The sequence below is a fragment of the Planococcus sp. VCh962 genome (genome assembly GCF_057748275.1).
This window is the reverse complement of the sequence record NZ_JBYLHS010000005.1, coordinates 115344-173014: the sequence shown is the minus strand read 5'-3', so window position 1 is coordinate 173014 and position 57671 is coordinate 115344. Positions and strand designations below refer to the sequence as shown.

Below are 57671 nucleotides of genomic sequence, written 5' to 3'. Positions count from 1 at the left end.
GAAAACCAAGAGAAATATGGCTATAGAATCGCTTATTTTGATGACAGTCCTTCTATGTTCCTGGAAGTTGCAAATGGGCACGCAGATGCTTTAGTAGAGGATTACCCGGTGATTGCTTACACAATTACTACACGAAATCTTGATCTGAAAACAGTCGGAGAACGTTTGACAGATGAGCAATACGGCATTGCAGTTTTAAAAGGACAGCATGGCGAATTGCTGCAACAAATTAATGAAGGGCTTCAGCAATTGAAGGATGATGGTACGTACGAAAAGATTGTGACTAAATACATTAAGAGCTGAAAGTTTCCTGAAAACCCGGTCTGACGTTGATGCTAGACCGGGTTTTTTCTTGATGGATTAATTAGCAATCAACGGAGAATCGTATTTTTGCTGTTACTGGTCGCATTTTCTTCACTACTGGTCGTATTTCTCCTATAACTGGTCGTATTTCACCAGCAACTGGTCATATTTTCAAAAAAACATCAAAAAAACATCAAAAAACCGGTTTGGACAGCTGTCCAAACCGGTTTTTATATTTTATTCTTCGTCGAAAACATGAACTTTCGTCATTTTATCGCCGTTTTTCATTGCTTTTGCAGTTTCAAGGCCTGAAGTTACTTGGCCGAAAACAGTGTGAACGCCGTCAAGATGCGGTTGTGGTTCGTGAACGATAAAGAACTGGCTTGATCCAGTGTCTTTTCCGGCATGTGCCATAGACAAGCTGCCCGCTTGGTGTTTATGTGGGTTGCCTTCAGTTTCACATTTGATTGTTTTGCCGCTGCCGCCAGCGCCAGTTCCTGTAGGGTCCCCGCCTTGAGAAACGAAACCTGGAATTACACGATGGAATGTTACATCATTGTAGAATCCGGAGTTTGCAAGATCCTCAAAGTTTTTTACTGTATTAGGTGCTTCATTTGGAAAAAGTTCGAATTCAATAATTTCGCCGTTTTCCATGTGGATGTGTCCTTTTTTCGCCATTAATAACATCTCCTTTTCAAGTTGTACATTCATCAGTATATCGATTTTTTATGTAACTGTATAATCATATGGCATATTACAATGCTTTCAATGATCCTCCGTCTACTACTAGAGACTGGCCTGTCATATAGGAATTAGCAGCAGAAGCGAGAAAAACGACAATTTTCGCAAATTCTTCAGGTTTTCCATAACGGCCAATCGGAATCTGTCCTTTCCTGCGCGCAACGATTTCTTCAATCGGCACATTTTGGTTCTCCGCTGAAATTTGATCAAGTTCTTCAAGGCGATCAGTCGAAATGCGGCCCGGTCCAATTGTGTTTACTAAGATATTGTCTTTGGCCACTTCTCGGGCTAAAGTTTTAGAGAATCCGACCATGCCGGCGCGAAATGTATTCGATAAAATCAGCCCATCAATCACTTCTTTTGTTGAAGAAGATGAAATATTAATGATGCGGCCAAACTGCTGTTCTTTCATATAGGGCAAGACGGCACGTGATGCTCGAATATAACTCAACAAATTTCGGTCAAAAGCGGTATACCAGTCGCTGTCAGTGACATCGTCAAAGCCGCCTGCTTTTGGGCCTCCGGTATTGTTGATCAGGATATCAATGCGACCAAATTGTTCGCCTGCAAATTGAAATAAAGAAGCAATATCTTCTTCTTTTGACATATCGCATACACGGTAATGGACATTGTCATTTCCAGACTGCTGTTTGATTTCTTCGGCTGTTGCTTGAAGCGCTTCTTCATCGCGGCTTGAAATAAGGACAGTTGCTCCTTCTTTAGCGAATTCACGTGCTGTTGCCTTGCCAAGCCCTTTACTTGAAGCCATCACGACCACTATTTTATCTTTGATTCCTAGCTCCATGCCCTTCATCCTCTCGATTGTTCTTCAAGTATTAGTGTACTGAAAGAAAGCAAAAAATGCAGTCAAAACATAGAAAATTCGAACTTTTATTTTTGCAAGTTCAATCATTAGTCTGATTGCGTGAAATAGGGGGAAATATGATAGGATATAGGTACTGATTAGATTAGGAGTGTTATAAATGGAAGAACGCGAAATTTTTGATATAACGATTATTGGCGGCGGCCCAACAGGTCTGTTTGCTTCCTTTTACGGCGGTATGCGCAAAATGAAAGTGAAAATCATTGACAGTTTGCCTCAACTGGGCGGGCAGCTGACTGAGCTATACCCGGATAAATTTATTTACGATGTCGGCGGATTCGAAAAGGTGCTGGCAAAAGATTTAGTTGACAATTTGGTGCGTCAAGCAAACTATGGCGACCCGGCTATCTGTTTAGAAGAAACGGTATCAGAGGTGGAGCGAGAAGGCGACCATTTTATGATCCGGACTGATAAAGGCAAGCATTACACGAAATCCATTTTGCTGACAGCAGGAGTCGGAGCATTCCAACCGCGTAAAATTGGCGTAGAAAATTCTGAATCGTTTGAAGGCCAAACGCTGCATTATGGCGTCAAAGATTTAACGATGTTCCACGATAAAAAAGTTGTGGTCCTGGGCGGCGGAGATTCAGCTGTCGATTGGGCAATGATGCTTGAAAACGTAGCTTCCCATGTAATCTTAAGCCATCGCCGTGAAAAAATGACTGCACATGAAGCGAACATTGATACACTTCTTCAATCAAAAGTAGAAGTGAAGAAACCTTATGGTGTGAAGGAACTGGTCGGTGAAAATGGCCAAGTCCGTGAAATCATTCTGGTCGATAAAGAAGGCAATGAAGAGCAGATTGAAGCAGATCACGTTATTGTCAACTATGGCAATATTACTTCGCTTGGACCGATTAAAGAATGGGGCTTAGAGATGGAGAAAAACTCTGTAGTCGTCAATTCGAAAATGGAAACGAGCATTCCAGGGATTTATGCAGCAGGAGACATTGCCACTTACGAAGGCAAAGTGAAGCTGATTGCAGTCGGTTTCGGTGAAGCACCGACAGCGATCAATAACGCAAAAGCATACCTTGATCCAAAATCGAAAATCCAACCCTTGCACAGTACCAGCGTATTCAAATAAAAATGAATCGGCCAAATGGCCGATTCATTTTTATTTTGCCCTTTTTGGTTTATTCACAAGAGGATCTTTCTGTATGGCTTTGAAAAACGATGCCCCCATTAAAAGTATAACTACCGAGAACGGCAAGGCTGCAATGATCAACGCATTTTGGAGGCCTTGTGTCCCGCCGGTATAAAGGACGATGGCTGCAACTGCTGCCTGGATAAAGCCCCAAGTGACCTTTACAAGGTTCGGCGGATTCAGAAGGCCGCCAGTCGTTTGCATGCCCAATACAAACGTCGCTGAATCAGCGGATGTAATGAAGAAGACGCTAATAACAAATAATGTGATGAATGCCATTAATGTGCCTAAGGGATAATGCTGCAGCATTCCGAATGTGGCTGTTTCAATGCTGTATTCCGAAATTTTTGCAATGCCGTTTTGTTCCAAATTCAGTGCGGAGGCGCCGAAGACAGCAAAAAAGATAAAACAGACGAGCGACGGGGCAAATAATACCCCAATCATAAACTCTTTGATTGTTCGGCCTCTTGAAATGCGGGCGATAAAAATTCCGACAAATGGTGCCCATGAAACCCACCAAGCCCAGTAAAAAATGGTCCAGGAATTGACCCATGCCCTTTTCTCAGGATTCTGGGGTTCCAGATTGAAGCTCATATTAAAGAAGTTATTAAGGTAACCGCCGAATGCATCGGTGAACGAATTCAATATGTATAAAGTTGGACCCGCGAAAAGCATCATGAGGAGCAGCACAACTGCTACTATCATATTGATATTGCTTAAGTATTTAATGCCTCTTCCTATCCCTGACCATGCCGAGCCTACATATAAAATAGTTGAAACGGCTAGAATAAGCAGCTGAAAAGTAAAGGTATCCGGTGTGCCAAAAAGAAAAGATAAACCTTCATTCAATTGCGCAGTTCCGAATCCTAAAGTGGAAGCGACACCAACAACAGTCGCAAAAACCGCCAGGACATCAATTAGTTTTCCAGCAAATCCGGCCATGGCCTTTTCGCCGAATAACGGCACCAATGTGGCGCTGATCAAACCGGGAGCGCCGTTATGGAATTTAAAATAAGCAAGGACCAGTGCGACAATCCCGTATACTGCCCAAGCATGCACACCCCAGTGGAAAAAAGAGAACTGCAGGGCTTCGGATATCGCGTCCTGTGAACCGGGTTCTGAACGCGGAGTGCTGGTGAACGCATGGGAAATTGGTTCTGCCGTAGTCCAAAATACAAGTCCCATCCCCATTCCAGCACTGAATAGCATTGCGAACCAGGAAGGCAATGAAAACTCAGGATTTTCATCTGCTTTCCCTAGTTTGATATTTGCATATTTAGAAAAAATCATATAAATGCAAAATGCTAAAATAATAAATACAGTAACTAAATAATACCAGCCGAAAGTATCCGAGATGGCAGCTGTCAGATATCCGGTATACTCATTAAATCTTGTTGGCGAAACAAGTCCCCATACTACCATGCCTAAACACAGTACAAGAGAAACCCAAAAAACAGATGTGACTTTCTTCATTTTTCCCCCTCTTTCATTAAAAAAGCTTACAAATAAACAATAATTCCCCAATAAAGTAGGCATAAACCTAATACTTGAAAAAATCTGCTACATTACAAAGTGTAATAAGAATCAAAATGACGTAACGTAATTGTTATTTTATAACTGTCGTTTTGTCATCGTATTGAAATGTTTAGGTGGTATGATGCTCCTTGTTAGTGAAAAGGAGGAATTTCATTTATGAAAAAACATATCATTGCACTAACTGCAATCGCAGCGTTAAGTGTAGGGGCAGCAGGCCAAGCCAGCGCTCAATCATCGTATACAGTAGAATCTGGAGACACGCTGTGGGGCATTTCACAAGCGCAGAACGTTTCAGTAGAACAATTAAAAGGATGGAACGACTTATCATCGGACCTTATTTACCCGCAGCAACAGCTTGAGCTTGGTTCAACAGAAAAACCAGTAGCAGCAGCTTCGGAAGACAAAGCTACATACACAGTAGCAAGCGGCGATACATTATTCAAAGTCGCGCAAGCACATAATATTTCACTAGAACAATTGATGAGCTGGAATGGAATCACAGGCCATTGGATTTATCCTGGAGACAAATTAGTTGTTAAAGGCGGAACACCAATTTCTGTTCCTAAAGCACCAAAAGAGCAAGCGCCAGCAGCAGCACCTGCACAAGCAGCGGCTAAAGCTCCTGCAAAAGCAGCAGCACCTGCACAAGCGGCAGCATCAACTCAATCAGGCAAAGAAATGACTGTCTCAGCTACAGCTTACACAGCATTCTGCACAGGATGCTCAGGCATTACGGCAACTGGACAAGATTTGCGTTCTAACCCGAACCAAAAAGTAATCGCAGTAGACCCGACCGTTATTCCATTAGGATCAAAAGTTTGGGTTGAAGGCTATGGTACAGCAATCGCTGGCGATACTGGCGGCGCAATCAAAGGAAATAAAATTGATGTATTTATCCCTTCACAAGGTGCAGCTCTTGACTGGGGCCGCAAAACAGTTAATATCAAGATCTTAGATTAATAGAAAAATGCTACAAAGCCGAGGTGACCATTCCCTTGGCCTTTTTTATTGCGCAAAAAAGAGGCAATCCATAGCGGATTGCCTCTTTCTTATTGTCCAGACTCCAACGATTCTCTCATTTTCCTAAAGTGTCTACTGTAATAAGCGGCTGGATTGAATTATCCTTCAACCCGAAACGAATTACATTTTCTCTGCCTTTTTTGTAGTCGGGATCTGTAATCTCCGGATAACGGTTCGTGAGAACGGTAGCGGAAGAACCTTGAATTTTTACTTCATCTCTATGAAAAGGAATAACCTTGTTGTGTACAGCATTTTCCAGGCCGATTTCATCTTTCAATTGCTTCTGGAATTTGTTTAGATATGCCTGATTAAAGCATTCCACTAGAAAAATCATGAAGAAGATGAAAAGAAGGGCGAAAACGAGAGCAAACCAATCATCTAATAGGAAATATAAAGCAACGGCGGGAGCTAATATAAAAAGAAATAAAAACATCATATTGGCTACCCGGTAAAAATAGACTTGCTGTTCCGCTTTTTCGATTTCCAATGAATAATGTTGCTTTAACCTTTCCACATCCATAATCTGATAGCGCTCCAGATCATTTTCAAGCTGTGGATCGAAAACGCGGGTCAATGTGATATCCCGGGTATCCGTATCGAAATAATAGCGCAAATCCAATAAAGAATCTTTCCATCTTAAATACCGGGGCACATCTTTTAAGGATACTTTCAAATCCATTGGAGCCACCCTTTCTTAAGATAATAATATTTTGGTTTTTGCGTGTAAAATTTGATGCAGTAGGTTATAATATTGAAATATTCTTACTATTCTTTTTTTATCATATAAGGAGGCAGGCAGAATGTCAAAAAAAGAAAAGAATTTTTCCAGACGCGACTTTCTAAAGACTTCAGGGATAGCTGCCGGAGCACTAGTGGGCGGAGGGATCATCGGTGGATTGATTGCCAACAATACCGGTACTCAAACTGCTTCTCCCGGCACCGATCCCGCGACTCATGGTGAAACAGGCTCAGCAGGCGGCGTCAGAGGGTTAATGTTTTTCAAAAATGACGCTGAATTCCAGATTCTTGCCCAAGCTACAGAACGGATTTTTCCAGAAGATGATTTGGGTCCTGGCGCAATTGGACTAGGCGTTCCTTACTTTATCGATCAACAATTAGCCGGGGCATATGGTGAAAATTCCAAAGAGTATATGCAAGCACCTTTTTTTGAAGGGGAAAGTACCCAAGGTTATCAAAGCCGGTTAAGAAGGAATGAAATGTTCCGGCAAGGGCTTCAAATCATGCAGCAAGAAGCGCAGAAGCGTTTTAATGCTAACTTTGTTGATCTTGAAGGCGGACAAATGGACGAAATCCTTACCGCTTTCCAAGAAGACGAAATCCAAATGAAAGGGGTTTCTTCGCTATTCTTTTTCCGTCTGTTGCGCATGGCGACATTAGAAGGGGCTTACGCAGACCCGATATATGGCGGCAATCAAAATATGGAAGGATGGAGAATGAAAGGGTTCCCGGGTCATCAAGCATCATACATCAACCAGATTGACAGTGAAGAGTTCCAGGAAATTGATCCGCAATCGCTTGGAATGAGTCACTAACATAAAGAGGGGGAGTCTTAATGGTCACAACTTTGGATAAAGTGGATGTAGTGACAGTTGGGGTAGGTTGGACCGGGGGGATTATTGCAGCAGAATGTGCCAAAGCAGGATTGAAGGTTGTCGGCTTAGAACGCGGCCGGGAACGAAGTACCGCAGATTTTGCCATCGTCCATGACGAATTCCGCTATGCCGTACGTTACGAATTGATGCAGGATTTATCCAGGGAAACTGTAACTTTCCGCAACAATCGGCAACAGCGTGCTTTACCCATGCGCCAAATGGGCTCGTTTTTGCTTGGTGAAGGGTTGGGGGGATCTGGTACTCACTGGAACGGGCAGAACTGGAGATTCTTGCCGTACGATTTTGAAATTAAGACATTGACTGACCAGAAATACGGTGCCAACAAGCTTGCTCCTGAATATACCATTCAGGATTGGGGAATTACTTATGATGAATTGGAGCCTTATTTTGATCGATTTGAAAAAACGGCCGGAATCTCTGGTGAATCTACCAATCCATTTTGGGGACAACGTTCCGCCGAGTATCCCACACCACCGATGAAGAAAACGCCGATTTTACAGAAATTCGAGACGGCAAGCAAAAATCTGGGTTATTCTCCGTTTATGATTCCTTCGGCAAATTTATCGGAAGCATATGAAAACCCAGATGGTGCAAAAATCAATGCCTGCCAATACTGTGGTTTTTGCGAACGTTTCGGCTGTGAATATGGCGCCAAAACTTCTCCGGAAATCACAGTTGTTCCTACAGCATTGAATACGGGAAATTTTGAAATTAAATTCAATGCCAATGCAGTGGAAATCATGAAGCAAGGGGACAAAGTCACCGGTGTCCGTTACTTTGATACGGTCACTTTTGAGGAATTTATCCAACCGGCGGAAGTGGTCGTGCTGACAAGTTATGTCATGAATAATGCTAAATTACTGATGGTATCGAAAATTGGAGAACAATATGACCCGGCAACGGGAAGAGGAACGCTTGGGCGGAATTATGCTTATCAAATTCTGCCAGGAGCATCTGGTTTCTTCGAAGAACAAATGAATGTCTTTATGGGAGCCGGCGCCCTTGGGATGACGGTGGACGATTTTAACGGGGATAATTTTGATCACGCAGATTTGAATTTTATCCATGGAGCTAGTCTTTCCATTACTCAAACAGGAAATCGGCCGATTCTGACAAACCCGATTCCGCCTGATACACCATCTTGGGGAGCGGAATTCAAAAAAGCTTCGATTGAAAATTATACAAGAACGTTGAGTGTAGGTGGGCAAGGAGCTTCTATGCCGCATAAAGAGAACTATATGGCGTTAGACGGTACGTATAAAGATGTTTACGGTGTTCCATTGCTGCAGCTTACGTATAATTTTACCGATCAGGACAAAGCCCTGCACGCTCATCTAGTGGAAAAAGCCGCTGGCATCATGCAGGAAATGGGAGCTAAGACGGTTGTTGGCGGCAGTCCGATTTCTGATTACGATATTGTTCCTTATCAAACGACACATAATACCGGTGGAACAGTAATGGGTTCAGATCCGAATATTAGTGTAGTAAACAATTTCCTGCAGCACTGGGATGCGGAAAATCTTTTTGTAGTGGGAGCAGGAAATTTTGCGCATAACGGGGGTTATAACCCTACAGGAACAGTAGGGGCGCTTGCATACCGATGTGCGGAAGGCGTTATCAATTACAGTAAAAATGGTGGACCACTTGTCTAATAGAGGAGGAGAAAGTTTATGGGAGGATTAGCATCAATCGGCGTACCTGGATTAATCATTATTCTAGTCATCGTCCTTATTTTATTTGGCCCGAAAAAACTGCCGGAAATTGGCGGCGCAGTCGGGAAAACATTTTCGGAATTCAAACGTTCCACCAAAGGACTAATGGATGATGACGAAGACGAAACGCTTGAAAAGCAAGAGAAAAAATCCGAAAAACTATGAAGGTGGTTAAATGGATCCGTATGGAGAACGCAAACTAATTAGCCCACTCAGCAAGAAAGCGGCTCAACCGGAAATACCTGAGGGAAAAATTCCGGAAGAGCCACCGGCCAAGCCGGAACCGCCTAAAATGGAACAACCGGAAGAGCAGGTAGAGAGTTTGGTGGATCATTTAGGTGAACTGAGAAAGCAATTGATAAAGAGCATTTTTGTCTTTTTATTCTTCTTGCTGCTGGTTTTTTCAACCTTGAATTTTTGGTTCCCTTATATCGTAAAAGGGCATGACCTGGTGATTCTGGGGCCTTTGGAAGTCATTAAATTCTATACTTCGATTTCGGCAACGCTAGCACTCGGCCTTTCTTTGCCATTTCTCTGCTATTTTTTATGGCAATTCGTCAAGCCAGGGTTGCTGGAAACGGAAGCAAGGTTTATTGGCTTGTATTCACCGGCCATGCTGATCCTGTTTCTTCTTGGCATCTCGTTTGGCTATTTTATCGTCAATCCATTAAGTTTTCAATTTCTTATCGGAATGGGTGAAGCGAACTTTGCAGTCATGATTTCGGCAAGCGAATACATTCATTTTCTGATCATGACCACCATTCCATTAGGACTTCTTTTTGAAATGCCCATTGTCGCTTTATTTTTGTCCTCAATTGGATTATTAACATCTGAATCGATGAAAAACGTCCGGAAATGGTCGTATTTAGTGATTGCCATTGTCTCGGCTTTAATCACACCTCCGGATTTCATTAGCCAATTGATTGTACTAGTTCCAATGGCTGTTCTTTATGAAGTGAGCATTTATATTGTCAGAAGGATAGAAGTGAAAAAAGCCAATGTTGAATCTTCCGCAACGTAAAACGAGGAAGAGGAAAAGCTGCATTTCGATGCAGTTTTTTTTATTTCAATTTATATGAAAATTCCGATAATTAATGGCATTCCTTTTGAAACTTCTATACACTAAAGAGGTAAGAGAAAGCATAGGGGGAATCCCGTAAAAGTTGCAGCGGGGGACCAAGAGGAGGAGGAGCGGCATGACGATTAAGGTTAAAGAAATAGAGGATCTGAAAACTGTAGACGTTTCAAAATTAGTAGAAGAAAGTGAAGCGGAAGGCTACCGCTTTCTCAGACGGCTTGTCAGCCAATACGAAGATGGCACCAACACATTTAACCAGTCTGGAGAAATATTGTACGGTGTCTGGGATCAACATGGGCACTTAATAGCGATTGGCGGGTTAAACCGGGATCCGTACTCGAACAAAGAAGGAGTCGGCAGGCTTCGCCGCTTTTACATCTCTCCAAGCTCACGAAGACAAGGGATTGGCACATTGCTTTTAAAGGAAATCATTAATCATGGGCGCAATCATTTTAAAGAAATCGTGGTGCGGACAGATTCATCATCTGCGGATGCTTTCTATAGAGCGAATGGCTTTTCTGCAGACCTGGGACTGCCGGAAGCAACCCATGGACTGACGCTGGATAATGGAGTAAGAGAAACGGCACAATGAATCATGATAGAAAGCGGCTTGCTCCTGCAAGCCGCTTTTTGGCATGCCGATGGCAATAGAGGGGATAAATTGAATGAAAACCCCCTGAAACCGGGAAATTATGGTATCTTAAAAAAGAATTTAGTAAATAAAATGTTCTATGGAGGATTTCGAATGGAAATGGCAAATTGGCAAGGAGCGGCAGGCGTCTGCATTAATGATAAACAAGAAATTTTATTGGTTTTGCAAGGCCCGCCAGATGAAGAGAAAAAATGGTCGGTGCCGGCTGCTGGTTTAGAAGAGGGAGAAAGTTTACAGGAATGCTGTAAACGTGAATTCTTTGAAGAAACAGGCCTTATTGTAACAGTAAAAGAAGAAGTGAAAGTCAGGAGCGGTGAATATGAAAATTCAGCCGTGTCGTTTAAAGTGCATTATTTTAAAGTTGAAATCACCGGTGGAGAAATCCGGATGGATGAAAATGACGAATGGATAAAAGCAGTGGCATGGAAATCGATAAGTGAACTAACAGAACTTGATTTAGCTTATCCCGATGACCGAGAATTATTCGAATCATTAGTTCAAAATTAAATTTATTGAAATAAATTTTTATTGGGGGAAAAAATGCTCGTCTTTGGGAAATTTATAGCAGCTTTACTCATATTCGCCGGGATTCTTTTTGTGTTTTTTGGCGGAGCGCTTCACATTTTAAATTCGGGTGAAGTTCATTTATTGGCACTGTTTGGCGCCATCATCATTTCGCTGATCATTCTCTTGGTTTTCATCATGGGGAAGGGAAGCGGGAAAAAGACGGCTGTTTGGATTTCTGTATGTTTAGCGGGAGGATTAGCCTTTGCAGTTCCTCATTATTATAAAGAAAGTTTTTCAAAAGTGAATGATTCAGAAGTAGACCTCTATGCGTATGAACCGTTTAAAGAAAGTGAAAAACTGGCAACACTAGCTCAAGAAGCTTCATTCCAAATTGAGGGGGAAGTGCCGATATTGGACGGGGCAACAGCTCTTTATCCATTATTTGCAGCATTTGCTGAAGCTACTTATCCTGAAGGAGTCTATGACCCTTATGAAGGCCCTGTCGCTACCACAACGACTCCATCGGCTTATAGCCGACTCATTAAAGGAAATGCAGATGTAATTTTTGCCGCTGAGCCTTCAAGCGGCCAAAAACAAGCTGCCAAGGAAGCGGGCGTTGAACTGAAAATGACAGCGATTGGACGTGAAGCCTTTGTGTTTTTCGTCAATTCCCGGAACCCGGTGAATCATTTGTCCAGCAACGATATTCGCGGAATTTACTCAGGAGAGTATGCGAATTGGAAAGAGCTTGGCGGAAAGGATGACGAAATCCGCCCTTTTCAGCGTCCTGAAGATAGTGGAAGCCAAACCATGTTCATTAAATTCATGGAGGATACGGAAATCAAAGAACCTGAAACGGAAGAAGTAGCTGAGGGAATGGGCGGCATGATCGAGGAAGTGGCGAGCTACCGGAACTACAAAAACGCAATCGGCTACACTTTCCGGTTTTATTCTACGGAAATGGTGCGCAATGACAAGATAAAATTGATATCGGTTGATGGCATTGAGCCAAGTATAAAAAATATCCGTTCGGGTGAGTACCCGTTGGCTTCTGAATTCTATGCCATTACAGCGGGGACGGAAAATCCGAATGTGCAGCCATTCATTGATTGGATAATTTCTGAAGAAGGGCAAAAGTTAGTGGAAGACACTGGGTTTGTACCGGTCCAGTAGAAACCGGAAGAAGATTAAATAGCGGCAGAACGGGTATTTATAATGTAAGAACAAGTAGAGGAGAGACGGTTATGAAAAAGGATAAGCAAGATCACGAAGGCGAAGAGCTGATTCCGGAAGTCGAGCCGCGCCGCGATATGCCAGACACCAAAGAATTTGATCCGATGCCGGATAGAGACTTGGAATATGAAGAAAATTCAAACGAAAAATATAGAGACAATCCACCACATGAAAAATGAGGCAAGCCGCTTGCGGCTTGCTTTTTATATAAGTATTTATAATTGCTTAGGTACGAGGGGGAACCGCCATGACACAATATTTATTTGAAAATGCGCTCTGGCAAGAAGAAGGAGATATTGAAGATGAAGATTTCCTTAAATTTTTGCCGAACAATAAAAAAATGCATTCCTGGATTAAAGATTCACGCGACATAACCGTAAATATTTTACATACCGAGACGTCAGAGCGTGGAAAGGAAGCAATCTGGGGATCTCTTATTTATCGTCAAAATCCAAAAATGAAAGACGACTTGAAGGTATTTCATTTTTATTTATCAAAAGACATGTTGGTGACAAACAAGCTGGACTTTGAAACTGATGAGGATTTGGATAAAGAATCTGTTCTTAGGCAAATGAAAGAAACTGAATCCACAATTGAGCTAATGATGATTTTGCTAGGGGATATGATCAGCTCGATTCTCCATAAAATAGATGTATTCGAAGTACAGTTGCGGAATTTGCTATGGGAAATAAGAGAAAGAAACGATAGAAAAACCTTAGATAAGATTGAAGTTGTACGGCATGAAATCCTTTTGTGGAAAAATTTAGTGATGGGCTTTTTAGAAATAAAGATGGCAATTTTTGAGACGTTTGGCGAAGAAGCAGAAAAAGGAAAGGAATATGTGCGGACTTCGGCACGCATTGACCGCTGTATTATGCTAATTCGGTCTTATAAAGATGAGATAAACAATATGGTGGATATGGAAAATGTAGTGGCCAATTACCGGGGAAACGAAATAATGAAAACCTTAACGGTCTTAACTACGCTATTCACTCCGGTGATGGCTTTCGGGGCATTATGGGGGATGAATTTTGAACACATGCCGGAATTGAGCTGGACTTATGGATATTTAGGTTCTCTGATCGTGATTATCGCTTCCACAGTTTTCCTGTACTTTTATTTGAAAAATAGAGGATGGACAGGAGATATATTAAAGACTGCTTTAAGCAAAAGTTCCAAACTGAAAAAACAATAAAAGAAAGCCGTCCCTATTTATTGGGACGGCTCCTTTTTTTGCAGATGGCCAAATAGCTTGAGCTACTTCTAACTTTTCTAATAACGGAATTTATCTTTTTCAAGTTCCTCCAGCAGTCCGGAATAACGATGGAGGTCTTGGTCTCCATGCTTTTCGATGTAGGAGACTATAAGTTCTTTCAATTCTTTTCGCTGGCGTTCAACAGCGACAAGTTTTTCTTTCAACGTCCGCCGTCTCCACATTTCCAGCTCTTTTACATCTTCCATTTTTTCAAACATATCAATTTCCGCAAGCAGTACAAGCGCGGAGTTTTTCTTTTCTTCATACTTTTTCAGCGCTTTTTCAATCTTTTTAGTCTCGTTATCAAAAGCCATTTTTGAGTACATCGACAAGGTACCCACCCGCCTTTCATAGAAACTTTTGTTGATTACCCTTTTCCCTAATTAGCTGTTTTGTAAGCTTTTGTGTATTCTTTTTTTATTATAAATGAGAATATTCTGATTTTCAATTGACGTTTTGTGACAATTCGACTAAGATGGAAGAAATGATAAAGGAGGTGGGTAAGATGAATCAAACTGGTAAGCGCATGACTGAATGTCAGGAGTATCTCTACATTCTTCATGGCGTTACTTTCACAAAAAACGTGCAAGGGACAAGTCTGTCCTTTTTTAGCCAATTGCATGAAGTGAAAAACCAGTGAGAGACATCTGCCTGCAAACGGATTTTAGCAAAGGCATGCGTCTGCGCATGCCTTTTTTGTATTGTATGTGTCTCTTCAAACGAAAGGGAGAGAACAATGATTATCAGCCAATTTCAACAAATTATGTGTCATTTTGCGAATCAGAAGTTATTCAACCATATTAAGGGAGAAGTTGCTGAAGGCCAGCGCATTGGCCTTGTCGGCAGAAACGGAGAAGGAAAAACCACGCTGTTGAATGTCTTGTCCGGAAACCTGCATCCGACAGAAGGAGCCGTTACTTGGAAAAAAGGCTGTGTGATTGGGCTTTTGCAGCAATCACCTAAGGAAAACGGTGAACAAACGGTTCATCAACTACTGAGAAATGTGTTTTCAGAGCTGCTTGCTGTACAGCAACAGCTTGAGAACATGGAAAAACAAATGGGAATGCTGGAGCCCCACGAAATGGAACGGATATTGCGACGGTACGGAACGATGCAAGATGATTTTATCCAGCAGGGCGGCTATGAAATTGAAGTTCGAATCGATCAGATTCTTAATGGCTTGAAAATCCAATCCTTAAAAGAGGAACAGTGGGGCCATCTAAGCGGCGGTGAACGGACAAAAGTAGGGTTGGCAAAACTGCTTTTGCAGGAGCCGGACTTGCTGCTGCTGGATGAGCCGACAAATCATTTAGATTTAGAGGCAATTGAATGGCTTGGTTCTTTTATTAGCCATTACAAAGGAACCATCGTGCTGGTTTCGCATGACCGCTACTTCCTGGATGAAACGGTCACTCAGATATGGGAGTTGGACCAAGGGGATTTGATTCAATACAAAGGAAATTATTCAGCTTATGTAAAAGAGCGCGAAGCCCGTCTGCTGATTGAATTTCAGCAGTACCAGGATCAGCAAAAGAAAATCCAGAAAATGAAAGAAACAATCAAGCGCTTGAAAGAATGGGCAAATCGGGCGAATCCACCGAATGCCGGAATGCACCGACAAGCAAAAAGCATCGAAAAGGCTTTAGCGCGCATTGAGTTGCTCGATCGCCCTGTTCTTTCCAGGAAACAAATGGCCCTCGATTTTCAGATGACCAACCGGAGCGGAAAAGATGTGGTCCGGATGGAGGATGTCTGGAAAGGCTATGGAGAACGGATATTGTTCCACGAATTGAATTTGCATGTCCGTTTCGGAGAACGGGCAGCAATTGTCGGTTCGAACGGCGCTGGAAAAACAACGCTTTTGAATATGATCTTGGACACCGAAAAACCGGATGCGGGAGAAATCATGCTCGGCAGCGGCTTGTCTATCGGCTATTTATCCCAGCATACCTTGGAAATGGATAATGATCGAACTGTCATAGAAGAGTTCCGGGATGTAGTGGCAGTTTCAGAATATGAGGCTCGCCCTCTGTTAGCGAAGTTTTTGTTCTTTGGCAATATGGTGTTTCAGCCGGTGCGCCAGTTGAGCGGAGGAGAGCGAATGCGGCTCCGTCTTGCCCAATTGATGCATATGAACCATAACCTGTTGATTTTAGATGAGCCGACAAACCATTTGGATTTAGAAGCGAAAGAAGTGATGGAAGAAGCCCTTTCCACTTTTCCAGGGACTATCATTTCGGTTTCCCACGACCGCTATTTCCTGGATAAGCTGTTTCCGGTAACTTATTGGCTCTACGATCAATCAATTGAACGGTTTGAAGGGAATTACTCTTTCGCTAAAGAAAAAAAGCAGAGTGTCAACATCGGCTAAAGAGAAACTGCAATCAGTAAAGGTTCTTCATCCACGCTGGTTGTTAAGGCAGGATAAAAAGTATTTTCTTATATTCAGCCAGAAAGCTTAAAGCTGTGGAATAATGGGTATAACTAAACATTAAAGACTTACTAAATAAGGTGGAAACTAATGGCTGCTATAGGAACAATACCCGATAATATATCCATGCTGAATGCTTTAGATCATATTGGCGAAACGATACTAATTGCTGATAACACATATACAATAAAATGGATGAATTCAGAAGCATGCAGCTTGCTGACGGAAATTGCCCCATTATATGGCATGAATGAGTGCGAAGAATTCATCGGCTTGAATATGGATGTTTTTCATTCTTATCCGTCGCATCAAAGAGAGTTGATGAATAATCTGACGGAAGCGCACCGAGCGCGGATTAATATACGCAATGAATTTGTCACAGATATTGTTATTACACCGATTAAAGATAAGGACGAGGAAATTTTCGGGTATATCGTAATGCTGATGGATGTTACCACACAGGCGGAAGAGCAAAAGCGCAATGAGAAGCTGATTAAGGAATTGTCTATTCCAATACTGCATATTTGGGATAAAACAATCGCGCTGCCGTTAATCGGTGAATTTGATAAATACCGTTCAGACGAGTTGATTGCTACAGTATTGACGGAATGTGCTGACAAAAACATAGAACATGTGCTGGTTGATTTAAGCGGCATTACAGAATTTGAACCGCAGATCCGGTATCAAATTCAGATGATGACGGACAGCTTGAAACTAATCGGAACGAATTGCATTTTAGTAGGCATCAGTCCGAAGCTGGCGATGTCCATTGTATCGCTTGAAAGCACTACCCGCACATTCAGTTCCGCGTATGCCGGATTGAAACACATTATCGAACTCCAGAAGTGAACAATGAAAAGCGGAGGCGGCCGTTTAGACCCAACAGGTTTAAACAAAAATAAAACAGCTTATCCGAAAGAGGATAAGCTGTTTTATTTTATTTCCAATGTTTCCACCGTTTCGGCCGGTTCAATCCAGGTTTGTGACCAATTTTGGATTTCATCCATTACGGGTTTTAAAGAAAGCCCTTTTTCGGTCAGCTCATACTCGATCCGAACAGGGGTTTCTGGATAAACGGTGCGGGTGACAAGTCCTTGAGCTTCCAGATTCTTCAATCGTTCCGACAAGAGGCGGCCACTAATACCGATAACTTCAGTTAAATGGCTAAAGCGTTGAGGTCCGGATAAAAGCTGATAAATGATCAAACCGGTCCATCGTTGGCTTAAAAGCGAAATTGCACTTTCAAATCGGGGACAAATGACACTTGTGTCCATTCACATCACTCCTTTTTTATATAATAGCACAACTAGCTTGTGGAATAAAAGAATAAGGTTACTTGACACATTCAACTTCTTTTAATATAATTGGTTACATAAAGTAACTAAAGAAATGAGGCCGTTAATAATGAATTTTCACGAAAAACCGGTAACGTATGTTGGAGAAGTAGGATTAAAAGTATTAAATTTAAAGGAAATGACTGATTTTTATAAAGAAGTTATCGGATTAGAAGTAATGGATGAAACAGAAAGCACAACTGTATTAGGGGCAGGCGGGAAAGCACTATTAAAGCTTGAAGCCATCGATGGATTAACTCCAAAAAGAGGCCGGTATGCCGGACTGTACCATTTGGCGATTTTACTGCCGAACCGGAAAGAATTAGCGAAATCACTGATTCACCTGCATAACCAAGGAATTCGTCTTGGTTCTTCCGACCATTTGGTCAGTGAAGCTTTGTACTTGAGTGATCCGGAAGGCAATGGCATTGAAATATACCGGGACCGGGAGCCTGAGGAATGGAATTGGAACGGTGGCCAAGTGGATATGGCCGTTGACCCAATTGATGCAGAAGGTCTTGTGCGGACAGCACAGGAAGCAGGAGAAGCTTGGCAGGGAATGCCTGCAGGAACTGTAATGGGACATATCCATCTTCATGTTTCAAACTTGCAGGAAGCACAAAAATTCTATGTGGATGGTCTTGGATTTGAAGTCGTCACGTCAATGAGCGGACAGGCATTGTTCCTCGCGGATCAGAAGTACCACCACCACATTGGCTTGAATATCTGGAACGGCGTCGGTATACCGGCACTTCCAGAAAAAGAGGCGGGCTTGCACTACTATACATTGGTTCTGGAAAATGAAGAAAAACGCAGCCGCTTGGCTGAACATCTCCAAACAATGGGAGCAGAAGTCACTGAACATGCAAATTATCTTGAAACAAAAGATCCATCCGGAAACTTAATCCGTTTAATGGTCTAACAAACAAAGCCGACTCTATCAATCAGAGTCGGCTTTATTTATTGTTGGAAAAGGTCTTTCACAACTCTCATCAAAATTGCGAAATGGATTTTCGTTTTTTACTTTAGCTGTATTAATGGGGCTAACTGCTGCTTTAAAAGCATCTGTTTCTTCTATTGGATGATTCTGCCGTGTTTCCATATATGCATACATTCTTTCCTGGCTTTTCAATTCTTCGAGTGGATTGCCAGAATAAGATAAAAGGATTAATCCAAATGCGCCGACGATTAAAGTGATGCCCAAAAGCGAAAGGAATCCCTTCATAAATAAATCCCGCCTTTTTATATTTGCTCTATTTACTTATGATTTAGAACGAATCTGAAAATAGAAAGTTCCCTCTTGCTGAATATGACTGCTATAGCGATACTAGAAGGAAGAAAAGTTTGTGCATATCAGATCAAAAAGGGGAGGAATGACAATGATTACATTGGATACGAAAATTTGCCGGCTTCTTGGCATCCAATATCCGATTATCCAAGCGGGCATGGCGGGTGGCCCGACTACTGTGGAATTGGTGACAGCTGTGAGTGAAGCGGGCGGCCTTGGCACCTTGGGAGCAGCTTATATGGCTCCGGATGCATTAAAAGAAGCTATTGCTGACATTAAGGCACGGACGTTGAAGCCTTTTGCAGTAAATATTTTTGCTTCAAATGAAAAAGACGACTTCAGCCGGTTGGAAGAAGTACAGAAAGCATTAAGCCCTTTTCGTTCCAAATTGAAAATAGAGGAAGTGTCCTCTTCATATTCTTCTCCTGACTGGAGCAAAGAGCAGTTCCAAATTTGCATCGAAGAAGGCGTGCCGATCATCAGCACGGCTTTTGGCTGTTTGTCTCCTGGTCAAATGAAGACAGCCAAGGAGCGGGGAGTAAAAGTGATCACAATGGTCACCACAGTAAAAGAAGCATTGCAAGCCGAACAAGCCGGTGCCGATGCGGTAGTTGCACAAGGGAGTGAAGCAGGCGGCCATCGCAGTACATTCTCGGTGGAACAGCATCCAAATGGAGCATTGATCGGAACCATGTCATTGATCCCTCAAGTTGCGGATGCTGTTCGCATTCCTGTGATTGCAGCAGGAGGAATTGTGGACGGGCGGGGACTCATTTCTTCGCTTGTTTTAGGTGCGCAGGCGGTGCAAGTCGGCACCCGTTTTCTAAGTGCCAAAGAATCCGGAGCTCATCGTGTTTACAAACAGGCGATTTTTGACAGCACTGAAGAAAGTACAGTGATCACCAAAAGCTTTTCAGGAAGGCCGGCCCGTGGAATCCAGAATCGATTTATCGAAGAATTTGAGAGCTCAAAGGTTGCTCCGTTGCCATTTCCTTCTCAAAATACCATTACGAAAGATATTCGGGCTGCTGCTGCTCGAAATAACGATCCGGAATTTATGTCATTATGGGCTGGCCAGTCAACCCGTTCATTAACGGAAGAGCGAAGTGCATCAGAAATACTGGAGTCCATCATCGGACAGGCACAGCAAATTCTCCGATAGCATGGTATTAAATAGAATGAATGGCTACTTTGATTCGATTTCTTCTAGGGAAAATCGTTTTTTTATTGTTCGAAGCCACTAGACAAAATAGTGGAATAGCTGTGCTTTTGTGATGGAGTGAAACTTATAAGCCGCTTGCCCGTATACTTACTATAAGAAAAAAGCTGGAATTTAAAGGGGAATTTGTTATGGGAAGTATATTGTTGTTTGCAGCTGCAGTGTCCATCGCGGCAACATTGGTTATTATGCCGCTGACAGGAACTATTGGCGGAAAAAAAGAGAAGGACAAACTTGCCTCATCGTTTATGATACCTGGAATAATTTTTGTTTTTATTATTAGCACATTCATCGTGGCAGGCTACTACTATTTTGCGAATCTGGATAGGAACTTAATGTCGCTGTGGCCAGTATTGTTAGTGATCACAGCTCTTGGTGCACTGTTCTCACGCGGCAGTGAACAGAAACTGAAATCGCTATTGTTTTTAGGAGCAGTGGCGTTTGCGGGATATATACTAACAGCGCCTTTGTTCAATGCTTCTGAAAAATATGAAGCAGTGGCAATGGAGGAGCAAGTGGAAATTGAGGCGTTCGATGAAATGCAGACACCCGCCAGTGTACCGCCGAAGTTCGCGCGCAACAAAATGAAAAAAGCATTCGGGCAAGTGCCCGATACAAGTTATTATGAACTCGGAAGCCTGCAAGTCCAAAAAGTCGGGGGAGAATATGTGTATATTGCTCCCGTGGAGTTTTCCGGATTTTTCAAATGGTGGAACGGAGATTCGACTCCGGGTTATTTTACTATGAGTGCCACCGATGCATCGGCAAATCCGAAATTTGTTAAAGCGGAAATGAGTTATACGCCATCTTCTTATTTCAATAAGGACATCGAGCGCCATATGCGCCTGGAAAATCCGCAAGCGATTTTTTATGGGGATTCACAGCTGGAAATCGATGACAGTGGAAAGCCGTTTTATATCCGCTCCTATGGTGAATTCATCTCTGCACGAAATGGTTTTGCAGTAAAAGGGATTATGGCAGTAGATCCGGCAACAGGCCAGGCGGAGAGTTATCCACTTAAAAAAGTTCCAGCATTTATTGATGGAGCAGTTTCACCGGAATCGGTCAGCTTGGAAAACAGTTATTATGGGAACTATGTCCATGGCTTCTGGAACAGCAAGTTCGGTAAAAAAGATGTAAAGCTACCATCAAATGAAGGAACGGAAGAAAATGTCAGCCCGATTTTTGATGCGGAAGGTGACATGTATTACTTCACCGACTTTACAAGCCCGAAAGAAGGAGTCGACTCGATGCTTGGTTATTCCTTAACGAATGCCCGCACAGGAGATTCTACTTATTTCACTGGTAATATGGAAGATTCCTATATGGATTCGCAAGGGAACTTGCAGATTATTGAAAAGCAATTCATCGAAAAAGAATGGGCAGGTGAAATGCCGGTACTGTACAATTTCTACGGAGAAGCGAGCTGGCTGACACCAGTGCTTGACTCGAATGGCTTTTTACAGAATTACTTTATCGTTTCTGCCGCCAATCCGGAAATTTCCGTTTTTGCTGCCACTCCGAACGAAGCGTTGCAATTGTATAAAACCGCACTTCAAAGAGGCGGAAGTACAGTCGATGGAAGCTCGGACGCTGAAGAAGCAACGGCTTCAGGCACTATCGAACGAGTATTTAAAGAAAAAGCTGGAGATTTTACGGTAGTATCATTTTTATTGGAGGATGGGACGAATTTTATTGTTTCTTCTGAGAATGTGCCATTAGCTATTTACTTAAAAGAAACGGATCAAGTGCAAGTGACTTATTTAAAAACAGCGGATTTGTTCTTGCCAGTAAAAGAAATGACGATCAAAGGACTTGAATGAAAAATAGATAACCCTTCCGCTTGTTGAGCGGAAGGAGTTTTTCTGCTCAATAGAGAAACTTAATACTTTATAGAACTTCCTTTTACGATTAAACTGTTGGGAAGAGGTGATGTGCGTGCGAAAAGTATTTTGGATGATTATATTGCTTGTGCTTGTTTATTTCGCACGGCCGCTTTGGGAAGATCAGGCAAGTGAATACGTGGATTTGAGCTTTTTGGATGCAGTTGACCAAAAAATGGCTTTAGTCACCGATGTTCCCGCAGTGACAGAAGCGTTAGACCAGGCCAAGCAGTTCACCGTCCAAGTTGGTGGCCAACTGCAATCTTTTGTCAGCAAAAGCTCTGCTGAAATGCCTGCTGCGGTAGAAAAACCGGAACTGGCTGAAACGGAATCGCTATTTGCCGTCCATAATGTGACTCTGGGGATGACCAAAGAAGAAGCGCAGGCCATAGTCGGTTTGCCTCTCCGGTTGATGGAGAATGAGTATGGCTCTGATTGGCATAGCTACCATCAAAACTATCAAAATTACGTGTTGCTGTCTTATGATCAAAATGGAAAAGTCAATGGCATGTTCACCAATCAGGATCTTATATCGTCTACAAAAGAAATTACGATGCAATCCAATAAATCCGAGGTTCGCTCAGCACTTGGTGTTCCTTTGAAAAGCCTTCAAAAAGGGAATGTCCAATACATATTGGATACCCGTGAAGAGTATGATGTGTTCAAAATCGATTCTATTTATGTAACCGTATTCTATGACATCCATGAAGAAGACACCGTCACAGCCATTCAAGTGATTGACGGAGAATTGGAAGAGCAACGGGCGAAGATTTATGCGAAGCCGAGCGAAGAACTGAAAGAAGGATTTGAATTTTTGCTGTTCGAGTTGACCAATTCAGCGCGCATCCAAAGAGGACTGCCCTTATTGAAGTGGGATGAAACGACACGGACAACAGCCCGCAAACATAGCGGAGATATGGCGAAGAACGGTTACTTCAGCCATACGAACCAAGCGGGGAAATCACCATTTGATCGCATGAGCGATGATGGCATTACGTTCTTTGTAGCCGGCGAAAACTTGGCTTACGGCCAGTACAGCAGCATTTTTGCTCATGAAGGATTGATGAATTCAATGGGCCACCGCAAAAATATTGTGAAGCCGGACTTTGGTTATTTGGGAGTCGGCGTAGCTTTCAATTCGGAACATCAGCCATATTTTACTGCCAATTTCTTTAATAGATAATGGAAAAAGCATCTGTGAAAATTTTGCAGATGCTTTTTTATCTGTTTGGGCATGAAAAGTTTGACCGGATAGAAAGTTCGTTCCTATAAGGAAATGAAATGGCGCATTTTCATGGTAAACTGGGTATACAGAAAAAAGAAAGGAAGTGAGCTGTGTGACAAACAAACTTTGGTTTCAAGCAGGTATAGGCATTATTTTGGCTTTAGTCATTATTCGCTTATTTATAGAAGTCCAAGCCATATTTGATCCATTTTTCATTATTGCACAAACCATATTCGTGCCATTGCTGCTTGGAGGCGTTCTTTTTTATCTGAGCCGCCCATTGCTCCATATTTTAGAGAAAAGGAAATTTCCAAGATGGGCAGGAGTCCTGACAATTCTGCTGCTGATTGTCCTTGTTTTTTACTTGCTGTATGCCATGATTGGGCCGATGGTAACTAAGCAAATCAATGCACTCGTTGAAAATGCACCGGAAATCATTCAAGACGTAGAAGAATACGCCCAGTACTTGTTCGATCAGCGTAATCGCTTGCCTGCTTCAATTGAAGAGCAGATCAATAGCATGTCCGGACAATTGGGCGACTGGGCCAGCACGATAGGGTCATGGGTTCTTTCATTCCTGGCAAGTTTTATTTCAGGTGTAGTTACGCTTGTCCTTGTGCCGTTCTTCTTGATTTACCTTCTTTTAGACCATCAGAAGTTTGCGCCGTTCATTGCCGGATTTTTTAAAGGAGAGCGCAAAACGTGGATTCGAAAAACCTTAAGTGACGTCGATAATACACTGCGCTCCTATATCCAAGGGCAGCTCTTTGTCAGCTTTTTAGTCGGCATCATGCTGCTGATCGGGTATCTGATCATCGGACTGGAATATGCGTTATTGCTTTCAATCATCGGGATGGCCACCAATGTTATTCCGTTTCTCGGACCATATATTGCGGTAATTCCAGCCATTATCATTGCACTCGTACAAGACCCGATTATGGCTGTGTACGTGGCAATCATCATGCTGATTGCTCAGCAGATTGAGAGTAACCTCATCACGCCGAACGTCATGGGCAACGCGCTGGATGTTCATCCATTGACCGTCATCACTTTAATTTTAGCTGCTGGAAATATAGCGGGATTATGGGGAATTATTCTTGCCATTCCGGTTTATGCAGTTATCAAAACGATTGCCAAAAATGTTTATGCACGCCGACAAGAAATACGTGATACGGCGACAAAAGAAGTATAATGCAACACTCTGCAATTAATTTTGCAGGGTGTTTTTTATTGATGGATATTGCTTGACGAATAATAGTATACCCCCTAAACTAGTTATTATTAGTTGAGGGGGTATACTATTTTGGATATTCGAATAAAGGAAGCCGTCGATTTATTTCAAGAAGTGATGTTTTACGGAACAGAACGCGTAATCAAAGCGGTAGATGATCCGCTTTGGAAAGAATTTTCACCAGAGCAGATGCAGATGCTGAAACTGATCAGCAAAGAAAAGCAGATCACTTCCAGCAGACTCGCCGTTTTACAATCTGTACATAAAAGCGCGATTTCCAGCCGCATCAAAAAGCTGCTGCAAAAAGAGCTTATCCGCTTTGTTCAAACCAAACAGCAGGATCGGCGTGAAAAACTGATCGAATTGACGGAGCAAGGGGAGAAAGTGCTTGTGCAATCCGATAAAGTGCTGACAGATTATATAGAAAAGCTACTGGCACAACATATAAATGATGAGGAGATCGATCAGTTCCTGACGATTTTCCGGAAGTTGAAAGACATTATTAAAACGGATGGAGTGTCATAAATGAAAACTGTCTTAAAGCTGAAGTGGCCGATTACGATAGGTGTAATCCTTCTTACGGTTGCCCTATTTTTATTGGCGCCAAATTTAACGGAGCAAGCGGAGCAGGCGGGATCATTCCAGCTTTCACAACAAGCTTCTTCCCAAAAAGCTGCATCGATTTTAGCGGATGCTGATGCTGCAGATCAAACGATTTCTTTAGTCATTCCACTAGAAAATGAGCTGGATGAAACCATGAGGGAAATGCTGGCAGGAATGGCTTCCGATATTGAAGCGCTGGGAGACCCCGTAACAAGCGTTTTGAACCCGGTGGAAAGTGCAGAGCTTGAAGAACAACTAGTTTCAAAAGACCAGAAAACGATTTTGATGCCAGTCACAGTCGATGGCACTGATGAAGAAGTGAACGCTGTAGCGGAAGACATACGCGAAACGATCATTCCGCAGGACATGACAGCTTATGTGACCGGTGAAGCAATCATCAATAATGACGTTAACATCAGTGCCCAAGAAGGCTTGAAACGAACAGAAATCATTACGGTCGTTTTGATTTTCGGTTTGCTGCTTGCGGTGTTCCGTTCAATCGTCACACCGTTCATTCCGCTTGTGGCCGTCGGAATTTCGTATTTGCTGAGCCAGTCCATTGTCGCTTATTTGATCGATTGGTTCGGCTTCCCGGTATCGAACTATACCCAGATCTTTTTAGTGGCAATTCTTTTTGGAATCGGAACAGATTACTGTATCCTGCTGCTGAGCCGCTATAAGGAAGAACTATCGGCGGGGCATGGGGTGGAAGAAGCGATCGTCAATACGTACAAAACTGCTGGGCGCACGCTTTTGATCAGTGGCATAGCCGTATTTATCGGCTTTTTTGCCATCGGTTTTGCAGAATTTCCGATATTCAAATCTGCAGTTGCCGTAGCAGTAGGGATATTTGTGTTATTGCTCGTACTGTTTACCATTGTGCCATTCTTTATGGCGCTGCTGAAAGAAAAGTTATTCTGGCCGGCGAAAAAGTCAGCTGGTCATAAAGACAGCAATATGTGGATTGCAATGAGCAAATTATCGATTAACCGCCCGCTTTTGTCGATGCTGGTTGTTGCGGTTATTACGGTGCCGTTGTTGTTTACATACAATAACTCGCTGTCATTCAATACTGTTGATGAAATTGGTTCGGAATTTGAATCGGTAAAAGGGCTACGGGCAATTGAAGATGGCTTTGGCAAAGGGGATTCTTTGCCGGTAGAAGTCATCGTTAAATCAGATGAAACATTGACGGCTGAAGCTATCGTGCCATACTTTGAAGAAATCAGCCGAGAAATTGAAAAAATTGACGGCGTAGAAGCGGTCCGGGCAATTACACGCCCTACCGGTGAAGTGATCGATGATCTTTACGTGGACAAGCAAATGGAGCTATTGTCCAATGGATTGGCAGAAGCGGGTGATGGTCTCGGTGAAGTACAAGCGGGGCTGAATGAAATCCAGGCCAATTTAACTGGAATCAGTGAACAAACCCGTGGCGCAAATGGCATTGGCGAAGCTGCTGCAGGACTTGAGCAGTTAAACAGCCAGCTGGGCTTAGTTACGCAAGGACTGCAGCAGACCGGGAATGTCCAGCAGACAGTAGGGGTTTTGCCGCAAATCAGCGGCGGGCTAATAGAAATTCAGCAAGGATTGGCTGGAGCAGCCGGACAAACCGGAGAACTGGGAGCAGGTTTGATGCAGCTGTCTGAAGGCGTTGGTGCTTCGAATGCGGGCCTTGTGGAAATTCAGAATGGCTTAACCGAAGCAGCAGATATGATGCAGAAGATGAGCGGCAGCGAAACCGTGCGCGATACCGGGTTGTTTATCCCGGAAGGTACGCTTGAAAGCGAAGAATTTGCACAAGTACTGGATCGCTATGCTTTTGCGGAAGGCACCGGTATGAAGATGGAAGTTATTTTGTCGGATGATCCCTATTCTCCGGATGCAATCGATACCACTGCTAAAATCAAAGATGCAGTCGACCGGGCAATAGCAGATTCACCTCTTCAAGAAACAGAAATTGCATTCGGCGGCATTGCAAGCATCAATAGCGATTTGCAGGAAGTTTCATCGAGTGATTTCACAAATACTGTTGCCATTATGCTAATCAGCTTGTTTGTGATTTTGGCGATTCTTTTCCGCTCATTAATCATGCCGCTTTATATGATTGGATCGTTGCTGTTAACTTATTACACATCCATTTCGATTGCGGAATTGATTTTCGTCAATGGACTCGGCTACGATGGCATTAGCTGGGCTGTGCCTTTCTTCGGTTTTGTCATGTTAGTGGCGCTTGGCGTCGATTATTCGATTTTCCTTCTCGACCGCTTCCGTGAAGAATCGGCGAATGGAGGAAGTGTCCGTGATGCAATGAGAACATCCATGGCAAAAATGGGTACGGTCATCATTACGGCGGCCATTATTCTGGCAGGTACATTTGGTGCAATGATGCCATCTGGCGTTCTTAGCTTGGTGCAAATTGCGACGATTGTTATTACAGGCCTTTTGCTTTACGGCTTGATTGTCTTGCCTTTATTAATTCCGGCAATCTCGGTTTCATTTGACCGCGGTGTCTGGTGGCCATTCGGCAATAAAAAACATTCATAAGTGAAAAAAGCTGCCTCAGGGCAGCTTTTTTCTGTTTAATGTGGGATTGCTTGATGCCATGGTATACTAGGCTAAGAATCAACAATAATGAAACGGGGTAACTAACGTGCTTACATTTGAACAAAAACTAGAAATAATTGAATCGTTTCCGGAACTGACGCGCAAAGATGTGTCGATGAAACGTGTGAACTTCCATTACGAAGAAAGCCTGTATGACAAAAAAATCGTTGTTTATCATCTTCACCCGAATGGCAATGGATTTGTCTACGTAGGCAACTTGCCGCAGTATGAAGCGGATGACAAAGGCTTCGTCAATATCCGGGATTTCTCCACCAAGGAACTTCGCAGCATTGTAGCGGATGCTTTGGATTATTTGTCTTTAGAGCCTGAACCGCCATATGACAAGACATGGACGAACCGTGATAACGAAAAGCTGGATCTTGTCTACGAGGAGCCGTTTTGGAACATTTATACGGGCAAAAATCTGGAAGAAAGCTTCGGTACATTTAGCGATGCAGAAGACTATTTGATCGAGCAAGGCTTTAAAGAACCGAAGTGATGAAGATTCGGCAGCTGGAAAAAGGCGAAGACTTGCCGATGGAGCTTTTGCTTGAAGCCGATCCTTCTGAAAAGTTGGTGCGTGAATACACGTCAAAAGGAATGTCTTTTATTGCGGAAAAAGATTTCCGCATGATTGGCATTTACGTATTATTGCCATTATCTAATACCAAAGTGGAAATAAAGAATATTGCTGTTGCAGAGTCTGAAAGAGGCAAAGGCTACGGCAAAAAAATGGTGCTGCATGCGTTGATGGAAGCAGAGCGGCTGGGTTTTGAAACGGTCGAAATCGGCACGGGAAACTCGAGTTTTGACCAGTTGGCGCTTTATCAAAAATGCGGCTTTCGAATGATTGGGATTGACCAGGATTTCTTTGCTCGCCATTACCCAGAGCCGATTATTGAAAACGGCATTTTATGCAAAGATATGGTGCGACTTGAATATAAATTAAGATAAAACCCTTCGATTTTGAAGGGTTTTTCTTTTTGGAGTAAAAATTTTTACTTTTTAGAGAAATTTAAGTTGCGCTTCAAGGTAATTTAGATTACTATTTAAAGTAATAAGGGAGGAGAATTTCATGGAGGATATCAGATTAAACGTTGCATTGCTGAGAAAACGGGTGCCGAATTTAACGACTGCTGCCAAAGAAGCAGGCATCCGGCCAGCCACAGTCTCTAATTTGTGCACTGGCAAAATCGATTTGGGAAAAGCGGAAGTGAGAACGTTAGTTGGGTTGGCAAAATTGGCGAACTGTACAGTGGATGAACTTATTATTCGGGGGGAGAAGATGGCAATGATTGAAACGAAGATTAAAGCGTTGGATTTTTTCGCACCATTAGTAAAGAATGGCACGACTGGCATTGTTGCGCGCCCAGGGATGGGGCAACTGGTGATTGTAGCTGAATTGCTTCACCGTTTTAAAGAACAGGGCATAAAAACAGTTTATCTGGCACCAAAAAACGAACACCCGGAACTGGAAGGAATAATTGAACTGGCAGACCGGGTGACCCAATCAGTTGCGGAAACCTTGGAAGGGCTAAAGCATTATGGCGACAAGGCGGTGCTGGTTACAGACAAGGAACGGGTCGATTCGGGAGAGTTGTTTGAACTGCAGGAAACATTTGGCGATACACAAGTCACGACGCTGCTGGTGGATTTGTCTGGAGGAGTGGTAGATGACGATTTCCCGTTCGGGCCGCTTGAAACCGTTTGGCAACTGGATGCAGACTTAGCTGCACGCCATCAGTATCCAGCGTTGAGTCCGCTTCACTCCACTTCTACTTTGCTGGAAGAAAGCGATTTGGATGAACGCCACTTCCAGCTTCGCCAACGTGCGCAAAAAACACTCCGCCGTTACCGGGAGCTCCGGTCCATCGTCAATGCCCATGGAATAGAGCGGCTGCCTCAAGCGGAAACCGAAACGTATCGACGCGGAGAACGGATGGAAGCATATTTTACCCAGCCGCTGTTTGTAGCTGAAGAACTCACTGGACAGACAGGAGCCGCCGTTTCATTGACAGAAACTTTGAACGATGTGGAAGCAATTTTAAACGGCCAGACAGACGCTAGGGAATTGAAAGAACTGCAATTTATCGGAACGTTGTAAGGAGCCTTGTGCTCCTTTTTTTATGGTTTTGCGCAGGGTATTAGCGAATGGGAATTCACAGAATTTTGCTTCAAACTTAACTTAAAAGAGGAAAAAAAGGGAAGATTTCGGTATGCTAAAAGCAAGAGGTGATCACATGTTCAAGAAAGTGACCTTATATACAAATCGGCTGAAGGAAATGAAAGGATTTTATGAATATCAAATGGGTTTTCGGATCGTAGAAGAAGAAGACATCAGTTTCACGCTGGCTATCGGCGATTCTCAATTGGTCTTTCAAGCATCCGAACGGGCAGCGATTTACCATTTTGCATTTAATATTCCGGGCAACCAGTACACGCTGGCGAAGGACTGGGCACGCTCGCGTGTGACACTGAACCGTCAGGAAGGCATGGACGAAATCTATTACGCGAATTTCAACGCAGACGCTTTTTACTTTCAGGATCCTGCTGGCAACGTGGTTGAGTTTATCGCCCGCCGCCATATCGACCGCATGGGCAATTTCACTGTTGATTCTCTGCTCAATATCAGTGAAGTCAGTATTACGACGAAACATGTAAAAGAAGTGGGCGAACAAATCGAAGCCATGGACATTCCGGTGCGGGGCAACAAAGGAATCGAACCGAACGCATTGAATTTTCTTGGCCAAGGAGATGCGTTTATCTTACTGGTTGCACCGAAAAGAACTTGGTACTTCTCGAAACAGAAAAGCGAAGTCCATCCTTTATCGATTGAATTGATGGATGGCCGGCAGATTGATATTACGGAAGACGGTATGTTTCAAGAAGTACGGCCAGCTAACCCGATTTCGGATGGCATGGAGGCTATGGATTTTTCAGGAGTTGTGTTGCTGAAAAATGAAGATGTTTGGTCCACTGCCAAGGGATGGGCAGATCGTTCAAATGAGCGGCCGAATGCTTTGGATACCCGGTTCGGGATTGCTTCCGGCAGCAAAATTTTCACGGCAGTGATCATCTGCCAATTAATAGAAGAAGAGAAGCTGACGTTTGAAGACCGGTTGTCGGAGCTAGTGCCGGAGTTCTTTCCGGATTTTGATGTTACTGTCCATCATTTGCTGACGCATACATCCGGAATACCGGATTATTTTGATGAAGAAACGATGGAGAACTTTGAAGAGCTATGGGTAAAGCAGCCAATGTACTTGATGAGGTCCGGTGCGGATTTCGTACCGTTGTTTAAAGATGAGCCGATGAAATTCAAGCCCGGTGAAAAGTTCCAGTACAATAATGCCGGATTTATTGCATTGGGGCTCATTGCAGAGAAAGTAGCCGGCCAAGCATTTACTGACATGGTGGAAGAGAGAATCTTTAGGCGGGCGGGAATGGAGAATTCCGGCTTTTTCAGTCTTGACCACTTGCCCAAAGGAGTGGCTTGCGGCTATATTGATGAAGGGGATTCGTGGCGCACCAATCAGTATGCGATCCCGATCCAAGGCGGTGCAGATGGCGGTGCATTTGTGACGGCAGCTGATATGACCGCTTTTTGGGAACGGTTGATGGATTATACATTACTTTCTGAAGAAATGACAAAAAAAATGCTGTCGCCCCATGTCTCTGCGGGACAAAACGATTATGGCTACGGCGTCTGGATTATGCAGAGCCGGGATTCTATCTTAAAGTACCATGTCATGGGATACGACCCGGGCGTTAGTTTCCATTCCGGTTTTTATCCGCAAGATGGGACCATCCTGACTGTATTGGCCAATAAAAGCGAAGGGGCTTATGAAGTCGTAAAATTGATTGAAGGAACTTTTTAGAAGGGGTGAGGGCATGAGTGGAAGAAACTTGGCAATTGCAATAGCGGTCGGCACCCTTGTAGTATGCGCATTGATTTTTTTCGTCTTCCAACTGTATTTCAATATGAATCCGACTCAATGAAAGAAAAAAGCAGGCTGTGGAAAATCCGCAGCCTGCTTTTCTTTGATTAAAAGTATAATGGATTTGAATCTGATGTCTATGCAAGCTGAACAAATGCAAACTGCGCACCTTGAAATTCAAACGGGATTTTTCTGCTAGAGCCTATCAGTAAAAAACACAAAAAATGAGCTCCCCGTGAGGAGAGCCCATAAATAGTTAGGTTAAATTAAGCTTTTTGAACGTTAGTAGCTTGAAGACCGCGTTGGCCTTGCTCGATGTCAAAAGTAACTTCTTGACCTTCGTCTAAAGATTTGAATCCTTCGCTTTGGATAGCTGAGAAGTGTACGAATACGTCGTCTCCGCCTTCGCGCTCGATGAAGCCGAATCCTTTTTCTGAGTTAAACCATTTTACTTTACCTTGTTCCATGTGTGTTTCCTCCTCGTATGCAATTGCATACATTGTATTACTATCCTTGCTCAAATCTTGCAGATGAACATCTGACACTTTATACAAAGTTATCCGAACAAAAATAATTCTTCCTTAGAATAACATGAGGTTACAGAAATTGCAAGCCCCATCTGAAAAATGACTGATCTATCTATGGAAACTGTTTTTATATATACTGTAAGAATCGCATGGGAATGGGAGTGAAGGCCATGAAAAGAATTATGGTTGTAGGGGTATCTGCTGGTGCAGGAAAGTCGACTTTTGCTTCAATACTTGGGGAAAATTTGGATTTGCCAGTGCATCATCTTGATTCGCTTTACTGGAAACCGGGATGGAAAGAAGCGGAACCGAAAGAATTTAGAGAGGCACAAGAAAAAATCACAGCAGGTGAAAACTGGATTATTGAAGGGAATTACAGCGGAAGCTTTGATATCCGGATTGCAAAAGCAGATACTTTTATTTACTTGGAGCTGCCTTTAAGGGTGTGCTTATATCGGGTGTTAAAGCGCTGGCTGTCGAATATCGGCAGTACAAGGCCGGATATGGCAGAAGGCTGTCCAGAAAAAATGGATTTTGAATTTCTTGAATTTATCATTACCACATATGCAGCCCGCAAAGTGAAAATGCGGAATCGGATGCGGGCATTTCAGGAATTACGTCCAGATAATCGAGTAATTTTTCTGAGCAATAAAAAACAGATTAAAGGCTTTTTAGAAAGCATTCGCCCTCGATAGAAATCGAAGAAGAATTTCAAAAACTGCAACATCTGCAATAAGTGAAGTGGTATCCTAAAACTATAAATACTATACGACTAGGAGAATAAACGATGAAGTTCTTGTACGAAGGAACCGTCACCAACCAAACGCTTCGGAAAACAGAGTCCATGTATATGAAGCGGCTTTTTTTAGAAGATTTGCCTATTATTGAGCAAGTGCAAAAAGAAGTTATTGAATCGCTTCCTGAAAAAGCGACACTGCAGCCTTTATCAACTGAAGAATATTTATTTATTTTAAATGAGCGCGGCCTTCTGGTTGGAGCATTCGTAGAGGATCAGTTGATTGGATTCCGGGCGCTTCTCATTCCGGAAATTGACGAGGAGCATTTGGGGTTAGATCTTGGCCTTCCGGAAGAAGATTTGGCTCACGTCATTTACCAGGAAATTTCAGTGGTGCTGCCGGAGTATAGAGGCAATCGGCTGCAGCAAAAATTAGCTGAAGTGATCATGAAGGAATTGCCTAATCTTGAGCAACAGTTCCGATATGTATGCTGTACCGTAGCGCCTATGAACATTCCAAGTTTAAAAGATAAATTTCTTCAGCAAATGCATATCGGTGCGTTGAAAGAAAAGTACAATGGCATGGAACGCTATATTCTAGTGAAAGATTTAGAGCATCCCGCTAGTCGGTTTGAAAATCATATAACCGTAAAACTGGACGATTTAGAAAAACAGCGCGAACTTTTGGCACAAGGCTACGTCGGCATTGGCTTTCAATTAGTGAAAGGCTTCCATGAAATCGAATTTGCAAAACCTGTTCTTTAAAAGAGCAGGTTTTTTATTTTTTTATTAAAGAATTCTGAAACTTTCTGTTGTTTATTCCGTATATTAAGTAGGATGAAAAAGAATGGATGAGATGGGAGGTTTTGGAATGGAGTTATTCGGTTTATCCATGGAGCAGCTGTATATGTATACCCTTCTTTTTGCAGGAGCATTGACTGTGCTTTATGTATTTTTCGGTGATATTGCGGATGCAGGGGATGGGCTTCCTTTTTTTAACCCGACAATCATCTTAGCTTTTATCACTTTGTTGGCTGCTGCCGGTTATTTGTTAGAAGTGGCTTCGAGCTTGGACAGTTTAGCAATTTTGGGGATCTCAGCGATTGCGGCAATGTTGCTTGATATGTTGTTATATTTCTTTATTTTATTACCATTGTCTTCCGCGGAATCCTCGATTGCTTATACGGATGAATCGTTACTGGGCCAAGTGGCGAAAGTGATTATACCGATACCGGCAGATGGTTATGGGGAAGTCATCATCGAAACTTACGGAGGGATCATCTCAAAGCGGGCAGCAGGGTTTGACAATGAAGCGATTGATCAAGACCGGCAAGTATTAATCATTGAGGTGAACGATGGCACTTTGTATGTCAGAGATTATGAACCGCTATTTAGCAGAAGTAAATGACATTGAGGAGGAGTTAGGATGGAAATGACGTGGATTGCGATAGGGATTGCAGCTTTTGTGGTATTAGCAATTGTCGGGGTTTATATTACCAAGTATAAGACAGTAGGGCCGGATGAGGCATTGATTGTGACGGGGAGTTATTTGGGCACTAAAAATGTTCACACAGATGATTCTGGAAACCGGATTAAGATCATTCGCGGTGGAGGGACGTTCTTGCTGCCGATATTCCAGCAAGCAGCGCCGCTAAGTTTGTTGTCGAGCAAATTGGAAGTGACCACTCCGGAAGTTTATACGGAACAAGGTGTTCCGGTCATGGCTGATGGAACGGCCATCATCAAGATCGGCGGATCCATTTCAGAAATTGCCACTGCCGCAGAACAATTTCTCGGCAAATCAAAAGAAGATCGGGAAAATGAAGCGAAAGAAGTACTGGAAGGGCATTTGCGCTCGATTCTGGGTTCTATGACAGTAGAAGAAATTTATAAGAACCGCGATAAGTTCTCTCAGGAAGTGCAGCGAGTCGCTTCACACGATTTGGCGAAAATGGGATTGATCATTGTTTCATTTACCATAAAAGATGTACGGGACAAAAATGGTTATCTGGATTCACTCGGTAAAGCACGGATTGCCCAAGTGAAACGGGATGCGGATATCGCAACAGCTGAATCGGAGATGCAGACACGCATTAAGCGGGCAGAAGCTGGAAAAGATGCACAGCGCGCCGAAATTCAACGGGCCACTGAAATCGCCGAAGCAGAAAAAGAGAATTTGCTGAAAGTGGCGGAGTATAAACGCGAGCAGGACAGCGCAAAAGCCCGGGCTGACCAGGCATATGAACTTGAAACGGCACGCTCGAAACAGGAAGTTGTCGAACAGGAAATGCAAATCCGCATCATTGAACGCCAGAAGCAAATCGAATTGGAAGAAAAAGAAATTCAGCGCCGCGAGCGCCAATACGATTCTGAAGTGAAGAAAAAAGCCGATGCTGACCGTTATGCGGTTGAACAAGCGGCGCAAGCGGAAAAATCGAAACAATTAACGGTTGCAGACGCTCAGAAATACAGCGTCGAAGCAATGGCAAAAGCGGAAGCCGAAAAAGTGCGCCTGGATGGTTTGGCGAAAGCCGATTCTCTTCGTGCTCAGGGTGAATCGGAAGCGGATATTATCCGCATGAAAGGTTTGGCCGAGGCGGAAGCAAAACGCAAGATTGCGGAAGCGTTTGAAATGTACGGGAAAGCTGCAACTCTTGACATGATTGTGAAGATGCTGCCGGAATATGCGAAAGAAATTGCCAGCCCGCTTGCCAACATTGACAAAATTACTGTGGTGGACACAGGGGGCGGAGAAGGCGGCGGAGCCAACAAAGTCACTGCATACGCTACGAATCTGATGTCATCCCTGCAGGAAACCTTGAAAGAATCTTCAGGTATTGATGTCCGTGAAATGCTGGAAAACCTGACGGGCAAAACGGATTACCCGCAAACCATCGAACAATTGCGCTACGAATTAGCAGAAAAAGAACGGGAAAATAAACAGCAGCAGGTTTGATAATCGGCTGGATGGCATAAGAGCTTAATCGCTCTTATGCCATTTTTTATTTTTACTAAAGCCATACCTGAGGAATTGAAAAAACTAAAAATAATAATAAATTAATAATAGATGCGCGAAAACAGGTTTGCGGACTTTGGTTAAAATGATAGAATATTAGCACAAGCTGATAGGGAAAGTTTATCAGGATAAATTATCCAAAGATTAAGGGGTGTTCAATGAATATACAATTCGGCCGCAGCCTGTATTTATCGGAAGAAGGCCTTTATGGGCCAGAGACTCAGGAAATTAGTTCTATCGCCTATAATTCTGCTGATGTGATAAGCGGTTCAGCGTTTTTTTGTATAATCGGAGAAAATACGGATGGGCACCTGTTTATCGCGGAAGCAATCGATAAAGGAGCCGTTGCCATCATCGGATCCGATCTGCCGACATTGAAAAAATATGCAGATAAGCATCCAACGGTAACATTTGCGGCAGTGGATGATACACGCCAAGCTTTGGCACAGGTCTCCAACGTTTTTTCCGAAAAAGCCCAGGACCACTTGATAAAAGTAGGGGTCACCGGGACGAATGGAAAAACAACCACAGCAACTTATGTATACAATTTATTTAATCTTCTGGGTGTGCCCTGCGGTTTTCTGGGAACCACCGGCATCTATAATTCGGCTGGGAAATTGCCATATAAAAAAAGTACACCTACTACACCTATTTCTTCTGATATCCATCAAATCTTTTCTCAACTGGTTTCCTTTGGAGACCAGGCGGCTGCCATGGAAGTATCTTCTATCGCACTTGATCAAAAACGGGTAGAAGGCATTATGTTCGATGTAGCCATCCATACCAATATATCTGAGGAACATTTAGAATATCATCAAACATTTGAACATTATTTAGAATGCAAACTGCGTCTATTCCAGCAGGCAAAAAATGCCGTGATCAATTTGGATGACCAAGGCATGGCGAAAGAAATTTTAGAGGCAGTCCATTATTCGGCGCTTACTTACAGCCAAGTTCCGGATTCAGGGGCCGATCTGATTTGGACAGATGTCCAGATTAAAGAAAGCGGCATGCAGTTTGATTTATATTATCAAGGACAGGTTTTTAATGTGGAAGTGCCTTTGTTCGGGGAATACAATGCCGGAAATCTGACAGCTGCAATAGGGGCGGCGTTGCTGTCGGGCACAACAATGGAACAAATCATTTCGGTGCTGCCGGAAATGCCGCAGGTCGAAGGCCGATTTCAGCTGATTGAAGGCCCTGAAGACCGGAAAATCATTTTGGACTATGCCCACACGCCGGTCGCTTTGGATTTGGTGATGAGAGAAGTGAAGAAATTACCCCACAATCGCTTGATTACACTGATTGCAGGAATCGGCATCCGGGATTTTTCCAAGATGCCGAAGATGGCGAAAGCAGCTGAAGGCAAAGCGGATGTTCTCGTCGTGACTGTCGACCATCCGGGTTTTAATGATCCTAATGATGTGGTCAATGAAGTATTGAAAGGGTTTACCATTCCGTATAAACAGCAAGTATTGACGGCGCCTACCCGGCACGAAGCAGTAGTGGCAGCGCTCCAGGAAAGCGGACCCAAAGATATTGTTTTATTATCAAGCGGCTGCATCAATGGTGCCCAGCTTATTCGGGGAGAGTTTGTCCCGCATTCGGATGAAGATATCATTGCGGATTTTTTCCTGCAGCAAAATTAACGGCTTTTTTAAGTGGAAAGGTCGCTTTTTTCCTTCTGCTTGTGTTTAATAGAAGAGAAGACTACATAAGAAAAGTGAATTGGAGTGAATGGAATGCAGTATCGTACAGAAAGAGACACGATGGGCGAAATTCAAGTAGAAGCAGACAAGATGTGGGCAGCTCAGACACAGCGCAGCCTCCAGAACTTTGCGATCGGCACAGAACGGATGCCGCATGAAGTAGTTATGGCATTTGCCCAATTGAAAAAAGCAACAGCGAAAGCAAACCACAAACTTGGAAAACTTTCTGAAGCCAAAATGAAAGCGATTGAAACAGCTGCCAATGAAGTGATCGATGGCAAATGGAACGACCATTTCCCATTAGTGGTGTGGCAAACAGGAAGCGGTACACAGTCTAATATGAATATGAACGAAGTATTGGCGCGCCGTGGTAACGAAATTTTGGCTGAGCAATCTTCTGAAGAAAAATTGCATCCAAATGACGATGTCAATATGTCGCAAAGTTCGAATGATACATATCCGACAGCGATGCACGTTGCGGGTGTATTGGCAGTAACGGAAAACTTGCTTCCGGCTATCCAGAAATTAAAAGCGACACTCGATGAAAAATCGAAAAAATTTGATGACATCATCAAAATCGGCCGTACGCATTTACAGGATGCGACGCCGTTAACGCTAGGGCAGGAAATCAGCGGCTGGAGACATATGCTTGAGAAAAGCGAGCGCATGATCCGCGCGAGCGTTGAAGAAATGCGCGAGTTGGCAATCGGTGGTACAGCAGTTGGAACAGGCATCAACGCTGATCCGACATTCGGCCCTTCTGTTGCTGAGTTTATCTCAGAAGCGGTTGGCACCACATTTACTTCTGCTGAAAACAAATTCCATGCACTGACAAGCCATGACGAAATGGTTTATACGCACGGTGCCATCAAAGCGCTTGCGGCTGACGCAATGAAAATCGCTAACGATGTACGTTGGCTGGCTAGTGGCCCACGCAGCGGCATCGGTGAAATCACCATTCCAGAAAACGAGCCAGGCAGCTCCATCATGCCAGGGAAAGTCAACCCGACTCAAAGCGAGGCTTTGACAATGGTAGCCGTTCAAGTCATGGGCAATGATGCGGCAATCGGATTTGCGGCAAGCCAAGGAAACTTTGAATTGAACGTTTTCAAACCGGTGATTGCTTATAACTTCCTGCAATCGGTGCGTTTGTTGACTGACAGCTTAATCAGCTTTGATGACAATTGTGCAGTAGGAATTGAAGCGAACCTTGAGGTTATTCAAAACCACGTGAGCAATTCATTGATGCTCGTAACTTCATTGAATCCTCATATCGGTTATGAAAAAGCGGCAGCGATTGCCAAGCAGGCACATAAAGAAGGCACAACATTGAAAGAGTCCGCTGTTAAGAGTGGACACTTAACAGCAGAACAATTCGACGAGTGGGTACGCCCGGAGAATATGGTTGGAAAATAAACAGATGGAAAGAGAGCAGCCGCACATTCGCGGCTGCTTTTTCATTTTGCTTCAGTTGGTCACAAATGGGCCAGAGTTGGGCATAAACAAAAGAAACTTGGGCATAAATTCATTAGGCTTGGGCATAATGCGATCGAAGTTGGGCATAAATTGCGATGGCAAAGTGAAGGTGGCCTAAATGGAACAGCCAAGCGCTTCCGGTCCATTTACGAGCGGCTTCCGGCACAACACGTGCAACTCGCTGAAAATGCCCATTAACAAAAGGTTTTATTCCTTAAATGTCGAAGTAGATACTAGGAGAACCAAATGATTAAAAGAGGTGCACTATGCAAAAAACATTTGTCATGTCGTGGAGCGGCGGGAAAGATTCTGCGCTTGCGTATTACCGGGCAGTGCTGAACGGCCATGTGCCGGTTGCGCTGTTTACGATGTTTGAAGAAGACGGCTCCAAATCGCGGTCCCATGGATTGCCGTTAGAAGTGATGGAAGCGCAAGCAGCCCGTATGGGTTTGCCGCTCATTACCGGGAAAGCGAGCTGGGCAGAATACGAAAAAGAATTTATCGAGCATTTGAAAACATTTAAAGCACAAGGCATTCAAATGGGTGTTTACGGAGATATTGATTTAGAAGACCATTTGTTGTGGATTCAAAAAGTAAGTGCAGAAGCGGGAATGGAAGTGGACCATCCGCTTTGGCAGGAACCGAGAAAAGAGTTGTTGAAAGAATTAATAGAAGAAGGATTTAAGGCGGTTATTACGGTTGTGGATACAACGCGTCTGGATAAAGCATTTCTTGGCCGTGAATTCACGCATGATTTAATAAAAGAATTGGAAAGTCTCGGAATTGATGCATGCGGTGAAGAAGGGGAATTTCATACCATCATCATTGACGGACCGATTTTTATTGAACCGGTTCCAGTGGAATTCGGCACCCAGCTGGAGGCAGGCCATTATCGTATACTCGAGGTGAAACTTCAATCTGAGGAGTGATTTGGATGATTCAATTTATAGGCGTGGAAGAGCAGCATATTCGGCAAATGGCCGTACTTTTGGCTAAGCGCCATGAACGTGAACGAAGCTTTTTTCCTTATTTTCCTGCAGAATTTGAAGAATTTGATGAAGCGGAGATGGTGCTCCGAAAAATCCTGGAGCGCCCATTTATCAGTGGGATTGTAGCAGTGAGAGGCATTGATGTCATCGGCTACTTGCTGTATGAATTCAAAGAAAGTGTGGAAAGAGGCCGTTACGTCTGGATCGACTATGAATCTGTCGCCATCAAGGAAACGGAGCATCCCCGCCTGCTGCGGCTCCTGTACGCTGATGCGGGAGCGGAATGGGTGAAAAATGGATATTTCCACCATGTCATGATGGTTCCGCTGGGAGACCGGAAAATTGTATCTGAGTGGCTGGACCAGTCTTTCCGCTATGAACAAAAATACGCGGTCTTGCCGCTCAAGGATTTTGAAGAGCAAACCTTAACGCCTTTACCGAATCTGGTTTTTCGAAAAGGAAGCCGTGAAGACGGGCCGTTATTGAAAAAGATGGCTTTATGGAACAGCATACACCAAGCGTCGGCCCCGTCCTGGCTGCCTATTACGAAAGAAACCATGGAAGACATCAAGAGCAGCTATGAAGAGCTGTCCGCAGACGGAGATGCTTATTTATGGTTGGGGGAGCAAGGTGAACGGGTTGCCGGGTTCCATGTGTATTTCCGGAAAGCGGCCCCCTTGAGTCTGGTGACACCGATGAATTGTGTGGAATTGCCTGCTGCGTCAACAAATCCGGATTTGAGAGGCAAAGGAGTAGGGAAAGCTATGGCCAACTACTGCTTTACGGAACTGAAAAAAGAGGGATTTGATTACATTTTCGCGGACTGGCATTCGCCCAACCACTTAGCTTCATATTTTTGGCCGAAACTGGGCTTCCAGCCTGTAATGGTTCGCATGTCCCGTCAAATCGATCCGCGCATTGCTTGGGCTCATGGGAAATAAAAGAACTATGCTTTTTCAAGGAAAATCTCCGCAGTCTCTAACGAGGCTGCGGAGATTTTATTCTTTCCGGAAAACCCAAGTACGCTGAACGACAAAGCCAAAAATAAAGAGAATGGTGTCAACGAGCACTTTGAGAATGACTTCCCCGCGCCCCAGCCATTCGGCGTAAAGAAAATGAACAGAACCGGCAGACATCATCATGATGAACGCGGCCAGTATGTAGTAGCGGATAAAGGACTTTCTGGAACCTTGGCCGAAAACTTTGTTGCGGTTGATGTAGTAATTGAATAAGGAAGACAAGACCCGAGCTGCAATTGTTGCGAAAATAATGAACAACTGTGGCTCTTCGTTCCGCCAAAGCTGGATGAACAACCAGTACAAGCCGATATCCAAGGCGAATGACGCTCCTCCGGATAAACCGTATAACAAAAAGATCTTGTAGACATGATAAGAATCCCGAAGCGGATGGAAATGGGAAGATTTGTTGTTGTCTAAGTAAACCGTCTCGATGGGCACTTCCGAAAGCGGAATCTTTTGAGCTCGCAGTGCTGCCAGCACATTCATTTCGTATTCAAAACGCTCTCCTGCTACACTCAGCAAATGGCCGAGATGCTGGACAGGAATGCCGCGCAAACCGGTTTGCGTATCCGTCAGAACCGCACCGGTGGCAAGCCGGAACAATAAACGCGTAAAGCGGTTGCCGAATTGGCTGCGGAAAGGGACACCTTTTTTACTGAAATCTCTTGCACCAAGCACTACATGACCAGGAATTTCTGCTAGCTTCCGGGCTATTTTAACCATGTCCGACACTAAATGCTGGCCATCGGCATCTACTGTGATGACTGCATCATAGGGGAGTTTTTGATTGAGTATGTAATGGAATGAGGTTTTCAAGGCCCGTCCTTTGCCTTGATTGACAGCATGGCGAAGGACAGTCACTTCAGGAATCGGAGAAAGCGTTTCGAAAAATTCGGCATAGTCGGGTCCGCTGCCATCATCGATTACAATGATTTGCTGAAATCCTGCTGCCAGAATTTCTTGAATCAAAGTCCTGCATTTTAAATCAGGTTTATATGCCGGAATAATAACTGCGAATTGTTTCACGAAAGGCCTCCTTTCAATTTTTAGATGAATAAAAGCATGAATCGAAAGCGTGCTATAAGACATTGGGACTTACAGAAAGGATGACATAAGAACTTTTCTAAGTCAAAATGCTTATTGTAAAAATACCCTCTTTCTTCATTTCTATACCTCAACTTAAGAAATTCTTCAGAAACCCCCTCGCTAATCATTAAGAATTGCCTTCTATACTAAAAGCATGAAGCAGAGAGGAGCAAGGCAATGATCCAAATTCAAGATTTACAGCATACGTTTGCCATTGGCAAAAAAGGGCAAGAACGGCGGGTTCCTGTGTTAAAAGGAGTAACCCTTGAAGTAGGGCAAGGGGAAATCGTGGCGATTTTAGGGAAAAGCGGGTCAGGAAAATCCACCTTATTGAATATACTAGCAGGTTTTATGGCACCGGAATCCGGTTCAGTCCAAGTTAAAGGCCAGGAGATTTCTGCATTAAAAGAAGCCGATTCAGCTGCATTCCGACTAGAAAACTTCGGGTTTATTTTTCAGAACTTCCAGCTGATGCCTGGATTAACGGCATTTGAAAACGTCGAGCTGCCCTTGAAAATCAAGGGAGTGGAAGCAGGAGAACGAAAGATGAAAGCACAAAAGATGATCGAGAAAGTCGGTCTTGCTGAAGTTGCCGGCCATTATCCAAACGAACTTTCGGGAGGACAGCAGCAGCGCGTCAGCATTGCGCGGGCGCTAGTCACCAATCCACCGATTTTGCTGGCGGATGAACCTACAGGAAGTTTGGATTCAGAAACTGAAGGAGAAATCCTGCAATTGATCCGGATGCTGAACCAGACGCTCGGCTTGACGTTTGTCATTATTACACACGACGAAGAAGTGGCGAATGTGGCTCATCGGCAATACCGGCTCCACGATGGGGAACTTGTGAAAGGGGAAAAGCGCCATGCAGTTTAAAGACCAGGTTGATTTTATCCGGCAGCATATGAAACGCAATAAACTTCGTGTAGCGACGACAATCCTAGCCGCCATGATGGGCTGTGCTTTCTTGATCGTATTGGCTTCAGTTGGATTCGGTCTTCACAAAACCATTACAGACGATGTACTGGATAACCAGAAAGTGACGGAAATCGAAGTGCCGTCAAAAGTGGACTCAGATGAAAAAATCAGTCCTGAAGAAGTGCAGGCGATGCGGGGTATGGAACACGTCCAGGCGGTCGTGGAACGGTCCGGTCCGAATGCCGAATCGGCCGCTAAAATTGGCACGCGCAGCGGCTTTGTCAATCCGGTTCTTACAGACTTAAAAGAAGAACAAAAGGCAGGACTCGCTCTTTCAGAGGGGAGAATGCCTGAGAAAGCTGAAGAAGTTGTGGTCGGTTACCATTTCGCGAAAGGATTGCTGACTGAAGAAGAACGGAAAGCTTCTGAAGAAGGGACAGAGGGCAATGGCTTTGCCGGCAGTTTGATTGGCCAGATCTTTGAGCTGGAACTGACACCTTATGAAGAAGCGGAACCTGTTACTTGGCAGTTTACCGTTTCGGGCGTTTTAAAAGAACCGGCGAAAGATTGGATGAGCGACAGCTCGGTTTATATGGATGCTTCCTGGGAAACGGTATTCAATGAAAAGCTTGGCGCAGATGAAGGATATAGGACCATTCTTGTATATGCGGACGCCCTTCAAAATGTCGGGGGGATCACACAGGCGTTGAAAGACCAGGGCTATTACGTTTATTCAGTTACGGAAGAACTGGGTTCGATGAATATGTTCTTTACCGCGCTCAAAGCGGGCCTGATTTTTGTCGGGACGATTGCGGTATTGATTGCCTCTATTGGAATTTTCAATACGATGACGATGGCGGTAACCGAACGGACACGGGAAATCGGCGTCATGAAAGCCATTGGTGCACAGCCGAAACTGATCCAGAAATTGTTCCTGATGGAAAGTGCAGCAATTGGTGTGATTGGAACGGCAATCGCTGTTATTCTTTCCTATGCCATTAGCATATTGGCAAATTGGCTCGTGCCAATCATCATTCTAAGCTCAATTGGGGAAGAAGCCGGTGGAGACTTCAATATGGTGATTTCAGTTATTCCGTGGCAGCTCGTCGTGATCGCGTCTGTCATCAGCATTGGTGTAGCGATGGTGTCAGGCTGGCGGCCGGCTCGCAAAGCCACTCAAATTGATGTGATTCAGGCGTTGCGGCAGGAATTATAAACAGCAAGGTTATTTCACGAAAAAAGCCCAGGTTCTTTTGAACCGGGGCTTTTGCTTTTATTCTATTACATCTTCGGGCCGATAGCCTTGCTGCAGTTCTTCAATCGACAAGCCAAACGTCATTTCCAAATGCGGATAGTCTTTAAAACGCTGCCAGTCGCCGCCCCACGCAAAACCGAGTTCTTTTCCGATAGCAGCAACTTCAAACCAATCAGCTTTCCCATTATCATTGTCATCGCGTTCCGTGTCCCAGACGATTTTGCCATTATCGAGGCGCAGCGCAAAATCGATGGCCAGCCCGTAATTGTGATAAGACTCTCCGCCGCGTGCATGCGTCACCACATTGCCGGATGTGCTCCTGCCCTTTGCATGCAGTCCATTTTGTTCAGCTGCGGAACGGAAGCCATCTGTAATGACTGCATCAATGCCGATATCTGCTGCTTTTGCAATCAATTCATTGCTTTTTTCCTCAACAATCGGGTGCAGTCCGGAAGGTGCAGGACGCTGCTGCAATTCTTCACGGAATTCTAATTCATTTTGTATCCATATGAAGAAAAAACCGCCGATCACGAATAAAAAAAGAATGGAAAAAGCGGTTTTGAACTTTTTCAAATTATTTCACCTCATCAGCATTTATTTTATCAAAAATCGTCAAAAGAGTATCGCAGGAAAGTTTTTGATACGATAGAAGAAAGAATGGAAAGGGGACATCGATGATGGTTATTGAATTAATGAAATCTCACGCTTCTGTGCGTGACTATAAAGAAAAGCAGCTGACACGGGAAGAGGTCAGTGAATTAATAGCGGCAGCACAGCATGCAGCGACGTCCCATTTTGTTCAGGCGTATTCCATCGTCTGGGTGACTGATCCGGAGAAACGCAAAGCACTTGGGGACTTATCCCGAAATCCGCAGCAAATGGAAGGTGCTGGCGCAGTCTTTTTAATGTGTGCTGATTATAACCGCTTGAAACATGCCGGTGAAATGCAAGATGAATCGATTGTCTTTGACCATGCAGAGAATTTGATTGTGGCTGTAACCGACGTGGGTCTGCTGGCACAAAACTTAGCACTTGCAGCGGAGTCAAAGGGGTATGGCATCTGCTATATCGGCGGTGTGCGCAATAATATGGAAGCGATCAGTGAGTTGGTTGGCTTGCCGGAAGGCGTTTTTCCGGTATACGGCTTGACAGTCGGCGTTCCGAATGAAGCCAATGAAGTGAAGCCGCGCTTGCCGGTTGAAGCGATTTTGCATGAAAACGAATACGATGAAGATAAATACAAAACCTTGCTGCCGGAATACGATGAAACGATTCAGCGCTATTATCAAGAACGCAGCACTAACCAAAAAGTTGCAACCTGGACCGAGCAGATGGCTACGTTCCTCAGAAAACCGCGCCGCCAAGACATCAAAGACGTATTGGCGAAAAAAGGGTTTTTATTTAAATAAAAGACCGGAAAAGGGGAATGGCAATGAAAATCGCGATTTTTGGAGCTACCGGACGGGTGGGTGGACAAATTCTGAAGCAGGCGTTGGCAGACGGCCACCAAGTGAAGGCACTTGTGCGTTCTCCTAAACTGGATGAGCATCCGAACCTTGAGGTGATTACTGGGGACGTCCGGAAAGCGGAAGATGTTGAACGGACGCTTGAAGGTGCTGAAGCGGTGTTTAGCGCAATCGGTACAGACCGGACCACCACATTGTCTGAAGCCATGCCGCTGATTATCGACGCGATGAAAAATGAAGGGGTTCAGCGCATCATCACCATTGGAACTGCGGGAATCCTGAATAGCAGGCTTACACCTGGCAAGCTCCGCTATCAAGGAGGAGACTCCAATCGCAAACTGACATTTGCTGCCGAAGAACATGAAACGGTTTTTCGATTATTGGAAGCGATCGATTTGGACTGGACGATTGTATGCCCGACTTATTTGCCGGATGGCGAAGTGCGCGGCAACTACCGGACAGAAAAAGATTATTTGCCGGATGGCGGCAAAGAAATTACGGTCGGCGATACGGCCGAATTTGCTTATCGCCAGCTCAAGGATAGTGAATTTATCCGCAGCCGGGTCGGCATTGCATATTGAGCGGAACAGGAAGGTCTTATGAGCGACTCGAAGCCCGATACGAGCGGCTTTGGGTTAAATACGAGCAACTTTGAGCCCGATACGAGCAACTTCTCCTGAAATCACCAAAAGCGGCACAAGCAACGGAGCTTGTGCCGCTTTTTACGTTAATCCAGGCGAAGCTTAGCGCAGTAGTAACATCTATGCGTATTGAAGTTGAAATTCCAAAAACTAATATGGTGATAAAAAAGCATATTGTCATGAAAATAAGGGAATAAGAGGGGAAGAAAACGAAACGGGAGGGCTTGCCATGAAAGAATTTGAAGACAAAGAACAGGTGTTGCTGGCTTATTATGTGCAATATTACCGAGGTGCTACAACTGAAGATGTAAAAGCGCTGGACCAGCGATTGTCGCAAGAAATTGGAAAAGAGCGGTATGATAAAGCGATGAAGGCTTTGCTGGAAGAAGGATTAATCATTGGCATGGACCAAGTTGAACAAAGGGAGAAAGAAGGTTCACCTTCCCCGATGGCAACGAATGAAGGAATGCTTTACATCAACGATACCTTGAATCTGCAGTCCTATACCGTAGAAGAACATCAGCTGGGTTATCTGGACAATAATTTAAAAACAAGCAATTTGGAATTTACATTAGAACCGGTTAAAGCGTATGTTGAAGAATCCATCCAGCTGCAGGCTGAAGAAAAACCGAATTCCAATCGACCGTGAATTCCAGATGACTTTAAACTGTGAATAAATGAAATCAAGAAATAGCGCCTTATAAAGAGAGGCGTTATTTTTTTATTGGCCAGACTTGGTCAAATATGTACATTTTACTAACGCATTTAACATTTCAAATGTTAAAAATATGTGAAAAGAATATTTTCCCCTTTTCTTTTTGCATGAATTGCGTATAATGCTTATATCGGGGGAGTGATAGAATGAATCGATATAAAATAGAAGAGATCAAAGAACAAAACAGTAAATCAGCAAAAGCCATTGGTTTTATCTTCGCTGCAATACTTGTTTCACTCGTTTGGGGATTTTTACAAGATTCGCTTCCGGCGTTTCTTCTGGCAGGGGTTTTCAGTTTAATCTTGTTCGCTGAAACACGCGAATACAAGAAAAGTTATCAAATCGAATTAGAAGCAGCAAAATTAGATGATGATCAAATTTCTTAAGTGACGATAAAAGTACGAAAACAAAAGCCCGCCGGTTCAATTGAAACCGGCGGGCTTTTGTTTGGTTTAACAGAGTTGGCGTTGCACAAGCAATCCTTATAAATCCAAAGCAAAGAAACATAAAAAAATCACGATCACCACGGTTAAGTTGGTAATCATCGCTGCCCGTTTTCCTACCGGTTCATCAAGAGAAGGAAAGCGGTCGACAAGCTTCATTAAGCCAGCAATCAATACGACGATCAATAAAAAATTAACGATGAGATTCATATCGTACACATGTACATCCAAGTAGCGGATAAAAATCACAGAAAATGCAAGGACGATGCCGTTAACTAAATTTTTTCGTTTCATAGCAGTTCCTTCAATTCGTTTTCAAGAAATGGTTTGGCGGACAATAATTGAGTGAAGGCTTTGTAACGGTCAAATTGGCCAGGCATCGGCTTTTTGCCCGTTTGGTAAGCCCGGATCAATATATTCTTCGGTGTGTGTTCAATATCGATAAATTCCATCAGCTGCGTTTCATAGCCGACCAGCGACAGAAGTTCCGCGCGGATGGAATCGGTAGCAAGCGCGCTAAAGCGTTCCTTGATCAGGCCGTTTTGCAGCATGATGCCGAGTTCCGGGGCAGCGACTTGGCTGTTCAATTCATGTTGGCAGCAAGGCACGCTTAAAATAACTTTGGCGTTCCATTTTACGGCCCGGGACAGTGCCATATCCGTCGCCACATCACAGGCATGGAGCGTAACGACCATGTCAACCGCTGATTCTTCGTTATAGTCATTGATATCACCGACTAAAAATTCCAATTGATCGTAGCCCAAATCTTCCGCAATGCGCTGGCATTCTTCAATCACTTCTTTTTTCAGGTCCAGCCCTGTCACGCGAAGATCCAGCCCTTTTTCGATCCGGAGATAATGGTATAAGGCGAATGTCAAATAAGATTTTCCAGAACCGAAATCGAGAATCCGGACAGTCCGATCTTTTGGCAAATGCACAAGTGCGTCATCGATGAATTCAATAAAGCGATTGATTTGGCGGAATTTATCGTATTTCTGCTTTTTCACTTTGCCATCCGGACTTTGGACGCCGAGGCGGACCAAAAATGGATAAGCGATGCCGTCTTCCAGCAAATACTGTTTTTTGCGGTTATGGGACAGCTCAGCGGATTTTGTTTCGGTCTGTTCCGCTTTCCAGGAAACTTTGAATTTCTTTGAGAGCTGAATCTGTATTTTTTCTTCTGTGAACTGAAACAAAGCCTGGCGGAATTCCTCGAATAAGCGTTCCAGTTTGTCGAGAGCTTCTTCAACTGAAAGGTTTTCGTGTTTTAATACATGCTCATATTGATATTCAAATTGAATAAAATAGTCGTTTTTGATTTCCACCGGCTTCAACTTCACGCGTTTTATTTCATTCGACTTTAAACGCGGCTGGCTGATGGTTGCCGAGACAAGTGAACGGTTTTGCAAGCGTTGGGATAATTGTTCATGCATTTTTTGTAGTTCCATTGTAAATCCTTTCATCGTTCATGATAGTTGTATTTTATCATGACCAGCAGAGAAAGGGCGACTGCACGGTTTGAAGCCGGTTACCTCTCAACATGTTTTGAATTTTGTGATAATATGGAAGGGGATTGAAAACGTTTACATGCTAAGGGGGATGGAAATGGCAATTGTAGAAAAAACGGTAGGGCAAATCGTACGGGAACGGGCGGCATTGCATCCGCAAACAGAAGCATACGTCTATCCGGAACGGAACATCCGCAAAACGTACAAGGAATTTGATGAAGAAACGGACCGCTTGGCCAAAGCATTCATGGGAATCGGCATTGCTAAAGGGGAACACATTGCCATTTGGTCGGACAATAAGCGTGAATGGCTGCTGAGCCAGTATGCCACTGGTAAAATGGGCGGGGTTTTAGTTACGGTCAACACCAGCTACCAGTCGGCTGAGCTGGAATATCTGTTAAAGCAATCCGATGCAACGACCTTGATCTTAGGGGAAGAATTTAAAGGAACAAGTTATATCGACATTATCAATGAAGTATGCCCGGAGCTGAAAACCGCTGAAAAAGGATCGATTTCAAGCAAGAAACTGCCGCATTTCAAACGGGTCATTGTCATGGGCGAAAATCAGTATCCGGGTATTTTTACTTGGAGTGAATTTGAGGCATTTGCCGAAGGAGTAACCGATGAGCAACTGGAAGAACGCTTTGAATCAATGAATCCGGAGGATGTTATCAACATCCAGTATACTTCCGGAACAACCGGTTTCCCGAAAGGCGTCATGTTGACGCATCGGAATGTGGTGAATAATGGCAAGCTCATCGGCGACACGATGAATTTGACGGAACAAGACCGCCTCTGCATCCCGGTGCCGTTTTTCCATTGCTTCGGCTGTGTGCTCGGCACGATGGCCGCTGTCACCCATTCGACGACGATGGTCATAGCGGAAAAATTCGAACCAAAGCGCGTTCTGCAAATGGTCCAAGACGAGAAGTGTACGGCGCTCCACGGCGTGCCAACGATGTTTATTGCTGAGCTGAACCACCCAGACTTTGCGTCGTTTGATACTTCTACTTTGCGTACGGGAATTATGGCGGGTTCTCCATGCCCGATTGAAGTGATGAAAAAAGTCATCAATGACATGGGGGCATCGGAAATTACAATTGCCTACGGACAGACAGAATCGTCTCCGGTCATCACACAGACTCGCGCCGATGATGATATTGAAAAACGGGTGTCCACTGTCGGCAAGCCCCACGCAGAAGTCGAAGTGAAAATTGTCGATCCCGTCAGCAATGAGAGAGTAGCAACGGGCGTGCCGGGTGAACTGTGCACTCGAGGCTACCATGTCATGAAAGGCTATTACAAAAACGAAGAAGCGACCCGCAATGCGATTGATGAAGAAGGCTGGCTCCATACGGGAGATATTGCGGTGGAAGACGAAGATGGTTATATCGCCATTACCGGACGCATCAAAGACATGGTCATCCGCGGAGGCGAAAACATTTATCCGCGTGAAATCGAAGAGTTTTTGTATCAGCATCCAGCCATACAGGATGTCCAAGTGGTCGGTGTGCCGGATCCGAAATATGGAGAAGAATTGATGGCTTGGGTCATTTTAAAAGAAGGCCAGCAATTGTCTGCGGACGAGCTGCGCAATTATTGCAAAGGCAAAATCGCCCATTATAAAATCCCGCGCTATATTGAATTTACAAAGGAATATCCGATGACTGCATCGGGTAAAATCCAAAAGTTTAAACTGCGGGAAATGTCAGTAGAGCGCACTGAGAAAACAGAAGTGCAATAGTAGTGTTAAAAATATAAGACCTGGTTGGAGCGGAAATAAAAGCTCCAATCAGGTTTTGTTGTTTAATAAAATTCTAAAAAGGGGAAACGAGTAGGGTAAGAAAAAATCTTTAATTCAGGATATTTCTCAATTGGCAGTAGCAGTCACGGACTTGATGCGAAAAGGAGAGAAAATCATGGCAAATGTAAAATTGGCGATTATTTATTACAGCTCGACAGGAACCAACTATCAAATGGCGAGATGGGCCGAAGAAGCTGCACAGCAAGCTGGAGCTGAAGTGCGGGTAGCAAGAATAAAGGAACTTGCTCCGCAAGAAGCTATCGATTCCAATCCGGCTTGGAAAGCGCATTTCGAAGCTACACAAGATGTGCCGGAAGCTGAACCTAGCTTACTTGAATGGGCGGATGCTTTTATCTTCAGTATTCCGACGCGCTACGGCCAAGTACCTTCCCAATTTCAACAGTTTCTGGATACGACCGGTGGGTTATGGGCAGAAGGCAAATTGGCGAATAAAGTCGTAAGTGCGATGTCTTCTGCCCAAAATCCGCATGGCGGTCAGGAAGCGACAGTTTTATCTGTCTATACTTCGATGTTCCATTGGGGAGCCATTGTTGCAGCACCGGGCTATAACAATCCGGCCTTGTTTAAAGCGGGCGGAAACCCATATGGCACCACTGTTACAGCCGGATCAGAAGGCATGGTGGAAGACGTAGAAGATGCTGTCAAATACCAAGCAAACCACACAATCGAAGTGGCTCAGTGGATTAAAAATGGCCAGACTCAATAAATGAATTCCGGCAAAGCAGGCAGGGTTCAAAAAACCTCGCCTGCTTTGCCTGTTTTTAAGGCAAGGAGGGTTAAAGCAAGCATGGTGTGGCTCAGTTTATTATTTGTGATTGGATTTATTCTTATTCATCTATTTTCTAAAAGCATGAAGTTTTTAAAAGTGGTTCCACGGAGCCGTTTTCTGTCGATTGCCGGCGGTATTTCAGTGGCTTATGTATTTTTGCATTTATTGCCGGAACTGGGCGTCTTTCAAAATGAGCTGCAAGGTGAATTGGAAAATTCGGCATGGCGCTTCCTTGAACATCATATCTATCTGATTGCCATGCTCGGACTGGTGTTTTTTTACGGCTTAGAACAAATGGTCAAGTCCACCAAGAGAAGGCATGAAAAATCAAACCGGCAGCATTCAAAAGATGGGGTTTTTTGGGTCCATATCGGTTCTTTCATAATTTATAATGCCTTGATTGGGTATTTACTTATCCGTGAAGATTATGAAACGATTTGGGGCATGCTACTTTTCTTTATTGCCATGGGTGTCCACTTTCTCACAAACGATAAAGCGCTCCGGGCCACCCATCAGGAAGAGTACGACAAATACGGAAGATGGCTGCTGGCAATAGCTATTTTAGCCGGTTGGGGAGTCGGCTTATTAACAGAAGTAAATGAATTGATCGTTTCGGTGCTTACTGCATTGCTTGCAGGGGGCATAGTGTTAAATGTATTAAAAGAAGAATTGCCGGAAGAACGGGAAAGCAGCTTTTCTGCTTTTTGCAGTGGAATTGTAGGGTATTCAATTTTACTTTTGCTGTTGTGAGTAATTTTCTTTTTTATATAGCAATAAACCGAATTTTTTGTTATGATATCAAGATAATTATGGTGATATAGAACGAATCTTAAAAACTGCAACTCTTTGAGGTGTCAAAGATGATTTCAACCGAGGAAAAGCGAGTGTTCGAATACGAACTGAATAAGTTGAGCCGTGAATATCAGAACTGTGCGAATGATTCCTTGAAATCACAAATTAAAGAAGATATTTCTTTTCTCCAATCGGTTCTCCAAAACTTTCAGCAAAGAAATGCCAAGATGAATATGTTCAATCAATAAGCCCGCCGGAATTTTTCCCGGAGGGCTTTTTGTTTTTATTAAATAGAAACAGCTGCCGGATATTGTGAACATCACTGTAACAAAGAGGGCTCTAAATGGGCTGAAACCGGGCACCTGGAACGGAATATTGCCTCTATTGCTTTATAATGAAAGCAACAGCGATTAAAGGAGAGAATGGCATGGTTGATTTAAAGCAACTGGCTTATGAACGTAAAAACATTATGGCCTTCTTAGTCATTGCATCGTTCCTGAAAGGGCTGGCAATGATTGGGCAAGCCTTATTTTTTGTGTTAATCGCAGATAGCGTTTTTCTTAAAAGTGCTTCGTTCCAGGATGTCGTCCCTTATCTTTTTGGACTGCTTGGTGTTATTTTACTGCGTGTCTTAAGCGGCTATGTGATCGGCCGTTCAGGTGTAAATTTAGCAACAGAAGTGAAAGCGCGTTTGCGTGAGAAATTGATCAAGTCTTTTGCGGCTAATCCGCTGCAAGCCTCTATCCAAGGGCAATCCGGGCAAAAAGTCAGTTTGCTGCTGGATGCTGTGGATGAATTGGATGGTTATTACAGTAAATATATCCCGCAAATGATTCAAAGCTATATTATTCCCATCCTGCTGCTGATTGTCATTTTTTCTCAGCATTGGGTGACAGGATTGATTATATTAATCACGGCCCCATTTATTCCTGTATTTATGGCGCTCGTTGGAATAAAAACAAAAGAAAAAGCGGATCAGCAAATGGAAAAGCTCGGACAGTTTTCCGGCACTTTTCTTGATGTTCTCCAAGGCTTGACGACTCTTAAATTATTTGGCCAAGCCGAGCGGCAACAGCAGACCATTAAAAAAAGCAGCCTGGATTTCCGGGACGCCACCATGGAAGTACTGAAATCGGCGTTTCTATCTTCACTCATGCTGGAGTATATTTCGATGCTCAGTATGGGAATCATCGCATTGGAAATCGGTTTGCGCTTAGTAGTGTTTGATAGCCTGACATTTTTCACGGCATTTTTTGTGATGATTCTTGTTCCGGATTTCTTTAATATGCTGAAAGATTTCGGCAGTGCCTTCCATACAGGAAAAGGGAGTACGGCAGCTGCTAACCGGCTGTCGGCCCATCTGGAAAAAGAAGAACCCGCGGTTGAGTGGGGGCAAGGCTTATTATCAAATGAGCCGCCGCATCTGACGTTGAATGGTTTTTCATTCCAATATGGGGATGAGTTTAAATTAGAACCGATTCAAGCGGAAATTCCGCCTTATAGCCAAATGGCGATCATCGGGAAAAGCGGTTCAGGAAAAACGACGCTTTTGCATGCCATTGCTGGGTTGTTGCCGCCGGAAAGCGGCAATGTGCTGGTAAACGGAGTGCCCCGGGATCGGATCGAAGAGAAGTCCTGGTTTGAGCAATTAAGTTATATTTCACAAAACCCATATTTGTTTGCAGGAACCATTAAAGAAAATATCGCAATTGGGGCCGGCCGGGAAACGACGGACGAAGAGGTCTGGGAAGCGGCGGAGAAGGCGGGCATTTTAGAAATGGTGATGTCGTTAAAAGATGGACTGGATACGCTGATCGGTGAAGCGGGAAGAGGATTGTCTGGCGGCGAGAAGCAGCGGATTGCACTTGCCCGGGCATTCCTGAAACAGCCTTCCATCATCTTGTTTGATGAACCGACAACCGGCCTTGACCTCCAGACAGAAAAAATCCTGCAGGAATCATTAGCTGAACTTGGAAAACAGGCGACGATTATAACTGTTGCCCACCGATTGCATACCATCAAACAATCTGACGTGATTCTGATTTTGTCTGAAGGGAAGCTGGCAGCGGCCGGCAGCCACGACGAATTGCTGGAGACTTATGCGCCTTATGAAGAAATGCTGGCAGTACAGCATGGAGGTATTGTGCAATGAAAGAACTGAAACAGATGTTAGTTTTGACTCTCTATGAAAAAAGGGATGTAGCGATTGCGGTCTTCTTTGGTTTTCTTGCAGGGATTGCAGGAGCGGCCCTCATGGCTTCAAGCGGTTATTTGATTTCAAAAGCAGCACTGACTTCTCAAATAACCATATTAATCGTCATGGGTGCTTGTTTAAAAATGTTTGGACTGGTGTCAGCGTTAAGCCGCTATGCAGAACGGCTGTTTTCACACCGGGCGACTTTCACAATGCTGAGCAATTTGCGAGTATCATTTTTTGAAAGACTGTCTCCTTTGGCGCCGGGGATTTTCCAGAAATACCGGAGCGGGGATTTGCTGGCGCGCATCGTCGGCGATGTAGAGAGTCTGCAAAATTTCTTATTGCGTGTCTTTTACCCGCCGGTCGTACTCGGCCTGGTTTTCCTTAGTACCATTTTCTTTGCTTCTTTTTTCTCGATGGCTCTCGCCATGGTGATATTGGCAGGAATGTTATTGACGATTGTGGTGGTGCCGGCCATTTTTGCTTGGCGCCAGCGCAAAATTGATTCTGCTGTTCGGACCAGCCGTGCAGCGCTGTCAACGGAAGCGACAGAGTTTCTGTATGGCTTTCGGGATTTGAAGATATATCAGCAGCTGGAACGTAAAGAGCGTGACTTAAGGGTATTTTCGGAGAGCTATGCAGAACAGCAGCGGAAAGAGGGGCTGGAAGAAAACTTCGGCCAATCAGTGAATGCTTTTGTGGCATTGCTGGCATCCTTTTTTGTACTGGGGCTTGGTGCATATTTCGTCTCAGTCGGAGAACTGGAAGGGTTATATTTAGCAATGCTCGTAATGGTTTCCATCGCTGTCTTTGAAAATGTGGCGCCAATGGCCGTCTTCCCGGCGCATTTTGAAGAAAACAGAAAAGCGGCTGTCCGTCTTGACCAGGTAGTCACAGAACCGGTCCGGGAACCAGGTGATCGCTCCTTGCCAGTGGAGCCGCTTGAAATTGCTTTTGAAAATGTTTCCTTTACGTATCCGGAAGAAGAGCGTCCAGCAGTGAACAATATTTCTCTTCGGCTTCCAGCTAGATCAAAAACAGCGATCGTCGGACCAAGCGGTTCAGGTAAATCCACATTGCTCCAGCTCTTGTTGAATGTCTTGCCAGCGGATAAGGGCGTTATTTCAATCGGAGGTGAGCCGTTGGAGACAATCCATCCCGAAAAATTATGGCGGCGGATGAATGTGGTGCTGCAGGAAAATCATTTCTTCTTTGGCACAATTCGCAGCAATCTATTGATTGCCAATGAAATTGCAGCAGATGAAGAAATGGAACAAGCATTAGCCAAAGTGCAGCTCGACACATTTTCTCTGTCCATGAAAGTGAATGAAAAAGGCGAGAACTTGTCCGGAGGCGAAAAGCAGCGGCTTGCCATTGCACGGGCCATCTTGAGAGGAGAACCACTTTGGCTGTTGGATGAACCAGTTTCTTCAGTCGATCCAATCACAGCAAAGGCTATCTACTCTCAATTGTTTGAACAAGGAAAAGAAGATACTTTCGTCATCATCAGTCATGACTTAACAGGTTTGGAACAAATGGACCAAATCATCGTCATGGAACAAGGGCGTATCGTAGAAGCTGGGACATATGAAGAAATCATGAAAGAACAAGGCTATTTCTACAACCTGAAAAAAATAGAAAAAAGCGTAATGGCCTAACGAAAAGCGGAAGCGCCTGTGTCAGCTCCGACAGGCATACAATAACAAACACAAAAGCGCCGGCAACTTGAATGAGTTGCCGGCGCTTTTGTGTTTTGTTTGATTTCACTGATTAGAGCTTCTTAATCATTTCAAGAGCAAATCATTTCCCCGTTTGGCATCTTCGAGTTTCAGCTGCTCCAATTGAAGGCGCATCTTTTGTGTTTCAATGACGAAATTCTCGTGTTTCAATTTTTCCAGTTCGATTTCACTTTCGATCAATCTGTTTTTTAATTTTGTTTGCGTTTGGAAGTGAGAGGTAATGATGGCAACGAGCGGAATCGAAAATACCATAACGACGGCTACCAGACCGGTCACGACGTTCACCTCTTTCCTGAAAATTCTGATTAATCACAGTATACATGAATCCATTGCAATAAAAAATGATTTTTTAAATTTAGAGTCCATGTGACATGTCATAGTTTTGGCAACATGAATCGGCTCGTTTACCCTGAAGTTTGCCGATTAAGGAAAGCTGTTTTCATGCCGCGAAGCCAACGCATCGGCGGTTTTTCATGTGTTACAGCAAGCAGGAAGATGCAGGTAGGAACTCTCCGGGTTTTCCCTTATAAATTGAAAAGACATGACAAGTGTCATATATAAACCAGACGTTTATGCCTTTTTTGAACTCTCTCTATTTTTTATCATTAGGATAATAAGTTATACGAGCGGAAAGAGCTCGCATAAGGAGGAAGAACATGAGCAGAGAGAAGACAGCCCAATTACGTAAATTTGTAGCTCCATTTGAAAAAGCCGATGTAAAAGCCAGTGTACGCCAATTGGTAAATACAATACCGCCATTCATTTTGTTTTGGTTTTTAGCCTACCAGGCACTTGACGTGTCCATTTGGTTAACAATCGCCTTATCAGCAGTAGCTGCAGGATTTGTAATACGTACCTTCATCATTTTCCATGACTGCACACACGGATCATTCTTCAAGAACAAAAAAGCAAATGCAATAGTTGGAACCATCACAGGGATTATGACATTGTTTGCTTATGAAAAATGGAAACGTGAGCACTCCATTCACCACGCTTCAAGCGGAAACCTTGATAAGCGCGGAGTGGGCGACATCTGGGTCATGACAATTGAAGAGTATGTCGAGGCTTCTAAATGGGAACGTTTCAAATACCGTATGTACCGCAATCCATTGGTCATGTTCGGTTTCGGTCCATTATTCCTAGTCTTGATCTCTAGCCGTTTCAACCGTAAAGATGCACGTAAAAAAGAGCGCAACAACACGTACTTGATCAACATTTCTCTAGTGGTTATCTATTCAGTGCTTATCTGGGCAATCGGCTGGCAGGCATTCCTGATCGTTCAAGGATCAACAATGTTTATCGCCGGAGCATTAGGCATTTGGTTGTTCTACGTACAGCACACATTCGAAGATTCATATTTTGAAGATGAAAGCGAATGGGATTAT

At 43.8% G+C, this 57671-nt stretch carries 59 protein-coding genes (2 of these 59 cut by a window edge); 46 read left to right on the top strand and 13 right to left on the bottom strand.

The window, feature by feature from the left end:
- A protein-coding gene (locus AC3AQ9_RS14645; RefSeq protein ID WP_488308225.1) for a transporter substrate-binding domain-containing protein crosses the window boundary here: on the top strand, nt 1-303 show its 3' portion. It extends 504 nt beyond the left edge of the window; 303 of the gene's 807 nt are visible here — the last part of the coding sequence; its start codon lies off the left edge, out of view; it ends in the stop codon at nt 301-303.
- A gap of 237 nt (nt 304-540) precedes the next feature.
- Here the strand turns inward: AC3AQ9_RS14645 and AC3AQ9_RS14640 are convergent, their stop codons facing one another.
- Both AC3AQ9_RS14640 and AC3AQ9_RS14635 read right to left on the bottom strand, forming a co-directional pair.
- Nucleotides 541-981 carry a peptidylprolyl isomerase gene (locus AC3AQ9_RS14640; protein ID WP_488308224.1) on the bottom strand — a complete coding sequence of 147 codons (441 nt, stop codon included), beginning with the start codon at nt 979-981 and terminating at the stop codon, nt 541-543.
- A 76-nt stretch (nt 982-1057) separates the two neighbouring features.
- Nucleotides 1058-1849 carry an SDR family oxidoreductase gene (locus tag AC3AQ9_RS14635; protein ID WP_488308223.1) on the bottom strand — a complete coding sequence of 264 codons (792 nt, stop codon included), beginning with the start codon at nt 1847-1849 and terminating at the stop codon, nt 1058-1060.
- Nucleotides 1850-2027: 178 nt separating this feature from the next.
- Between AC3AQ9_RS14635 and AC3AQ9_RS14630 the strand changes: the two genes are divergently transcribed.
- Nucleotides 2028-3014, top strand: coding sequence for an NAD(P)/FAD-dependent oxidoreductase (locus AC3AQ9_RS14630; protein WP_488308222.1), 987 nt, complete (start codon nt 2028-2030; stop codon nt 3012-3014).
- Nucleotides 3015-3044: 30 nt separating this feature from the next.
- On the opposite strand, the gene AC3AQ9_RS14625 is transcribed toward AC3AQ9_RS14630, so the two are convergent.
- Entirely contained in the window at nt 3045-4547 is a 1503-nt protein-coding gene (locus tag AC3AQ9_RS14625) for a BCCT family transporter (RefSeq protein WP_488308221.1), read from the bottom strand.
- Between the two features lie 219 nt (nt 4548-4766).
- Between AC3AQ9_RS14625 and AC3AQ9_RS14620 the strand changes: the two genes are divergently transcribed.
- Complete coding sequence (locus AC3AQ9_RS14620) at nt 4767-5570, top strand: 3D domain-containing protein (protein WP_488308220.1); 804 nt, start codon at nt 4767-4769, stop codon at nt 5568-5570.
- 115 nt (nt 5571-5685) lie between these two features.
- Here the strand turns inward: AC3AQ9_RS14620 and AC3AQ9_RS14615 are convergent, their stop codons facing one another.
- Nucleotides 5686-6309, bottom strand: coding sequence for a hypothetical protein (locus tag AC3AQ9_RS14615; protein ID WP_488308219.1), 624 nt, complete (start codon nt 6307-6309; stop codon nt 5686-5688).
- A 121-nt stretch (nt 6310-6430) separates the two neighbouring features.
- Between AC3AQ9_RS14615 and AC3AQ9_RS14610 the strand changes: the two genes are divergently transcribed.
- The 9 genes from AC3AQ9_RS14610 (at nt 6431) to AC3AQ9_RS14570 (ending at nt 13641) form a co-directional block, all read left to right on the top strand.
- Nucleotides 6431-7183, top strand: coding sequence for a gluconate 2-dehydrogenase subunit 3 family protein (locus tag AC3AQ9_RS14610; RefSeq protein ID WP_488308218.1), 753 nt, complete (start codon nt 6431-6433; stop codon nt 7181-7183).
- 20 nt (nt 7184-7203) lie between these two features.
- Entirely contained in the window at nt 7204-8916 is a 1713-nt protein-coding gene (locus AC3AQ9_RS14605) for a GMC family oxidoreductase (protein ID WP_488308217.1), read from the top strand.
- An 18-nt stretch (nt 8917-8934) separates the two neighbouring features.
- Nucleotides 8935-9141 carry a twin-arginine translocase TatA/TatE family subunit gene (tatA, locus tag AC3AQ9_RS14600; RefSeq protein ID WP_488308216.1) on the top strand — a complete coding sequence of 69 codons (207 nt, stop codon included), beginning with the start codon at nt 8935-8937 and terminating at the stop codon, nt 9139-9141.
- A 10-nt stretch (nt 9142-9151) separates the two neighbouring features.
- Nucleotides 9152-9997 (top strand): twin-arginine translocase subunit TatC, encoded by an 846-nt coding sequence (gene tatC / locus AC3AQ9_RS14595; RefSeq protein WP_488308215.1) that lies wholly within the window; start codon nt 9152-9154, stop codon nt 9995-9997.
- 175 nt (nt 9998-10172) lie between these two features.
- A complete protein-coding gene (locus AC3AQ9_RS14590) occupies nt 10173-10646 on the top strand; it encodes a GNAT family N-acetyltransferase (RefSeq protein WP_488308214.1) in 474 nt (157 codons plus the stop codon).
- 153 nt (nt 10647-10799) lie between these two features.
- Nucleotides 10800-11213 (top strand): NUDIX hydrolase, encoded by a 414-nt coding sequence (locus AC3AQ9_RS14585; protein ID WP_488308213.1) that lies wholly within the window; start codon nt 10800-10802, stop codon nt 11211-11213.
- A 33-nt stretch (nt 11214-11246) separates the two neighbouring features.
- Nucleotides 11247-12386 (top strand): PstS family phosphate ABC transporter substrate-binding protein, encoded by a 1140-nt coding sequence (locus AC3AQ9_RS14580; RefSeq protein ID WP_488308212.1) that lies wholly within the window; start codon nt 11247-11249, stop codon nt 12384-12386.
- Between the two features lie 71 nt (nt 12387-12457).
- On the top strand, nt 12458-12625 hold the full coding sequence (locus AC3AQ9_RS14575) for a hypothetical protein (RefSeq protein ID WP_488308211.1): 168 nt from the start codon (nt 12458-12460) through the stop codon (nt 12623-12625).
- Between the two features lie 68 nt (nt 12626-12693).
- Entirely contained in the window at nt 12694-13641 is a 948-nt protein-coding gene (locus AC3AQ9_RS14570; protein ID WP_488308210.1) for a magnesium transporter CorA family protein, read from the top strand.
- A 77-nt stretch (nt 13642-13718) separates the two neighbouring features.
- On the opposite strand, the gene AC3AQ9_RS14565 is transcribed toward AC3AQ9_RS14570, so the two are convergent.
- Nucleotides 13719-14027: a hypothetical protein gene (locus AC3AQ9_RS14565; protein ID WP_488308287.1), complete on the bottom strand. Its 309-nt coding sequence runs from the start codon at nt 14025-14027 to the stop codon at nt 13719-13721.
- Between the two features lie 179 nt (nt 14028-14206).
- Here AC3AQ9_RS14565 and AC3AQ9_RS14560 point away from each other — a divergent pair, with 179 nt between their 5' ends.
- From AC3AQ9_RS14560 to AC3AQ9_RS14550, 3 genes are all read left to right on the top strand, one after another.
- Nucleotides 14207-14341: an RAxF-45 family protein gene (locus AC3AQ9_RS14560; protein WP_488308209.1), complete on the top strand. Its 135-nt coding sequence runs from the start codon at nt 14207-14209 to the stop codon at nt 14339-14341.
- A gap of 96 nt (nt 14342-14437) precedes the next feature.
- Nucleotides 14438-16072 (top strand): ribosomal protection-like ABC-F family protein, encoded by a 1635-nt coding sequence (abc-f, locus tag AC3AQ9_RS14555; protein ID WP_488308208.1) that lies wholly within the window; start codon nt 14438-14440, stop codon nt 16070-16072.
- A 150-nt stretch (nt 16073-16222) separates the two neighbouring features.
- Nucleotides 16223-16981, top strand: coding sequence for an STAS domain-containing protein (locus AC3AQ9_RS14550; protein WP_488308207.1), 759 nt, complete (start codon nt 16223-16225; stop codon nt 16979-16981).
- Between the two features lie 83 nt (nt 16982-17064).
- Here the strand turns inward: AC3AQ9_RS14550 and AC3AQ9_RS14545 are convergent, their stop codons facing one another.
- Nucleotides 17065-17406 (bottom strand): winged helix-turn-helix transcriptional regulator, encoded by a 342-nt coding sequence (locus AC3AQ9_RS14545; protein WP_488308206.1) that lies wholly within the window; start codon nt 17404-17406, stop codon nt 17065-17067.
- 130 nt (nt 17407-17536) lie between these two features.
- Here AC3AQ9_RS14545 and AC3AQ9_RS14540 point away from each other — a divergent pair, with 130 nt between their 5' ends.
- Entirely contained in the window at nt 17537-18388 is an 852-nt protein-coding gene (locus AC3AQ9_RS14540) for a VOC family protein (RefSeq protein WP_488308205.1), read from the top strand.
- Nucleotides 18389-18406: 18 nt separating this feature from the next.
- On the opposite strand, the gene AC3AQ9_RS14535 is transcribed toward AC3AQ9_RS14540, so the two are convergent.
- Nucleotides 18407-18691 carry a hypothetical protein gene (locus AC3AQ9_RS14535; RefSeq protein WP_488308204.1) on the bottom strand — a complete coding sequence of 95 codons (285 nt, stop codon included), beginning with the start codon at nt 18689-18691 and terminating at the stop codon, nt 18407-18409.
- A 154-nt stretch (nt 18692-18845) separates the two neighbouring features.
- Between AC3AQ9_RS14535 and AC3AQ9_RS14530 the strand changes: the two genes are divergently transcribed.
- The 10 genes from AC3AQ9_RS14530 to AC3AQ9_RS14485 all read left to right on the top strand — a co-directional run bounded on the left by AC3AQ9_RS14530 (nt 18846) and on the right by AC3AQ9_RS14485 (nt 31400).
- Complete coding sequence (locus AC3AQ9_RS14530; RefSeq protein ID WP_488308203.1) at nt 18846-19916, top strand: NAD(P)H-dependent flavin oxidoreductase; 1071 nt, start codon at nt 18846-18848, stop codon at nt 19914-19916.
- Between the two features lie 188 nt (nt 19917-20104).
- Nucleotides 20105-21796, top strand: coding sequence for a hypothetical protein (locus AC3AQ9_RS14525; protein WP_488308202.1), 1692 nt, complete (start codon nt 20105-20107; stop codon nt 21794-21796).
- A 115-nt stretch (nt 21797-21911) separates the two neighbouring features.
- Complete coding sequence (locus tag AC3AQ9_RS14520) at nt 21912-23039, top strand: CAP domain-containing protein (protein ID WP_488308201.1); 1128 nt, start codon at nt 21912-21914, stop codon at nt 23037-23039.
- A gap of 154 nt (nt 23040-23193) precedes the next feature.
- Nucleotides 23194-24273, top strand: a complete 1080-nt coding sequence (locus AC3AQ9_RS14515) for an AI-2E family transporter (protein WP_488308200.1) — start codon at nt 23194-23196, stop codon at nt 24271-24273.
- Nucleotides 24274-24384: 111 nt separating this feature from the next.
- Nucleotides 24385-24837 (top strand): MarR family winged helix-turn-helix transcriptional regulator, encoded by a 453-nt coding sequence (locus AC3AQ9_RS14510; RefSeq protein ID WP_488308199.1) that lies wholly within the window; start codon nt 24385-24387, stop codon nt 24835-24837.
- The gene (locus tag AC3AQ9_RS14505) at nt 24838-27462 is read left to right on the top strand and encodes an MMPL family transporter (protein WP_488308198.1); all 2625 of its coding nucleotides are present in this window, start codon (nt 24838-24840) and stop codon (nt 27460-27462) included.
- Nucleotides 27463-27568: 106 nt separating this feature from the next.
- Complete coding sequence (locus AC3AQ9_RS14500; protein ID WP_488308197.1) at nt 27569-28021, top strand: hypothetical protein; 453 nt, start codon at nt 27569-27571, stop codon at nt 28019-28021.
- A complete protein-coding gene (locus AC3AQ9_RS14495; RefSeq protein WP_488308196.1) occupies nt 28021-28476 on the top strand; it encodes a GNAT family N-acetyltransferase in 456 nt (151 codons plus the stop codon). Before AC3AQ9_RS14500 ends, AC3AQ9_RS14495 begins: the two co-directional genes overlap by 1 nt.
- Nucleotides 28477-28597: 121 nt before the next feature.
- Nucleotides 28598-29626: a helix-turn-helix domain-containing protein gene (locus AC3AQ9_RS14490; protein ID WP_488308195.1), complete on the top strand. Its 1029-nt coding sequence runs from the start codon at nt 28598-28600 to the stop codon at nt 29624-29626.
- 136 nt (nt 29627-29762) lie between these two features.
- Nucleotides 29763-31400, top strand: a complete 1638-nt coding sequence (locus AC3AQ9_RS14485) for a serine hydrolase (protein WP_488308194.1) — start codon at nt 29763-29765, stop codon at nt 31398-31400.
- Nucleotides 31401-31726: 326 nt separating this feature from the next.
- On the opposite strand, the gene AC3AQ9_RS14480 is transcribed toward AC3AQ9_RS14485, so the two are convergent.
- Complete coding sequence (locus tag AC3AQ9_RS14480; RefSeq protein WP_006830093.1) at nt 31727-31927, bottom strand: cold-shock protein; 201 nt, start codon at nt 31925-31927, stop codon at nt 31727-31729.
- Nucleotides 31928-32157: 230 nt separating this feature from the next.
- Between AC3AQ9_RS14480 and AC3AQ9_RS14475 the strand changes: the two genes are divergently transcribed.
- From AC3AQ9_RS14475 to AC3AQ9_RS14440, 8 genes are all read left to right on the top strand, one after another.
- Entirely contained in the window at nt 32158-32682 is a 525-nt protein-coding gene (locus AC3AQ9_RS14475; RefSeq protein WP_488308193.1) for a P-loop NTPase family protein, read from the top strand.
- Between the two features lie 92 nt (nt 32683-32774).
- Entirely contained in the window at nt 32775-33488 is a 714-nt protein-coding gene (locus AC3AQ9_RS14470; RefSeq protein ID WP_488308192.1) for a hypothetical protein, read from the top strand.
- Between the two features lie 82 nt (nt 33489-33570).
- Nucleotides 33571-34131, top strand: a complete 561-nt coding sequence (locus AC3AQ9_RS14465; RefSeq protein WP_488308191.1) for an NfeD family membrane protein — start codon at nt 33571-33573, stop codon at nt 34129-34131.
- Between the two features lie 18 nt (nt 34132-34149).
- Nucleotides 34150-35679 carry a flotillin lipid rafts scaffold protein FloT gene (floT, locus tag AC3AQ9_RS14460; protein ID WP_488308190.1) on the top strand — a complete coding sequence of 510 codons (1530 nt, stop codon included), beginning with the start codon at nt 34150-34152 and terminating at the stop codon, nt 35677-35679.
- Between the two features lie 218 nt (nt 35680-35897).
- On the top strand, nt 35898-37388 hold the full coding sequence (locus tag AC3AQ9_RS14455; protein WP_488308189.1) for a UDP-N-acetylmuramoyl-L-alanyl-D-glutamate--2,6-diaminopimelate ligase: 1491 nt from the start codon (nt 35898-35900) through the stop codon (nt 37386-37388).
- Between the two features lie 93 nt (nt 37389-37481).
- On the top strand, nt 37482-38864 hold the full coding sequence (gene fumC / locus AC3AQ9_RS14450) for a class II fumarate hydratase (protein ID WP_488308188.1): 1383 nt from the start codon (nt 37482-37484) through the stop codon (nt 38862-38864).
- A gap of 326 nt (nt 38865-39190) precedes the next feature.
- The gene (locus tag AC3AQ9_RS14445; protein WP_488308187.1) at nt 39191-39853 is read left to right on the top strand and encodes a Dph6-related ATP pyrophosphatase; all 663 of its coding nucleotides are present in this window, start codon (nt 39191-39193) and stop codon (nt 39851-39853) included.
- A 5-nt stretch (nt 39854-39858) separates the two neighbouring features.
- Entirely contained in the window at nt 39859-40854 is a 996-nt protein-coding gene (locus AC3AQ9_RS14440) for a GNAT family N-acetyltransferase (protein WP_488308186.1), read from the top strand.
- A 57-nt stretch (nt 40855-40911) separates the two neighbouring features.
- Here the strand turns inward: AC3AQ9_RS14440 and AC3AQ9_RS14435 are convergent, their stop codons facing one another.
- Nucleotides 40912-41958, bottom strand: a complete 1047-nt coding sequence (locus AC3AQ9_RS14435) for a glycosyltransferase (RefSeq protein WP_488308185.1) — start codon at nt 41956-41958, stop codon at nt 40912-40914.
- Between the two features lie 237 nt (nt 41959-42195).
- Here AC3AQ9_RS14435 and AC3AQ9_RS14430 point away from each other — a divergent pair, with 237 nt between their 5' ends.
- Nucleotides 42196-42894: an ABC transporter ATP-binding protein gene (locus AC3AQ9_RS14430; RefSeq protein WP_488308184.1), complete on the top strand. Its 699-nt coding sequence runs from the start codon at nt 42196-42198 to the stop codon at nt 42892-42894.
- Nucleotides 42884-44152 (top strand): ABC transporter permease, encoded by a 1269-nt coding sequence (locus AC3AQ9_RS14425; RefSeq protein WP_488308183.1) that lies wholly within the window; start codon nt 42884-42886, stop codon nt 44150-44152. The genes AC3AQ9_RS14430 and AC3AQ9_RS14425 overlap by 11 nt, the downstream gene beginning before the upstream one ends.
- 57 nt (nt 44153-44209) lie before the next feature.
- Here AC3AQ9_RS14425 and AC3AQ9_RS14420 read toward each other — a convergent pair whose 3' ends face one another.
- Entirely contained in the window at nt 44210-44764 is a 555-nt protein-coding gene (locus AC3AQ9_RS14420) for a M15 family metallopeptidase (RefSeq protein WP_488308182.1), read from the bottom strand.
- A 104-nt stretch (nt 44765-44868) separates the two neighbouring features.
- Here AC3AQ9_RS14420 and AC3AQ9_RS14415 point away from each other — a divergent pair, with 104 nt between their 5' ends.
- From AC3AQ9_RS14415 to AC3AQ9_RS14400, 4 genes are all read left to right on the top strand, one after another.
- On the top strand, nt 44869-45600 hold the full coding sequence (locus AC3AQ9_RS14415; protein WP_488308286.1) for an NADPH-dependent oxidoreductase: 732 nt from the start codon (nt 44869-44871) through the stop codon (nt 45598-45600).
- A 23-nt stretch (nt 45601-45623) separates the two neighbouring features.
- Nucleotides 45624-46238, top strand: coding sequence for an NAD(P)-dependent oxidoreductase (locus AC3AQ9_RS14410; protein ID WP_488308181.1), 615 nt, complete (start codon nt 45624-45626; stop codon nt 46236-46238).
- A 289-nt stretch (nt 46239-46527) separates the two neighbouring features.
- Nucleotides 46528-46947 carry a hypothetical protein gene (locus AC3AQ9_RS14405; protein ID WP_488308180.1) on the top strand — a complete coding sequence of 140 codons (420 nt, stop codon included), beginning with the start codon at nt 46528-46530 and terminating at the stop codon, nt 46945-46947.
- Between the two features lie 212 nt (nt 46948-47159).
- Nucleotides 47160-47399, top strand: coding sequence for a hypothetical protein (locus AC3AQ9_RS14400; protein ID WP_488308179.1), 240 nt, complete (start codon nt 47160-47162; stop codon nt 47397-47399).
- A gap of 96 nt (nt 47400-47495) precedes the next feature.
- Here AC3AQ9_RS14400 and AC3AQ9_RS14395 read toward each other — a convergent pair whose 3' ends face one another.
- A complete protein-coding gene (locus tag AC3AQ9_RS14395; RefSeq protein ID WP_488308178.1) occupies nt 47496-47750 on the bottom strand; it encodes a hypothetical protein in 255 nt (84 codons plus the stop codon).
- On the bottom strand, nt 47747-48904 hold the full coding sequence (locus tag AC3AQ9_RS14390; protein WP_488308177.1) for a class I SAM-dependent methyltransferase: 1158 nt from the start codon (nt 48902-48904) through the stop codon (nt 47747-47749). The genes AC3AQ9_RS14395 and AC3AQ9_RS14390 overlap by 4 nt, the downstream gene beginning before the upstream one ends.
- Before the next feature lie 157 nt (nt 48905-49061).
- Between AC3AQ9_RS14390 and AC3AQ9_RS14385 the strand changes: the two genes are divergently transcribed.
- The 5 genes from AC3AQ9_RS14385 (at nt 49062) to cydC (ending at nt 56205) form a co-directional block, all read left to right on the top strand.
- Complete coding sequence (locus AC3AQ9_RS14385) at nt 49062-50708, top strand: AMP-binding protein (protein ID WP_488308176.1); 1647 nt, start codon at nt 49062-49064, stop codon at nt 50706-50708.
- Nucleotides 50709-50883: 175 nt separating this feature from the next.
- Nucleotides 50884-51495, top strand: a complete 612-nt coding sequence (wrbA, locus tag AC3AQ9_RS14380) for an NAD(P)H:quinone oxidoreductase (protein WP_488308175.1) — start codon at nt 50884-50886, stop codon at nt 51493-51495.
- 81 nt (nt 51496-51576) lie between these two features.
- On the top strand, nt 51577-52308 hold the full coding sequence (locus AC3AQ9_RS14375) for a ZIP family transporter (protein ID WP_488308174.1): 732 nt from the start codon (nt 51577-51579) through the stop codon (nt 52306-52308).
- A gap of 469 nt (nt 52309-52777) precedes the next feature.
- On the top strand, nt 52778-54502 hold the full coding sequence (gene cydD, locus AC3AQ9_RS14370) for a thiol reductant ABC exporter subunit CydD (RefSeq protein WP_488308173.1): 1725 nt from the start codon (nt 52778-52780) through the stop codon (nt 54500-54502).
- A complete protein-coding gene (cydC, locus tag AC3AQ9_RS14365) occupies nt 54499-56205 on the top strand; it encodes a thiol reductant ABC exporter subunit CydC (RefSeq protein WP_488308172.1) in 1707 nt (568 codons plus the stop codon). Before cydD ends, cydC begins: the two co-directional genes overlap by 4 nt.
- Before the next feature lie 126 nt (nt 56206-56331).
- Here the strand turns inward: cydC and AC3AQ9_RS14360 are convergent, their stop codons facing one another.
- Nucleotides 56332-56562, bottom strand: coding sequence for a hypothetical protein (locus tag AC3AQ9_RS14360; RefSeq protein WP_488308171.1), 231 nt, complete (start codon nt 56560-56562; stop codon nt 56332-56334).
- A gap of 380 nt (nt 56563-56942) precedes the next feature.
- Between AC3AQ9_RS14360 and desA the strand changes: the two genes are divergently transcribed.
- Nucleotides 56943-57671, top strand: partial view of a Delta(5) desaturase DesA gene (gene desA, locus AC3AQ9_RS14355; RefSeq protein WP_488308170.1) — the 5' portion only. It continues 291 nt past the right edge of the window; 729 of the gene's 1020 nt are visible here — the first part of the coding sequence; the start codon lies at nt 56943-56945; the stop codon falls past the right edge of the window.

Coding starts and splice junctions, on each gene's coding strand:
- AC3AQ9_RS14480 (WP_006830093.1), bottom strand. CDS start 31,927: ATGGAACAAGGTAAAGTAAAATGGTTTAACTCAGAAAAAGGATTCGGC.
- AC3AQ9_RS14410 (WP_488308181.1), top strand. CDS start 45,624: ATGAAAATCGCGATTTTTGGAGCTACCGGACGGGTGGGTGGACAAATT.
- AC3AQ9_RS14535 (WP_488308204.1), bottom strand. CDS start 18,691: ATGAAGGGATTCCTTTCGCTTTTGGGCATCACTTTAATCGTCGGCGCA.
- AC3AQ9_RS14525 (WP_488308202.1), top strand. CDS start 20,105: ATGGGAAGTATATTGTTGTTTGCAGCTGCAGTGTCCATCGCGGCAACA.
- AC3AQ9_RS14530 (WP_488308203.1), top strand. CDS start 18,846: ATGATTACATTGGATACGAAAATTTGCCGGCTTCTTGGCATCCAATAT.
- AC3AQ9_RS14430 (WP_488308184.1), top strand. CDS start 42,196: ATGATCCAAATTCAAGATTTACAGCATACGTTTGCCATTGGCAAAAAA.
- AC3AQ9_RS14590 (WP_488308214.1), top strand. CDS start 10,173: ATGACGATTAAGGTTAAAGAAATAGAGGATCTGAAAACTGTAGACGTT.
- AC3AQ9_RS14575 (WP_488308211.1), top strand. CDS start 12,458: ATGAAAAAGGATAAGCAAGATCACGAAGGCGAAGAGCTGATTCCGGAA.
- cydD (WP_488308173.1), top strand. CDS start 52,778: ATGGTTGATTTAAAGCAACTGGCTTATGAACGTAAAAACATTATGGCC.
- AC3AQ9_RS14445 (WP_488308187.1), top strand. CDS start 39,191: ATGCAAAAAACATTTGTCATGTCGTGGAGCGGCGGGAAAGATTCTGCG.
- AC3AQ9_RS14390 (WP_488308177.1), bottom strand. CDS start 48,904: ATGGAACTACAAAAAATGCATGAACAATTATCCCAACGCTTGCAAAAC.
- AC3AQ9_RS14505 (WP_488308198.1), top strand. CDS start 24,838: ATGAAAACTGTCTTAAAGCTGAAGTGGCCGATTACGATAGGTGTAATC.
- AC3AQ9_RS14415 (WP_488308286.1), top strand. CDS start 44,869: ATGGTTATTGAATTAATGAAATCTCACGCTTCTGTGCGTGACTATAAA.
- abc-f (WP_488308208.1), top strand. CDS start 14,438: ATGATTATCAGCCAATTTCAACAAATTATGTGTCATTTTGCGAATCAG.
- floT (WP_488308190.1), top strand. CDS start 34,150: ATGGAAATGACGTGGATTGCGATAGGGATTGCAGCTTTTGTGGTATTA.
- AC3AQ9_RS14375 (WP_488308174.1), top strand. CDS start 51,577: ATGGTGTGGCTCAGTTTATTATTTGTGATTGGATTTATTCTTATTCAT.
- AC3AQ9_RS14605 (WP_488308217.1), top strand. CDS start 7,204: ATGGTCACAACTTTGGATAAAGTGGATGTAGTGACAGTTGGGGTAGGT.
- AC3AQ9_RS14560 (WP_488308209.1), top strand. CDS start 14,207: ATGAATCAAACTGGTAAGCGCATGACTGAATGTCAGGAGTATCTCTAC.
- AC3AQ9_RS14580 (WP_488308212.1), top strand. CDS start 11,247: ATGCTCGTCTTTGGGAAATTTATAGCAGCTTTACTCATATTCGCCGGG.
- AC3AQ9_RS14425 (WP_488308183.1), top strand. CDS start 42,884: ATGCAGTTTAAAGACCAGGTTGATTTTATCCGGCAGCATATGAAACGC.
- AC3AQ9_RS14550 (WP_488308207.1), top strand. CDS start 16,223: ATGGCTGCTATAGGAACAATACCCGATAATATATCCATGCTGAATGCT.
- AC3AQ9_RS14620 (WP_488308220.1), top strand. CDS start 4,767: ATGAAAAAACATATCATTGCACTAACTGCAATCGCAGCGTTAAGTGTA.
- wrbA (WP_488308175.1), top strand. CDS start 50,884: ATGGCAAATGTAAAATTGGCGATTATTTATTACAGCTCGACAGGAACC.
- AC3AQ9_RS14640 (WP_488308224.1), bottom strand. CDS start 981: ATGGCGAAAAAAGGACACATCCACATGGAAAACGGCGAAATTATTGAA.
- AC3AQ9_RS14635 (WP_488308223.1), bottom strand. CDS start 1,849: ATGGAGCTAGGAATCAAAGATAAAATAGTGGTCGTGATGGCTTCAAGT.
- AC3AQ9_RS14545 (WP_488308206.1), bottom strand. CDS start 17,406: ATGGACACAAGTGTCATTTGTCCCCGATTTGAAAGTGCAATTTCGCTT.
- AC3AQ9_RS14385 (WP_488308176.1), top strand. CDS start 49,062: ATGGCAATTGTAGAAAAAACGGTAGGGCAAATCGTACGGGAACGGGCG.
- AC3AQ9_RS14615 (WP_488308219.1), bottom strand. CDS start 6,309: ATGGATTTGAAAGTATCCTTAAAAGATGTGCCCCGGTATTTAAGATGG.
- AC3AQ9_RS14465 (WP_488308191.1), top strand. CDS start 33,571: ATGGATGAGATGGGAGGTTTTGGAATGGAGTTATTCGGTTTATCCATG.
- AC3AQ9_RS14585 (WP_488308213.1), top strand. CDS start 10,800: ATGGAAATGGCAAATTGGCAAGGAGCGGCAGGCGTCTGCATTAATGAT.
- AC3AQ9_RS14610 (WP_488308218.1), top strand. CDS start 6,431: ATGTCAAAAAAAGAAAAGAATTTTTCCAGACGCGACTTTCTAAAGACT.
- tatA (WP_488308216.1), top strand. CDS start 8,935: ATGGGAGGATTAGCATCAATCGGCGTACCTGGATTAATCATTATTCTA.
- AC3AQ9_RS14440 (WP_488308186.1), top strand. CDS start 39,859: ATGATTCAATTTATAGGCGTGGAAGAGCAGCATATTCGGCAAATGGCC.
- AC3AQ9_RS14395 (WP_488308178.1), bottom strand. CDS start 47,750: ATGAAACGAAAAAATTTAGTTAACGGCATCGTCCTTGCATTTTCTGTG.
- AC3AQ9_RS14475 (WP_488308193.1), top strand. CDS start 32,158: ATGAAAAGAATTATGGTTGTAGGGGTATCTGCTGGTGCAGGAAAGTCG.
- AC3AQ9_RS14405 (WP_488308180.1), top strand. CDS start 46,528: ATGAAAGAATTTGAAGACAAAGAACAGGTGTTGCTGGCTTATTATGTG.
- AC3AQ9_RS14495 (WP_488308196.1), top strand. CDS start 28,021: ATGAAGATTCGGCAGCTGGAAAAAGGCGAAGACTTGCCGATGGAGCTT.
- cydC (WP_488308172.1), top strand. CDS start 54,499: ATGAAAGAACTGAAACAGATGTTAGTTTTGACTCTCTATGAAAAAAGG.
- AC3AQ9_RS14485 (WP_488308194.1), top strand. CDS start 29,763: ATGTTCAAGAAAGTGACCTTATATACAAATCGGCTGAAGGAAATGAAA.
- AC3AQ9_RS14625 (WP_488308221.1), bottom strand. CDS start 4,547: ATGAAGAAAGTCACATCTGTTTTTTGGGTTTCTCTTGTACTGTGTTTA.
- AC3AQ9_RS14540 (WP_488308205.1), top strand. CDS start 17,537: ATGAATTTTCACGAAAAACCGGTAACGTATGTTGGAGAAGTAGGATTA.
- fumC (WP_488308188.1), top strand. CDS start 37,482: ATGCAGTATCGTACAGAAAGAGACACGATGGGCGAAATTCAAGTAGAA.
- tatC (WP_488308215.1), top strand. CDS start 9,152: ATGGATCCGTATGGAGAACGCAAACTAATTAGCCCACTCAGCAAGAAA.
- AC3AQ9_RS14570 (WP_488308210.1), top strand. CDS start 12,694: ATGACACAATATTTATTTGAAAATGCGCTCTGGCAAGAAGAAGGAGAT.
- AC3AQ9_RS14400 (WP_488308179.1), top strand. CDS start 47,160: ATGAATCGATATAAAATAGAAGAGATCAAAGAACAAAACAGTAAATCA.
- AC3AQ9_RS14490 (WP_488308195.1), top strand. CDS start 28,598: ATGGAGGATATCAGATTAAACGTTGCATTGCTGAGAAAACGGGTGCCG.
- AC3AQ9_RS14470 (WP_488308192.1), top strand. CDS start 32,775: ATGAAGTTCTTGTACGAAGGAACCGTCACCAACCAAACGCTTCGGAAA.
- AC3AQ9_RS14455 (WP_488308189.1), top strand. CDS start 35,898: ATGAATATACAATTCGGCCGCAGCCTGTATTTATCGGAAGAAGGCCTT.
- AC3AQ9_RS14630 (WP_488308222.1), top strand. CDS start 2,028: ATGGAAGAACGCGAAATTTTTGATATAACGATTATTGGCGGCGGCCCA.
- AC3AQ9_RS14565 (WP_488308287.1), bottom strand. CDS start 14,027: ATGTACTCAAAAATGGCTTTTGATAACGAGACTAAAAAGATTGAAAAA.